The sequence below is a fragment of the Mitsuaria sp. WAJ17 genome (assembly GCF_014174515.1).
In the GTDB taxonomy this organism is placed as follows: domain Bacteria; phylum Pseudomonadota; class Gammaproteobacteria; order Burkholderiales; family Burkholderiaceae_C; genus Roseateles_B.
This window is the reverse complement of record NZ_JACJUG010000009.1, coordinates 1-55,609: the sequence shown is the minus strand read 5'-3', so window position 1 is coordinate 55,609 and position 55,609 is coordinate 1. Positions and strand designations below refer to the sequence as shown.

The following is a 55,609-nucleotide window of genomic DNA, read 5'->3' as shown; positions in this document are numbered from 1 at the left end:
CCCAGACGGCTGCCCTTCATCAAGGTGACGGGTGGTTGCCAGGCTTTCACCTGGGCAATTGAGCCTGCCTTTTGGCGGGCTTTTTTGCGCTTGTGCGGCGCAGTAGCGCTGCTGTTTGTTGAAGCGTTTCATCAATTAGGTGCTCCTTTCAGGCGTTGATTCTCAAGGCAGATTCGCTGCGCTCAGAGCGGGGAGAGGTGCTGTTTTGGCCCCTCACTCCCCACCTACTGAACTTCTGCAGCAAGACAAAGCATAAGAGAACACAGGTTGCCGCTTTGACGTTTATGGCCGGTTTGCAGAGCCGTTCGGTGCGAAACGAGCAGTGCCAGGATGAGGCTACTCATGGTGGCGCCTAGGCTTTTTGTGGCCGGCTTGAAGGGGCATTCGGTGCAAAACGAGCACGCCCTTGATCAGCTACTCATGGTGGCGCCCCTGCTTTTGCTGCCGGGCTGGCACAGCTCGACGGGGTGCTCCGTGAGTGGCTTGACCAGGGGCTTCTGGATGATGTTGTTAGTCTTGGATGCGTCGTTGAATTCGTCGACGATGCTTCCAGAGGGATAGACATGTGCAACCTCTACCACGTGAGCCCCAAGGGCGACATCGTCACCTACTTCCGGACCTTGGTACCTGATCCATTCCTTGAGGCGCCCATCGTTGGCCCGTTCGGCCGCGGGGCCTTTTTGCGAGCCGGCGGGGAAGGGCTGGAGTGCGTCGTGGGGCAATGGGGCCTGATCCGTCCCGGGCAACCTGAGCGTATTGATCGTCTGCCGTCCAAGGTGCCTGGGAAGCAGGGGCGGCCGAGGTCGACGAACAATGCCCGGATCGAAGGCATTGAGAAAAAGGTGACCTTCCGTGAGGCCTGGGCGAGAGGGCGCCGCTGCGTCGTCCCGGCTGCGTGGTATCAGGAGCCGAACTGGGAGACTGGCAAGAATATCTGGTGGCAGTTGCGACGCGCCGACGGGCTGCCCTGGGCACTGGCAGGGCTATGGTCGGAGTGGGTCGATCCGCGGTCTGGCGAGGTGGTGCCCAACTTCACCATGATCACTACGAACTGCGACCAGCATCCGTTGTTGAACCGCCTGCACAAGCCTGACCCAGTTCTGCCGGCAGATGCTCAGGACAAGCGCTCGTTGGTGCATCTGGACCCCGCAGCCTGGGAGGCCTGGCTGCGTGGTCCCGCCGACCAGGCCCTTGCTCTGATCAGGCCGCCTGCCCTTGAGCTGTTCGATCTGTCAGATGCTCACCGGACCGACCAGCTTCTAGCTACTCGCTGACCTGGCACCACCAGGCTTGTCGGGGCCCGGGCTCCTGGAGGTGGTCGGAGGCCTCTCGCCCCGTCAGCAAGAATCCGCGTTCGTCCATAGCTGTCAGTACGCAGTCGTGGATTGCCGGGATTACATAAGAGGCGCCGCGTCCCGGCCCGCATCTGAGGGTGGCCGAGGTCACCATGCGATCCTCGAAGCGGTTGGATAGCCTCCAGCGGTCGACAGTGAGCCAGCCCGCGGACGGCGCGCCTAGCTGATCGCGGGCCAGCTTCATCCCGTCTTTCCTCAACCTGAGTACAGCCACCTTCATGCTGTATAAATATACAGCTTTTCAGTTTTGCGAGGGCGTTGCCCCATCTTCAGGAGCCCTGAGGGTGGTGTTCAGAATGGGGCCATGATTGGGGCCATTCGTGCCAGCATTGCGATGCATTTCATAGGAGAGTACCTATGATGATTGACCACATGTGATGCCTGCGGCGCTCGCGCCGCGTCTTGCGTCAGGGCACCTTCGGGTGCCTTTTTCGTTGGTGGGGCGCATGAAACCTTCGCCTATGCCGGGCATGCATTTTTTGGGGGCGCCCTTGATGCTTTCTTGTCGTTGCGCTGCCAGCGTGGCATGGGGTTGCGCACAAGTACCAGTAGCGCGCTCCTGTGGTGCAGGGCGCGCTGTGGTGGCTTGAGGGTCGGTCTTGGAAATTGGACGGCGAGCTGGCCGACGAGTCGGCCAACAATGCGGCCAACAATGCGGCCAACAATGCGGCCAACAATGCGGCCAACTAAGCGGCCAACGCATGACCAACCAAGCGGCCAATTAGGTGGCCGACGAATCGGTCAACGAAGTCGCCAACGAGCCAGCCAAGCAAATGAGCTGGCGAACCGACCTCAAGGGCGGCAGGGAGTTGGGCTGCGACGCTGGCGGCTTGGTATCAGGCCTGCCGCTCAGCGCGAGACTGTCCCGACGCAGTCGTCAGATCGTGTGAATCAGCCAGCTGCCGCCTCTCCGCCGATCGGCGTGATGTTCTGGGCCAACTGACCCTTGGGGCCGGCGACCAGCTCGAAGCTGACCTTGCTGCCCTGCTTGAGGGTACGGAACCCCTCCATCTGGATCGCCGAGAAATGGGCGAACACGTCTTCGCCGCCTTGTTCAGGTTCAATGAAGCCAAAGCCCTTGGCATCGTTGAACCACTTTACGGTTCCTTGTTGCATTTTCCTTCTCCATCCCGGTGTCTATCGCACCGAGGCGGATTCTCAAAGCTCTGTCGCCTGCGTGTCAATTCGGGGCCTCCCCCGAGGTGCTGAGGGTCTGAAATGGAGGCGGCCGTGGCATTTGGCGCGAATATGGCGGAGAGGGCAGTGCACATCACTTTTTCAAGGCCGGGTCCTTGAATCATGATCAAGCCAGCGCCATGTGAGGCCATATGGCTCTCTATAGAATCGGTCCATGCCAGATCTTCCCCACCAGCCCCCCGTGCCGCCGGGCCAGCCGCCCGGCGCAGTGCCTGGCCGTGACGATGCGGACGGGACCGTCATCCTCGAGCGAGTTCCCCAGAAAACCGAGCCCCCGCGCCTTTATCAGGTGCTGCTGCTCAACGACGATTTCACTCCCATGGAGTTTGTCGTGATGGTGTTGCAGGAGTTCTTCCGCCATGACCTGGACACGGCCACCCAGATCATGCTCAAGATCCATCACGAAGGTCGCGGCGTCTGCGGTGTCTTCACCAAGGACGTGGCTGCGACCAAGGTCGAACTGGTGCTGGCCGCCTCCCGGCGTGCCGGCCATCCCTTGCAGTGCATTATGGAGGCCGCATGATTGCCCAAGAACTTGAAGTCAGCCTGCACATGGCCTTCGTCGAGGCGCGCCAGCAGCGCCACGAATTCATCACCGTCGAGCATCTGTTGCAGGCCTTGCTGGACAACCCGTCCGCGGCGGAAGTGCTGCGTGCCTGCTCGGCCAATATCGATGACCTGCGCAAGAGTCTGTCGCAGTTCATCAAGGACAACACGCCCACGGTCGGTGGCACCGAAGAGGTGGACACCCAGCCCACGCTGGGTTTCCAGCGGGTGATCCAGCGCGCCATCATGCATGTGCAGTCCACTGGCAGCGGCAAGAAGGAGGTGACCGGCGCCAATGTGCTCGTCGCCATCTTCGGCGAGAAGGACTCGCACGCCGTCTACTACCTGCACCAGCAGGGGGTGACGCGGCTGGACGTGGTCAACTACATCGCCCACGGCATCAAGAAGAGCGAGCCGCCCGAGCCCCCCAAGGGGCAGGACGGCCAGGGCAGCGGCAGCGAGGCCGAGCGCGAGGAGGGTGAGGGTGCCAGCGCGGGCGGTAAGGGATCGCCGCTGGAGCAGTTCACCCAGAACCTCAACCAGCAGGCCAAGGACGGCAAGATCGATCCGCTGATCGGTCGCGAGGCCGAGGTCGAGCGCGTGGTCCAGGTCCTGTGCCGCCGCCGCAAGAACAACCCGCTGCTGGTGGGTGAAGCCGGTGTGGGTAAGACGGCCATCGCCGAAGGCCTGGCGTGGCGCATCACCGAGGGCGATGTGCCCGACGTGCTGGCCGAAGCCCAGGTCTATGCCCTGGACATGGGCGCGCTGCTGGCCGGCACCAAGTACCGTGGTGACTTCGAGCAGCGCCTGAAGGCTGTGCTCAAGCAGCTCAAGGACCAGCCCAACGCCATTCTCTTCATCGACGAGATCCACACGCTCATCGGGGCGGGTGCGGCTTCGGGCGGCACGCTGGATGCCAGCAACCTGCTCAAGCCTGCGCTGAGTTCTGGTGCGATGAAGTGCATCGGCGCCACCACCTTCAGCGAGTACCGTGGCATCTTCGAGAAGGACGCCGCGCTGTCCCGGCGCTTCCAGAAGGTCGATGTGGCTGAGCCCTCGGTGGAGCAGACCATCGAGATTCTCAAGGGCCTGAAGTCCCGCTTCGAAGAGCACCACAGCGTCAAGTACGCCCTGGGCGCCTTGCAGGCGGCGGCCGAGCTTTCGGCCAAGTACATCAATGACCGCCATCTGCCGGACAAGGCCATCGACGTGATCGATGAGGCCGGCGCCGCCCAGCGCATTCTCCCCAAGAGCAAGCAGAAGAAGACCATCACGCGGGCCGAGGTCGAGGATATCGTCGCCAAGATCGCGCGCATCCCGCCGGCCAGCGTCTCCAGCGACGACCGCGGCAAGCTCAAGAGTCTGGACCGCGACCTCAAGAGCGTGGTCTTCGGCCAGGATCCCGCCATCGACGCCCTGGCGGCCGCCATCAAGATGGCGCGCTCTGGGCTGGGCAAGCCGGACAAACCCATCGGCAGCTTCCTCTTCTCGGGCCCCACGGGCGTGGGCAAGACCGAAGTGGCCAAGCAGCTGGCCTACATCCTGGGCATCGAGCTGATCCGCTTCGACATGTCCGAGTACATGGAGCGCCATGCGGTGAGTCGATTGATCGGCGCGCCTCCGGGCTACGTGGGCTTCGACCAGGGCGGCTTGCTGACCGAGGCCATCACCAAGAAGCCGCACAGCGTGCTGCTGCTGGACGAGATCGAGAAGGCTCACCCGGACGTCTTCAACGTGCTGCTGCAGGTCATGGACCACGGCTCGCTGACGGACAACAACGGGCGCAAGGCCGACTTCCGCAACGTCATCATCATCATGACGACGAATGCGGGCGCCGAGATCATGAACAAGTCCACCATCGGCTTCACCACCCAGCGCCAGCAGGGTGACGAGATGGCCGATATCAAGCGCCTGTTCACCCCCGAGTTCCGCAACCGGCTGGATGCCATCGTGTCCTTCCGTGCGCTGGACGAGGAGATCATCCTGCGCGTAGTGGACAAGTTCCTGCTGCAACTGGAAAGCCAGTTGGCCGAAAAGAAGGTGGAGGTCACCTTCACAGACGCCCTGCGCAAGCAACTGGCGAAGAAGGGCTTCGATCCCTTGATGGGCGCACGCCCCATGCAGCGCCTGATCCAGGACACCATCCGCCGCGCCCTGGCCGACGAGCTGCTCTTTGGCCGGCTGGTTGATGGCGGTCGCCTGACGGTGGACGTGGATGCGGCGGGCGAGGTGCAGCTGGACATCGTGCCCAACGGCAAGAAGTCAGACAGCAAGCCGCCCAAGGCCGAGGCGGCCACGGCGGGCTGAGACCCGCGGGCTTCCGTCCACTGACCCACTGAAACGCGCCCCTCGGGGCGCGTTTTTCATGGGGCGGGCCCGGCGGCTGGCGGCATCTTCACCATTCGTGCAGGGAGGCCACGACGCGGCCGATGACCTCCAACTCCGTCGTGTGGGCCAGGTCCACGTCATAGGCTGCAAAGGAGGGATTGGCACTTGTGACGCGAAGGATGCCGCCCGGCAGCATCTGGCAGTACTTCACCAGCAGCTCCTCGCCCTGTCGCAGCACGTAGACGAAGCCGCTGCGCGGCCGCCGATCCTGCTGGTCCACCAGGACCTGGTCGCCGTCGAAGAGCACGCTCTCCATCGACGAGCCGCGCACCGTCACAACGCTCAGCTGGGGTGCGGAGAGCTGGCGCGCCTCCAGCCAGTCCTTGCCGAAGCACAGGCCGCTGGCCTCGTACGGCGCGCCATCTTCTTTGAGCGGCGCTGTGCCGCCCTGGGTCTGGGCCTCCAGCGCGGGGACGCGGATGTAGCGGTCGGCGCTGCTGTCGTCCCGTGTGCCCATGACCACGTGCAGCAGGTCCAGGCCCAGGGCCGCCGCCTTGCGCAGGTAGCGGGCATCCGGCGTGCGGTCGCCTGCTTCGTAGTTGAACTGCGTGGTCTTGCTGACGCCGACGGCTGCGCCGAAGTCTGCCTGCATGTAGCCCAAGCGCTGGCGCTCCGCCCGGAGGCGGTCGCCAATGCCAGCGTTCGAGGAGTCCTGGTCGATGTCTTTGTTTTTCACTGTGATTTGACGGTGAATGGTTTGTGGCAGTGTCTCACCAACAAACGAGAATGACTAGCTGTCATTGTTTCCTCAATTGAGGGGATACTTCGCTTGTTGGTCTCACAGATGGAAACAATTTGCCATGAATTGGCCTGGCATTTTTTATTTGTTGAAATACCATAGGCATCCGTTCAACAAGATTTCATTGGCCATCATGGACGATCCACAAACGGATGGCCTGGGTGTGGAAGGTGGAAAGCGGTATCTGCACGCCCAGGCCTCGCCTGCAGCTGCTAAGCGCACGCTTCAGAGTCAGGGCCTTACCCTCAGCGAATTCGCCCGCATGCACGGCTTCAAGTACCGCACGGTGTCCGAGGTGATCCGGGGGGTGAACAAGGGCCTGTATGGCGAGGGGCACCGCGTGGCCCTGGCGCTGGGCCTGAAGCAGGACCGCTGAACATGAACTCTTCCTGCCCCTTGCCGACCGAGGCGCCCTTGCGCATCGACCGCCAGTTCCTGCGCGTGGCCCATGCCTACGATGTTCTGCCCTTCGAGGTGTTCCAGCATCTGCGCTGCGTGCTGGCGGGGGATCACAACATCGCCCAGGCCCTGGAGACGGCGCGTGAGGTGGTGGCGGTACTGTCGGCCGAAGACCTGGCCTTCGTGCTGGCCCGCCTGCTGGTCTGCACTTCGGATGCGATCGACTAGGCCTCGGCGGCCGGGAAGGAGGTGCGCGCCCGTGCCTGTCGGGGGGAGGGGTTGTGCAACGGTGCGGAGGCCCCGGGGCCGGTGCGTGTACCTCCATCCCGGTCCCTGAGGCCTGTACCGGGTGCGGTGCCCGCCGCGGGGGGGCATGGGTAGGGCCCGGGCGGCGCGTGCGCCCGCATGGGGCGCATGCAGCGGCTCAGCCGGCTGCAGGATCCTGGCGGTAGTAGCCCGCGAAGAGCGCATACAGCGCCGAATGCTCCTGCCGCATGCGGGCGGGTTCCACGAAGAAGGCCTCCGAGGCCACGGCAAAGAACTCCTCCACGGACGCTGCACCATAGGGGTCGATCAGGGTGTCCTCACCCGCATCGACACGCCCGCAGAAGTGCTCCCAGGCCGGGTCGATGACCTCGATCCAGGCTTGCGTGGCCTCCGCGGACGGCAGGGCAGGTATGCCGTCGGGCGCACCGTTGGCCATGTCCAGCACGTGGGCGAACTCGTGGATCACGACGTTGTAGACCGGGCCGGCGCCCAGTGCGGGGTCGGGCTGGAGCTCGCTCCAGGCCAGCATCAGCGGGCCGCCTTCCATGGCCTCGCCGGCCAGCTCCTCCTCGTATTGGTGGACCACGCCGTCCTCATCCATGAACTCGCGAGAGGCCACGACCTGGGACTCGTGCATGACGATGCCCACGAAGCTGTCGTAGGCCTCCAGGCCCAGGGCTAGCACGGGCAGGCAGGCCTGGGCGGCGACGGCCACGGCCACCTCGTCGCTCACCTGGAAGCCGCCCGCGCCATGGAACTCCTTGCGGGCCAGGAACAGGGAACTGAGGCGGCGCAAGGCAGCGAGTTCGGCGCTGCTTCGGCGGGCGATGAAGGGGTAGCGGGCCAGTGTGAGCGCCCACAGGGCATCGGGGATGGCATGGCGCGCCAACTGGCGGCGCTCGCGCCGGTCCTGCCAGGCCTGCAGCAGTCGATGCAGCATGCTCAGGCCGTTGCGGCGGCGAGGGGGAGTCGTCGCAGGCCAGCGGGTTCGAGGCGCAGCACCTCGGCGCGCGGGCTTGATGCCTCCAGGTCCCAATCGCTCAGGACCTCGCGACTCAGGCCCTCGCCCAGGGCGTGTCGTGCCGGGCGGTGGGTGTGGCCGTGAATCAGCGTGCGGCAGGCCTGCGAGCGCAGCGCCGCGCGGACACAGTCGGCGTCCAGGTCGGCCCACAGTTCGGGGTGATCCGCCTGCCCGGCCTTCTGCGCCATACTGCGCTCGCGCAGGCCGCGGGCAATGCCCCGGCGTTCCTGCAGAGGCTTGTCCAGGAAGGCCTGCTGCCAGGCCGGGCTGCGCACTTGGGCGCGAAAGGCCTGGTAGTCGTGGTCTTCCTGGCACCAGGCATCGCCGTGACTCAGCAAGTAGCGCTGGCCGAAGGCCTGCAGCAGACAGGGGTCGGCCAGGCGGGTGAGTCCGGCATCGCGGGCCATGGCCGCGCCAAGCAGGAAGTCGCGATTGCCGGCCATGAAGAAGAGGGGGGTGCGGGCGGCGGCCTGAGCGAACATCGCGAGCAGGCCGGCTTCGAAGGGTTGGTGCCGGGCGTCGTCGCCGATCCAGACCTCGAAGATGTCGCCCAGCAGGAAGATGGCGTCCGCCGATGTGTGGCTCAGGTAGTGAGCCAGTGCGGCGCGCGTGTCAGGGGTGTCCTCGGCCAGATGCAGGTCCGAGATGAGATCGATCGCCCGCCACTGCGGCGGGGCGATCCACTCTCCTGGCAGCGCATCCAGGCAGGGCAGGGTATCAGCCCTGGATTTCAACGGCCTTCTCGATGACCACGGCTTCCTTGGGGACGTCGCCATGACCGCCCTTGTTGCCGGTGGCGACCTTCTCGATCTCTGCGACCACCTCGGCACCGGCGACCACCTTGCCGAAGACGGCATAGCCCCAGCCGGAGGGCGACTCGGACTTGAAGTCCAGGAAGTCGTTGTTCACGGTGTTGATGAAGAACTGGGCCGAGGCCGAGTGCGGCGCGTTGGTGCGGGCCATCGCGATGGTGTACTGAGCGTTCTTCAGGCCATTGTTGGCCTCGTTCTGGATGGGGGCGTCGGTGGCCTTCTGGTCCATGTCGGCGGTGAAGCCGCCACCCTGGATCATGAAGCGCTTGATCACGCGGTGGAAGATGGTGCCGTCGTAGTGGCCCTTGTTGACGTAGTTCAGGAAGTTCGCAACGGTGACGGGGGCCTTGACCTCGTCCAGTTCAAGGCGGATCACGCCCTTGTTGGTGGTCATTTCGACAAACTTGCTCATGGCTTGGACTCCACTGTGGCCTTGTTGATGAAGATGGGGGTGGTCGGCAGGTGCTGGAACATGCCTTGGGCGGCGACGGGCGTGGCGCGGATCTTGTCCACGACCTCCATGCCCTCGATGACGCGGCCAAACACGGCATAGCCGCGGCCATCGCGGGTGTTCTCGGCATCCAGGCCGGAGTTGTCCGCCACGTTGATGAAGAACTGCGCGGTGGCCGAATCCGGGAAGGCGGCACGGGCCATGGAGAGGGTGCCGCGCTCATTCTTCAGGCCGGACTTGTCTTCCAGCGGGATGGCGGGACGGGTGGGCTTCTGCACCAGCTTGTCGGTGAAGCCGCCGGTCTGGATCATGAAGCCGTCGATCACGCGGTGGAAGATCACGCCGTTGTAGTGGCCGGCCTTCACATACTGCAGGAAGTTGGCGACGGTCTTGGGCGCCTTCTCAGCGTCCAGAGCGACTCGGATGTCGCCCTGACTGGTGGCCAGCTTGACGACCTGGGCCTGGGTGCCCATGGCGGCCAGCAGCAGGGTGCAGGCGGCGAGCAGGCGGCCCAGATGGGAACGAGGCGGGGTGGCAAAGGCCATGTGGCGGGACTCCCTTGACGAGGTTCCAGGGTGTAAAGGACGGGCCGCCCGCGGGCGGCCGACCGGCGCATTCTCGCTCAGCGGGCGGGGGCGTTCAGCCCGCGCAGCAGTTCCTGGGTGCGGCGCAGCTTCAGGCCGGCATTGACCGAGCTCTGCGGGCCCGGCCTGGCCGCGACAGCATAGGCACGCGCGGCCAGCTGCAGCAGCACGTCGCCCAGGTTCTCCTGGGCCTGCACATGCTCCGGCTGCAGGCTGACGGCGCGCTGGAGGGCTTCCTGGGCGGCGTCGATGTCGCCGCGGGCAGCCAGGATGACGGCCAGATTGTTGAAGGGATCGGCCAGGTCCGGAAAATCCTCGGTGAGGCGGCGCAGCAGGATCTCAGCTTGTGGGGTCTCGCCGGACTCCATGCGCATCAGCGCCAGGGCGAAGCGCATGCGAGCATTGTTGGGGTCCTCGACCAGGGCTGTCTCGAGGGTCTTCTTGGCCTCGGCCTGGTGGCCCTGCAGCCATTGCTGCTGGGCCTTCTCCAGCTCGCCGGCTGCCATGGCCGGGGTGCTCCAGGCGAGGCCGGCGGCCAGCAGGAGGGAGAGGAGTCGGGGCAGGGCGAGGTGGCGGGACTTCATGTGTTGGGGCGGAGGTGGCGGGAGCCCAATCGGTATACTGAACGATTCTATAAGCTGGCCCTGCACAGCCTTGCCCTCTGGCGGCGAAGGCCCTGTCCGGCGTCAACTCTTTCGCCCTGCGAGTCCATGTCCCTGCGCATCTACAACACCCTGACCCGCGCGGTCGAGCCCTTCGCCCCCCTCGAGCCTGGCCATGTGCGCATGTATGTGTGCGGCATGACCATCTACGACCTCTGCCATGTGGGCCATGCCCGCATGATGATGGCCTTCGACGTGGTCCAGCGCTGGCTCAAGGCCTCCGGTTTCCGGGTGACCTATGTCCGCAACATCACTGACATTGAGGACAAGATCATCAAGCGAGCGCTGGAGCGCGGCATCACCATCCGCCAGCTGACAGACGAGATGATTGACGCCATGCACCGCGACATCGGCGCCCTCGGCGTCGAGCGCCCCACCCATGAGCCGCGCGCCACCGAGTATGTGGGCCAGATGCTGGACATGATCGGTCTGCTCGAGGAGAAGGGCCTGGCCTACCAAGCCACCAATGGCGACGTGAACTACGCCGTGCGCAAGTTCGAGGGTTACGGCAAGCTGTCGCGCCGCAACCTGGACGAGCTGCGCGCGGGGGAGCGTGTGGCCGTGGACGAAGGCAAGCACGACCCGCTGGACTTCGTACTGTGGAAGGCCGCCAAGGCCGACGAGCCAGCCGACGCCAAATACGAAGGGCGCTATGGTCCCGGCCGTCCTGGATGGCACATCGAGTGCTCAGCCATGAGCTGCGCCGTGCTGGGCGAGACCTTCGACATCCACGGTGGCGGCCTGGACCTGCAGTTCCCGCACCACGAGAACGAGATCGCTCAGAGCGAGGGCGCCCTGGGCAAGCCCTTTGTGCGCTACTGGATGCACAACGGCTTCCTGAATGTCGATAACGAGAAGATGTCCAAGTCCCTGGGCAACTTCTTCACCATCCAGGACGTCCTGAAGAGCTACGACGGCGAGACGGTGCGTTTCTTCATGCTGCGCACCCACTACCGCAGCCCCATCAACTACAGCGATGCCGCCCTGGACGATGCCCGCCAGGCCCTGCGCCGCCTCTACACCGCGCTGGACGGCGTGGAGCTTGCTGCCGCCAGCGCCATCGACTGGGACCATCCGGCCGCCGTGGCCTTCAAGGCAGCCATGGACGAGGACTTCAACGCCCCCGCCGCCCTGGCCGTCCTGTTCGACCTGGCCTCCAGTGTCAACCGCAGCCGCTCCTCCGCCGAGGCCGGCCTGCTGAAGGCCCTGGCCGGCACACTGGGCCTGCTGCAGCAATCGCCGCGCAGCTATCTGCAAGCGGGCAGCACCCTGGACGAAGCCGCTATCCAGTCCCAGATCGAGGCCCGCGCCGCCGCCAAGGCCGCCAGGGACTTTGCCGAGGCCGACCGCATCCGCAAGGCGCTGCTGGAGGCCGGCATCGTGCTGCAAGATTCGCCCACTGGCACGAGCTGGATGAAGGCCTGATGGCGCGCTCGTCTGCCGCCGGGGTCACTCCGGACTACTGGGACGAGGCCTGTAAGCACCTGGTCAAGCGCGACCGGGTGATGAAGAAGCTCATCCCCCAGTTCGGCGAGGCCCGCCTGCAGAGCAAGGCCGACGCCTTCACGACCCTGGCCCGCTCCATCGTGGGTCAGCAGATCTCGGTGAAGGCGGCGCAGTCCGTCTGGGACAGGTTCTCCGCTCTCGTGGCCGGCCCGGTCCACCGCATCCAGCCGGCCGCCGTACTGGCCTTGGAGGTGGCAGCGCTGCGCGGCGCCGGCCTGTCCGCCCGCAAGGTGGAATACCTGCGGGATCTGGCCGAGCACTTCGAGGCCGGTCGTGTGCATGTGCGCCAATGGACGCAGATGGACGACGAAGCCATCATCGAGGAGCTTGTTGCCATCCGTGGCATCGGGCGCTGGACGGCCGAGATGTTCCTCATCTTCCACCTGATGCGCCCCAATGTGATGCCCCTGGACGACCTGGGCCTGCTCAAGGGCATCAGCGAGAACTACTTCTCGGGCGAGCCTGTCTCGCGGGCCGAGGCGCGGGAAGTCGGGGAGGCCTGGGCGCCCTACCGTTCGGTAGCCACATGGTACATTTGGCGAAGTCTCGATCCGCTACCGGTGGAGTACTAGCCCATCCCGTACCGGCTGCGCCAGCCCCCAAGAAGGGGTAGCTGCAGCCTCGGCCCAGGTGCCGCCCAGGCTTGCAGCCGGGGCTTGCGCGATGGGCTTTTTGAAATCAGGACGACTGATGAGCAAGAAACATTTCCTCGAATTCGAGCAGCCCATTGCCGAACTCGAAACCAAGATCGAAGAGCTGCGCTACGTGCAGAGCGAGTCCGCCGTCGATATCTCCGAGGAGATCGACCGCCTCTCCAAGAAGAGCCAGCAGCTCACCAAGGACATCTACTCCAGCGTCGCGCCCTGGCAGACCTACCAGGTGGCTCGCCACCCGCAGCGTCCGCAGACCCTGGACTACTGCAAGGACGTCTTCACCGAATTCCAGGAACTCCACGGCGACCGCCACTTCGCCGATGACGCCGCCATCGTGGGCGGCATCGCCCGCTTCAACGGTCAGCCCTGCGTGGTCGTGGGCCACCAGCGCGGCGCCGATGCCAAGGAGCGCACCCTGCGCAATTTCGGCATGCCGCGTCCCGAGGGTTACCGCAAGGCCCTGCGCCTGATGAAGCTGGCCGAGAAGTTCGGCCTGCCGGTCTTCACCTTCATCGACACCATGGGCGCCTACCCCGGCATCGGTGCTGAGGAGCGTGGCCAGTCGGAGGCCATCGGCCGCAACATCTTCGAGATGGCGCAGCTGGAAGTGCCGGTCATTGCCACCGTGATCGGCGAGGGCGGCTCCGGCGGTGCCTTGGCCATTGGCGTGGCCGACCAGGTGCTGATGCTGCAGTTCGCCGCCTACTCGGTGATCTCGCCGGAAGGCTGCGCCTCCATCCTGTGGAAGACCTCCGAGCGCGCGCCCGACGCTGCCGAGGCCCTGGGCATCACCGCCCACCGCCTGAAGGCCCTGGGCCTGGTGGACAAGATCGTCAATGAGCCGGTGGGCGGCGCTCATCGCGACCCCAAGCAGATGTGCTCCAACTTGAAGCGCGCACTGTCTGACGCGCTGCGCCAGGTCTCTGACCTCAAGCCCAAGGAGTTGCTGGACCGCCGCTACGATCGCCTGCAGGCCTATGGCCGATTCAGCGACACCAAGAACCGCTGAGCCCGACTCGAGCGCCCCTGGCGCCTGCGTGGCCGTTGCCTGGAGCGGCGGCCGCGACTCCACCGCCCTCATGCATGCCACGGCGCGCTGCGCGCAGGCCCTGGCACATGAGGGCTTTGCTTTGCGGGTGCTGGGCCTGCATGTCCACCATGGTTTGAGTCCGCAGGCGGATGGTTGGCTGACCCAGTTGCAGCGGCAGGTGCAGGCCTGGGCGGCGCGCGGTCTGTCGGTCGAGCTGCGCTGGCGGCGGCTGAACGGCTCGCCGGCCCCGGGGGACAGCATCGAGGCCTGGGCGCGCGAGGGTCGCCATGCCGCGCTGCAGGCCATGGCGCAGGAGGCGGGGGCCACCCTGCTGCTGCTGGCCCATCATCGGCGGGACCAGGCCGAGACTTGGCTGCTGCAGGCCCTGCGCGGGGCCGGGCTGGCGGGCCTGGCCGCCATGCCCCAGAAACAGGCGCGGGAGGGCCTGGTCTGGGCGCGCCCCTGGCTAGATCAGCCGCGCGAACGCATTGAGCAGTATGTGCAGGCACTGGGGCTCGACCATGTCGAGGACGAGAGCAATGCCGACCCTCGCTTTGCCCGCAACCGTCTGCGCCTGCAGCTGTGGCCCGGGCTCCAGTCCTGTTTCCCGGGGGCCGAGGCTGCCCTGGCGCAGTCGGCCCGCTGGGCGCAGGAGGCGGGCGCCCTGCTGGACGAGATCGCCGATCAGGACCTGCGGGTCTGGATGAAGGCGCCGTCCGGACTGGACCTGAAGGCCTGGGAGGTGCTCTCCCGGCCGCGCCTGAGCAATCTGCTGCGGCACTGGCTGCGTGATTGTCTGGGCCGGCCCGCGCCCGCCAGCCTGGTCAGCCGCCTGCTGAATGAGGTGGGTCGCGCCGCGCACGGTGCCGCCTGGCCGGCGGGTGACCAGGTGATCCAGACGCACCAGGGCAGCCTGCTGGCCTTGCCGGCGCGGGCGCCCATGCTTGCCTGGCCGGCGGACTGCCGCCTGGACCTCAGTCGGCCCGGCCTGCACGCCTGCCCGGCCTGGCGCGGGCGTTTCCAGGTCGATGTGGCGGATGAGCCTTCGTCGGAAGCCGTAGGTTCATCGCTATTGCGCAATGTGATCTTGCGTCCACGCGAAGGCAGCGAGCAGTTTCAGCGGGCGCCCGGCACACCTGCGCGGTCCCTGAAGAAGGCCTGGCAGGCTGCGGGCGTGCCGGCACTGGGGCGTGGCGGGCCGCTGGTTTATGCGGATTTCCCTGGGGAAACGGGGCCGCAGGCGCGCCTGATGTGGGTGCCCGCCCTGGGCCTGGATGCACGCTGGCGGGGGCAGGGCGAGGGGCCCTGGCTGCGTTTGAGCTGGCTGCCGGACGCTTCCTGACGTGGGTCTGAACCACGGGTCGGTGGCCTGGCGGGGCTTCGTGCTTCGCCAAGGCCAACCGTAGAATCGGCCTCTGCGACCGCGGCGCAAGAAACCCCCTCCAACTCCGCGCAATTTCACAACCATGGCATTGATCGTTCACAAGTACGGCGGCACCTCGATGGGCTCGACCGACCGTATTCGCAACGTGGCCAAGCGCGTCGCCAAGTGGGCGCGCGCCGGTCATCAGATGGTGGTGGTGCCCTCGGCCATGAGCGGCGAGACCAACCGCCTGCTGGGCCTGGCCAAGGAACTCTCGCCCGCCAGCAGCAGCCCGGCGCTGATGCGCGAGCTGGACATGATCGCCGCCACAGGCGAGCAGGTCTCCGTGGGCCTGCTGGCCATTGCGCTGCAGGCCGAAGGGCTGGAGTCCGTCAGCTACACCGGCTGGCAGGTGCCTGTGGCCACCGATTCGTCCTACACCAAGGCCCGCATCGAGAGCATCGACGATCAGCGCGTGCGCGCCGATCTCGCTGCCGGCAAGGTGGTGGTCATCACCGGCTTTCAGGGCATCGACGAGCACAACAACATCACCACGCTGGGCCGCGGTGGCTCGGACACCTCGGCCGTGGCCATCGCCGCCGCGATGAAGGCCGACGAGTGCCTGATCTACACCGACGTCGATGGCGTCTACACCACCGACCCGCGCGTGGTGCCTGAGGCGCGCCGCCTGAAGAGCATCAGCTTCGAGGAAATGCTCGAGATGGCGTCGCTGGGCTCCAAGGTGTTGCAGATCCGCTCGGTGGAATTCGCCGGCAAGTACCGGGTGCCGCTGCGCGTGCTGTCCAGCTTTACGCCCTGGGACATCGACATCAATGAGGAAGCCAAGTCCGGCACCCTGATCACTTTTGAAGAGGACGAAAACATGGAACAAGCCGTCGTGTCGGGCATCGCCTTCAACCGCGACGAGGCCAAGGTGACGCTGCTGGGCGTGCCTGACAAGCCGGGCATCGCCTTCCAGATCCTCGGCCCCGTGGCGGAAGCCAATATCGACATCGACGTCATCATCCAGAACGTCTCGCACGACGGGAAGACCGACTTCAGCTTCACCGTGCACCGCAACGACTACCAGCGCACCATGGAACTGCTGGAGAAGACCGTGGCCCCGGCCACCGGCGCGGCCAAAGTGCTGGGTGATCCGCGCATCTGCAAGGTTTCTATCGTGGGCATCGGCATGCGCTCGCACGTGGGCGTGGCCTCCAAGATGTTCCGCTCACTGAGCGAGGAAGGCATCAACATCCAGATGATCTCCACCAGTGAGATCAAGACCAGCGTCGTCATCGACGAGAAGTACATGGAGCTGGCCGTGCGCGCCCTGCACCGTGCCTTCGACCTGGACCAGGACGCCGCCTGATAAAAAATCAGGAATTTGTAGCGGAGCCAGAAAAAGCACTGCTATACTGCGAGGCTCTGCTGGAGACGTGACCGAGTGGCCGAAGGTGCTCCCCTGCTAAGGGAGTATGTGGGCAAAACCTGCATCGAGGGTTCGAATCCCTCCGTCTCCGCCAGACAGCATTGAGAAACCCGCCCAAGCGTGCTTGTGGCGGGTTTTTTCATGGGCCCGTCCGAGGCCGTCCAATTGCACTTGAGAATGCACGTGGTCCAGCACGTGGGGAGCCTGCCGTCATGAATCCGCCTGTGAAGATCCGCAATGCCGAGGAGATCGCCAAGGCCCGCGAGGCCGCCGGTCTGGTGGCGCAGGTGCTGGCCATGATCGGCGAGCATGTGAAGCCCGGCGTCAGCACGGAAGACCTGGACCGGCTCTGCCATGACTTCATCGTCAACGAGCTCAAGGTCATCCCCGCCAACGTCGGCTACCACGGCTTTCCCAAGACCATCTGCAGCTCGGTCAACGAGGTGGTCTGCCACGGCATCCCCACGCCGTCCAAGATCCTGAAGAATGGCGACATCGTCAACATCGACGTGGCCATCATCAAGGACGGCTGGTTCGGTGACAGCAGCCGCATGTTCTTCGCGGGTGAGCCCAAGCTGGCGGCGCGCCGGCTGGTCAACACCTGCTACGAAGCGCTGTGCGCCGGCATCCGCCAGGTCAAGCCGGGCGCCACGCTGGGCGACATCGGCCACGCCATCCAGAGCATTGCCTTTCGCGATGGCTACAGCGTGGTGCGCGAGTATGGCGGCCATGGTATCGGCGACATCTACCATGACGCCCCGCACGTCAACCACTTCGGCCGCCCCGGCGAAGGCCTCAAGCTGCAGCCGGGCATGATCTTCACCATCGAGCCCATGATCAACGCCGGCCGGCGCGAGGTGAAGGAAATGAAGGACGGCTGGACCGTCGTCACCAAGGACCGCTCGTTGTCGGCCCAGTGGGAGCACATGGTGCTGGTCACCGAGACCGGCTTCGAGGTGCTGACGACCTGGCCGGACGGGCTGGGCCTCTATCCGGCCATTGCCTGAGGCGAGGGGCGCGGCCCCGCTGCCTCAACGCGCGGGGCGCTCCACCAGACTCCTGATGCTCAGCCCAGGACCGGCCGCCAGGCCTGGGCCAGGGTCTGCACGGCGCGGACGGTGGCCAGGGGCGGGAGTGCCGCAAAGCCCAGCACCAGGCCCGCCCGCGCCGAGGCCTCGGGCAGGCCACCCACGCGCCGCATGGCCCCGACCTCCAACTGAGCGGCGCCGGCGGCCTCGCTCAGGCGGCGTTCCAGGGCGGCATCGGGCAGGGGCAGGTAGGCATGCAGACCCGCCTCGGGCGCAGGCAGGGGCAGGCCGAGCGGCTCGATGTGCCGGGTCCAGGCGCCCAGCAGGGCATCGCGCCGCTCCCGGGCCGCACGCCGCATGCGCCGCACATGGCGCAGGAAGTGCCCCTGGGCGATGAAGTCGGCCATGACCTGCTGGTCCATGCTGGCACTGTGGCGGTCCATCACGGCGCGCAGCCGGGCCAGGGTCGGCAGCCAGCCGCGGGGTGCCACCAGGTAGCCCAGGCGAAGGCCCGGGAACATCAGCTTGGAGAAACTGCCCACGTAGAGCGTGCGGCCGGCGCCGTCCAGGCTGGCCAGCGGCGCCAGCGGCAAGCCGACGTGGCGGTACTCGCTGTCGTAGTCGTCCTCCAGGATCCAAGCCTGCTGCCGACGGGCCCAGTCCAGCAGATCCATGCGGCGCTGCAGGCTCATGGCGACGCCGGTGGGGAACTGGTGCGAGGGTGTCACGTAGAGCAGCCGGCAGCGCGGGCCCAGGGCCTGCAGGGCCGCGGGGCGCAGGCCTTGGTCGTCCACCGGCACCGGGTGCACGCGCTTGGCGGTCAGGGCCAGGGCCGCTGCGGCAGAGCGGTAGCCAGGGGACTCCAGGGCGGCTTCGTCGCCCGGCTCCAGCAGAGCCATGGCGGCCAGGGTGATGCCTTGCTGGGCGCCGGCCGTGATCAGGATCTGCTCGGCATGGCAGGCCAGGCCGCGTGCGCTGCGCAGGTAGTCGGCCAGCCACTCGCGCAGGGCGGGCAGGCCGGCGGGATCGCCATAGGCCAGCTCGCTCGTGTCATGGCGACGCCAAGCCTGCGCCTGCAGGCGGGACCACAGCGCGGCCGGGAACAGGTCCATGGCCGGGCTGCCCCATCGGAACGCCCGCACCGCGCCGGCTGGCGTCTGCGAAGGCGTGAAGCCCTGCAGGCCCAGCCAGCGCGGGGTCTGTGGCATGGGTGCCGCCGGCGCCGGCATGGACTCCGAGCCCGAGGCTGCCGGCCTCATCTGCGCCAGGGGCGGGGTCACATAGCTGCCGTCGCCCACGCGGCTCCTGATCAGGCCCTCGTCCAGCAGGTGCTCGTAGGCCCGCACCACCGTGTTGCGCGACAGGCCCAGCGCACCCGCCAGCTCGCGCGTAGTGGGCATGCGGGCGCCAGCAGGCAGTTGCCCCTGCAGCATGCGCAGGCGCAGCTGCTCGACCAGCTGGCGAGTCAGGGGCCCCGGGCCGTCCAGGCGGATGCCGGCGACATCGAAGGGAAGGGCGGGGTGGTTCGTCGCATTCATGGAATTGGATCCATCAATGTGCAATGAATTGGATCTTTTATCGTACCAATTCAGACCATATGCTGAGGCCTTCCTGTCGGAATCCCCGGTCATTACCACATGTACACCCCCAAACACTTCCTGCTGGACGACCCTGCACTACAGCGTCAGCTGGTCGCCGAGCACCCCCTGGCTCTGCTGGTCGCCGCCGACGCGCGAGACCCTGGCGCGCCGCCGCTGGCCCTGCATCTGCCCATGGTGTGGGTGGAGGAGGGCGGGCAGTCCTGGCTGGAGGGGCACTTGGCGCGCGGCAACCCCCATCTGGCTGGCCTGGTCGAGGGGCAGTCTGTGCGCCTGGTCTTCACCGGCCCCGATGCCTATGTCTCGCCCTCGCACTACGACAGCCCGCTCAACGTCCCCACCTGGAACTACCTGGCCCTGGAGGTCGAGGGCAGGCTGCAGCGCGTGGACGATGCCATGGCCAAGGACCGCCTGCTCAAGCGCCTGATCCAGCCGCGCGATCCGGCCTATGTCTTGCAATGGCTGGGTTTGCCGGATGACTACCAGCAGCGCTTGCTGGGCGCCATCGTCGGCCTGCGCGTGGCGGTGAGGTCCATCCAGGCCAAGGCCAAGCTGAGCCAGAACCGGGCGGCCGGCGAGCGCCAGCGCCTGATCGAGCATTTCGACTCCGGCGCCTCACCCGCCATGGCCCGCTGGATGCGCCAGCTGGGCCTCTGATCCCTACCTCTGAACGCCATGGACGCCGCCATGACAAGACCTGCCCCCCTGAACATCCGCCCCGTCACCCTGACCGGCCGCCTGGTGCAGCTGGAACCCCTGAGCCTGGACCATGTGGACGGCCTTTGCGAGCAGGGCCTGGAGCCCGCACTGTGGCGCTGGATTCCCAGCAGCGTCAGCACGCCAGCCGAGATGCGGGACTACGTGGAGGCAGCGCTGACCGAGCAGGCGCGGGGTCAGGCCTTGCCTTTCGTGATCCGCGAGCTCGGCAGCGGCCGCATCGTGGGCAACACGCGCTTTGGCAACATCTCCGCCGCGGACCGCCGCCTGGAGATCGGCTGGACCTGGGTGGCCGCCAGCCACCAGCGCACGGGCGTCAACACCGAGGCCAAGACCCTGCTGCTCACCCATGCCTTCGAGACCCTGGGCGCGCATCGCGTGGAACTCAAGACCGACGCACTCAACGAGAAGTCCCGCGCGGCCATCGCCCGCATCGGCGCGGTGCAGGAGGGCATCTTCCGCCGGCACATGGTCTGCGCCTCTGGGCGGGTGCGTGACACTGTCTATTTCTCCATCATCGACAGTGAATGGCCAGCCGTGAAGGCCAGGCTGCTCGCCATGGCCTGAAGACCCCCGCCAAGGCGGGATGCCCCGCCTTGGAGCGCCCGCAGAAAAAAGCCCGCGTCAGCGGGCTTTCCTTTTTGGGACGGAGCAGCAGGCTTACATGCCCGCGTAGTTCGGTCCGCCGCCACCTTCCGGCGTGATCCAGACGATGTTCTGCGTCGGGTCCTTGATGTCGCAGGTCTTGCAGTGCACGCAGTTCTGGGCGTTGATCTGCAGGCGATCGCTGTTGTCCTCGTTCTTCACGAACTCGTAGACACCGGCCGGGCAGTAGCGGCTCTCCGGGCCGGCGAAGCGGCTGAGGTTGACCTTGACCGGCACCGAGTCGTCCTTGAGCGTCAGGTGCACCGGCTGGTCTTCCGCATGGTTGGTGTTGGAGATGAACACCGAGGACAGGCGGTCGAAGGTCAGCTTGCCATCAGGCTTGGGGTAGTCGATCTTGGTGGACTCCGCCGCCGGCCGCAGATAGACGTGGTCCGGCAGCTCGCGGTGAATGGTCCAGGGCGGGCTCTTGATGCCCAACTTGGGCAGCAGCCACTGCTCGATGCCCGTCATCAGCGTACCAACGGTGTTGCCCTTCTTGAACCACTGCTTGAAGTTGCGTGAGCGGTCCAGCTCCTCGTGCAGCCAGCTCTTCTCGAAGGCGGCGGGGTAGGCGCTCAGCTCGTCATGCTGGCGGCCGGCCGTGAGGGCCTCGAAGGCGGCCTCGGCGGCCAGCATGCCGGTCTTGATGGCGGCATGGCTGCCCTTGATGCGGGCCGCGTTGAGGTAGCCTGCATCGCAGCCGACCAGGGCGCCGCCCGGGAAGACCTGCTTGGGCAGGGACAGCAGGCCGCCGGCCGTGATGGCGCGGGCGCCGTAGCCGATACGCTTGCCGCCCTCGATGTGCTTGCGGATGCTGGGGTGGGTCTTCCAGCGCTGCATCTCCTCGAAGGGCGAGAGCCAGGGGTTCTTGTAGTCCAGGCCGACCACATAGCCCAGCGTGACCTTGTTGCCTTCCAGGTGGTAGAGGAAGCCGCCACCGTAGGTCTCATGATCCGCGGGCCAGCCGGCGGTGTGCACCACCAGGCCGGGCTTGGCCTGGCCAGCCGGGACCTCCCACAGTTCCTTGATGCCGATGGCATAGGACTGCGGATCCTTGCCTGCGTCCAACTGGAACTTGGCGATCAGCTGCTTGCCCAGGTGGCCGCGCGCACCCTCGGCGAAGATGGTGTACTTACCCAGCAGCTCCATGCCCAGCTGGAATCCGTCGTGCGGCTCGCCGTTGCGGCCCACGCCCACGTTGCCGGTGGCCACGCCGCGCACGCTGCCGTCTTCACCGTAGACGATCTCGGCGGCCGCGAAGCCCGGGAAGATCTCCACGCCCAGGGCCTCCGCCTGCTCGCCCAGCCACTTGGTGACTGCGCCGAGCGCGACCACGTAGTTGCCGTGGTTGTGGAAGCACTCGGGGATGAGCCACTGAGGCGTGTCGCGCGCGCCGTCCTTGGACAGGAACAGCACCTCGTCCGCCGACACCGGCTGGTTCAGCGGCGCGCCCAGCTCCTTCCAGTTCGGGAAGAGCTCAGTGATGGCGCGCGGGTCCATCACGGCGCCCGAGAGGATGTGGGCGCCGGGCTCCGAGCCCTTCTCCAGCACGACCACGGAGAGCTCCTGGCCCTTCTGGGCAGCCAGCTGCTTCAGGCGGATCGCGGTGGACAGGCCGGCCGGGCCGCCGCCCACCACGACCACGTCGTATTCCATGTTCTCGCGCGGGCCGAACTGGGCCAGAAGTTCTTCGCTGGTCATCGGGTGTCCTTCAGGATTTGTAATGGGCTTTGCCGTCACCGGGGCTCGCCCCGTTTCGGCACAATTGCGGCGCATTCTACTGGGGTGTCTGGAAAATAGAACGATCGTGCTATTTTTGTGGCGCCAGACCCTAGAGACGCCGCTCTAGCGGGGCGTTGTCCCGGATGTCGGTGCACCCGTCTGCCTCCCTGCCCCTGCAGGCGCCAAGGGGCGCTTCCGAAGGCTTAACATCCCCCGGACATCGCAGGACGAATGAAGGAAGTGAGCCATGAGCTACAGCATTGATCTGGAAGGGCGCGTGGCCCTGGTGACGGGGGCCAGCAGTGGCCTGGGGGCGCAGTTCGCGCGCACGCTGGCCAAGGCAGGGGCCGGCGTGGTGTTGGCCGGGCGGCGGATTGAACGCCTCAAGGACCTGCGCGCCGAGATCGAGGGCGCAGGGGGTGATGCCCACGTCGTGTCCTTGGACGTCACCGACCTCGATTCCATCAAGGCCGCCGTCGCCCATGCAGAGACCGAGATGGGCACCATCGACATCCTGGTCAACAACTCCGGCGTGAGCACCACACAGAAACTCACCGACGTCACCGTCAACGACTACGACTTCGTGATGGACACCAATGTGCGCGGCGCCTTCTTCGTCGCGCAGGAGGTGGGCAAGCGCATGCTGGCGCGGGCGCGCGGCGCCGCACCAGGCACGTTCACGGGCGGGCGCATCGTCAATATCGCCTCCATGGCCGGCCTGCGAGTGCTGAGCCAGATCGGCGTCTATTCCATGAGCAAGGCTGCGGTCATCCACATGACCCGCGCCATGGCGCTGGAGTGGGGCAAGTTCGGCATCAATGTCAACGCCATCTGCCCCGGCTACATCGACACCGAAATCAACCACCACCACTGGAGTACCGAGCAGGGCAGGAAGCTCATCGAGCTGCTGCCGCGCAAGCGCGTGGGCCAACCGCAGGACCTGGACACCACCCTGCTGATGCTGTGCGCCAACGAAAGTCATTTCATCAACGGCGCCGTGATCCAGGCGGATGACGGATTCGGGGTCTGATCGATGAGCTTGCGAGACCTGAGCGCCGCCGAGGCGCGCGTGCTGGCCGTGCTGGTGGAGAAGCAGCACACCGTGCCCGACAGCTACCCCCTGTCCCTCAACGCCCTGACCCAGGGCTGCAATCAGAAGACCGCGCGCGAGCCGGTCATGAACCTCAGCGAGGCCGAGGCGCTGGAGGCCCTCAACGAGCTCAAGGGCATGAGCCTGGTGCAGGAGGTGAGCGGCAGCCGTGTCGTGCGCTTCGAACACAACCTGAGGCGCGTCTACGGCGTGCCAGGCCAAGCCGAGGCCCTGCTCACCGTGCTGATGCTGCGCGGTCCCCAGACCGCCGCCGAGCTGCGCCTCAACTGCGAGCGCCTGCACCGCTTCGCCGACATCTCCTCCGTGGAGGGCTTTCTGGACGAGCTGGCCGAGCGCCAACCCCCGCTGGCCCTGAAGCTGCCGCGCGCACCCGGGGCGCGAGAGCAGCGCTGGGCGCAACTGCTGGCTGGGCCTGTGCAGGTGGAGGCCCAGCTTGCATCGACCGGCCAGGAGGCCCCGAGGCGCGACGAGGAACTGCAGGCCTTGCGCGCCGAGGTCGATCAGCTCAAGGCACAGGTGGCACGCCTCATGGCGGAGCTGGGCCTGGGCTGAGGGGGCAGGTCTTGCGCCGGGTCCCGCTGCGTAGGCCGGCGCGGCCCTGCCGGGCGTCTTACTTGCTGTAGGTGACCGGGTTCTTGCCGTAGTCCTCGCCCATGGCCTCGGTCACCGGGTCCTTCTTGTAGCGTTCGGCGTTTTGCACGGCGCCCTTGTCGCGGCGCGCGATATTGGAGCCGGTGGTATAGCTGGCCTGCTCTCCGGCCCTGTCGTCCTGGGCAGGATTGCTGGCGCAGGCGGCCAGGGACAGGACGGCAGCGGCCGCCAGCAGTGCGTTGATCATGGGATTCCTCCGCGTGTGTTCTCGATTCTGGGCATCGCACGCTTGTGCCTGCATGCGGCGGCCTCGATTGTCCGCAGTCAGTGCCGGGTTGGCCTCCTGGCGCTCCCCTAGCGCCTGCGCGTCAGCGACGCTCCTCGCACCGCCGATGCGGAGCGCGGGCGCTGCGTGCCTGAAGCGGGCGGGCCTGCGGCAGGTGCAGATGTGGCGGTTCAATATCGCTGTTAGTGAGCTCGACCTCTGACGGCGCAGCGGACGCCATCCCCCGGCGCTTCCCGATGGACTGGGCACGGAGTCCGTGATGCCAGACATCACCTTCGTGCAGCGTGAAAAGCTGGGCGATTAGGTCAGTGGCCCGATCGGTGCCGATGCGGGACGCAGATTCTGTATCCGGCGGGCTCGGCCTCGGCGGTCCGAGCTCAGGCGCAGTGGGCGGCAGTGCCGGGGCATGTGCATGGTGGCCGGCGCCTCGCGCCGCGTGGGCTGGCCATAAATCAGCAGGCCGAAGCCCTCGCAGCCTCACAGCCGTGCGCGCCGTTCCAGCAGCAGGATGAGGCGGTCCGCCAGCACGTGGGGGTCGGGGTGATCCAGCACCCTTGGCGTCCCGTCCGGCCTCGTGCAACAGCGCCAGGGGCTCCAGACCCAGGGACAGGCTGTCCCCACAAAGTGCGTCAGGGTTGCGGCACGAACTTGCTGGAGCAGGGCAGGGGCCCGTGAGCCGGCGAACGGCGGATGGCATGCAGGCGTCTCCTCCAGTCAAGCGATGGTTGTGGTAAATGCTGGTACTCGGATGCATGTTTTCGACAAACCTGCAACTTCTGCACGAATTGCCACGCCGCACCGGAGCCCCGTGCGGCCGTGATACTGCATCGCAGCAGCTGTTGGAAGCCATCACCCGGGTGTGGCACCGTTCGCGCCGTTGCCGTTGCCGTTGCCGTTGCCGTTGCCGTTGCAGGGCGTGGCGTTTTGACCCTCAAGTGCTTGTGGTTGCTGGCCGAAAGGTGCTCTACTCGTCCCAGCACTTTGTTCGGTACAACAGGGGCGGCTCCGGGGCAGGGGCCTCGACGGACTGTCGAGGCCCGCGCCCCGGACGCTTGCCGACTTCAGGGGGTGAACATTGAGCAGCAACTCCGACGGCAAGCTCCGTCTCGGTGTGATGGCATGTGCCTTGACACTGGCCTTGGCTGGCCTGCTGGCCGCGGCAGGGGCCGCTTGGTGGTCCTGGCTCGTGGCCGCCGGAGTCCTCGCCCTGGCGGGCTGGGCCTGGCAGTTGGATCGCCGCCAGCAGGCGCGGCAGCGGCAGGAGCTCCTGGACTGCCTCGACGGCGAGCGCGCCCTGGGCGAGCAGCTGCTGCCGGTCTGGAGTGGCCACATCGAGTCCTCGCGTTCCCAGATGGAGACGGCCGTCGCCGGCCTGGCGCAGCGCTTCGGTGCCATCGTGCAGGAGCTCCAGCGCAGTGCGCAGCTGACAGAGATGAACTCGCAGTCCATGACCAGCGGCGAGCGCGGCCTGGTTGCCGTCTTCACCCATGGGGAGCGCGAGCTCGGCGGCTTGCTGGGATCCATGAAGTCGGCGATGAGCGGCAAGGCCACCATGCTGGGCAAGGTGCAGGAGCTCCAGCAGCATATTCAGCGCCTGCAGGACATGGCGGCCGATGTCGCGCGCATCGCGCAGCAGACCAACCTCCTGGCGCTCAATGCCGCCATTGAGGCAGCCCGGGCCGGCGAGCAGGGCCGCAGCTTCGCCGTGGTGGCCCAGGAAGTGCGCACCCTGTCGGGGCGCTCCGGCGATACCGGCCGCCAGATCGCGGCCACCGTGGCGGCTGTCAGCGAGGCCATCCAGGCCACCTGCCAGGCCGCCGAGCAGTCCGCTGGCGAGGACGAGCGCTCCCTGCAGCAGTCCGAGGTCGTGATCGAGCAGGTGCTCTCGCAGTTCCGTGAGGCTACGGACGCCCTGGTGCAGTCCTCCAACGAACTCAAGAGCGGACGCGACTATGTGCAGGGCGAGATTGCCGAGGCCCTGGTTCATCTGCAGTTCCAGGACCGCATCAGCCAGGTCATGACCCATGTGCGCCAGAACATGGAAAGCCTGCCGCCGTTGCTGGCCCGCAAGCTGGAGCGCTTCGAGCGCGGCGAGGGTCTGCAGGCCCTGGACGCGGTCGGCCTCCTTGCCGAGCTGGAACGCAGCTACGCCATGGCCGAGGAGCGCGCGCTGCACAAGGGCGGCAAGAACGCCGCACCGGCCGCGGCCGCAAGCGACGAGATCACTTTCTTCTAAGGACAGACGACATGGCCAAGACCATCATGGTGGTGGACGACTCCGCTTCCCTGCGGCAGGTGGTGGGCATTGCCCTGCGCGGTGCCGGCTACGAGGTGCTGGAGGGCTGCGACGGCAAGGACGCCTTGAACAAGCTGCAGGGCCAGAAAGTCCATCTCATCATCAGCGACGTCAACATGCCCAATATGGACGGCATCAGCTTCGTGAAGGCCGTCAAGGCCATGCCGGCCTACCGCTTCACGCCGGTGATCATGCTGACCACCGAGTCCGCCGAGGGCAAGAAAGCCGAGGGGCAGGCCGCCGGCGCCAAGGCCTGGGTGGTCAAGCCCTTCCGCCCCGAGGTGATGCTCAACGCCGTCCAGAAGCTGGTGCTGCCTTGAGCGCCGTCGGGACCTGCCTGCACCCGCAGGGCGAGCTGACCATCTTCCGTGCGGCCGAGCTCAAGACCGAATGGCTGCAGGCCCTGGAGGGGGCAGGCGGCGTGCTGGAGCTGGACCTGGCGGGTGTGACCGAGCTCGACACCGCCGGGCTGCAGCTGCTGATGATGCTCAAGCGCGAGGCGGCCGCACAGGGCCGAGCGCTGCGGCTGCACGGACACAGCCCGGCCGTGCTGGAGGTCTTCGAGCTGCTGAACGTGGCGGCCTTCTTCGGAGATCCCCTGGTCATGCCCCTGCAAGACGAAGCGAGGTGAGTCGATGGACCTGGACGCAGCCCTGCAGACCTTTGTTGCCGAGAGCCGTGAGCTGCTGACCGAGATGGAGTCCGCCCTGCTGGGCCTGGACCACGGCAGCGAGCCGGGCGAGGCGGTGAACGCCATTTTCCGTGCAGCGCATACCATCAAGGGTTCGTCGGGCCTCTTCGGCCTGGACCACATCGTGGCCTTCACCCACGTGACCGAGAGCGTGCTGGACGAGGTGCGCGACGGTCGCATTGCCATCGACGACGAGCTGGTGGTGCTGCTGCTGTCCTGCCGGGACCACATCAGCGAGCTGATCGAGCTGCTCGCCGCCGGGCAGACCTCGCCCACCGAAGCCAGCGATTCCGCCGGCGCGCCGCTGCTGGCTCAGCTCAAGCGCTATCTGCAGCCCGCGCCGAATGCGGTGGCCATGCCCGAGGCGCAGGTGGAGCGCATCGCCCGCGAGAGCGACGATGCCGACGAGCATTGGCACCTCTCCCTGCGCTTCGGTCCGGACGTGCTGCGCATGGGCATGGACCCGCTGTCCTTTCTGCGCTACCTGGGTCGGTTGGGGCGCATCGTGGGCATCGCGACGCTGCCGGACGCGCTGCCGCCAGCCGCGTCCATGGATCCCGAGATCTGCTACCTGGGTTTCGAGATCGCCTTCGCCAGTGCAGCCGACAAGGCCGCGATCGAGAACGTCTTCGAGTTCGTGCGCGACGACTGCCAGCTGCGCATCCTGCCGCCGCACAGCCGCATTGGCGACTTCCTGGCCCTGATCGAGGACCTGCCCGAGACCAATCTGCGCCTGGGCGAGATCCTCGTGGCCTGCGGCAGCGTCACCGCCCATGAGCTGGACCAGGCCCTGGCCCTGCAGTCCCAGGCGCCGGGCGGTGCCGAGGCGGCCCCCCTGCTGGGCAGCATCCTCGTGGACAACGAGGTCGTTCAGCCCGCCGTGGTGGAGGCCGCCCTGGCGCGCCAGAAGCAGATGGTGGACCGTCAGAAGGGCAGTGGCGACGGCCGCAGCGCGGAGAGCCGCTCCATCCGCATCGATGCCGACCGGCTGGACCAGCTGATCGATCTTGTGGGCGAGCTGATCATCGCGGGCGCCAGTGCCGACCTGCTGGCCCGCCAGCTGGACCACTCCGAGCTGCGCGAGGCCACCTCCCGCATGGCCGACCTGGTGCAGGACGTGCGGGACACGGCACTGCAGCTGCGCATGGTCAAGATCGGCGCCACCTTCAACCGCTTCCAGCGCGTGGTCCATGACGTGGCGCGCGAACTGGACAAGGACATCGGCCTGCAGATCAGCGGCGAGGACACCGAGCTCGACAAAACCGTCATCGAGAAGATCGGCGACCCCCTGCTGCATCTGGTGCGCAATGCCATGGACCACGGCATCGAGAGCGCCGAGATGCGCCTGGCGCGCGGCAAGCCCGCCAGGGGCCTGGTGCGGCTTAATGCCTTCCATGACTCCGGCAGCATCGTGATCGAGGTCAGCGACGATGGCGGCGGTCTGCGCCGGGACCGCATCCTGGCCAAGGCCGTGGAGCGCGGCCTGGTCGAAGCCGACGTGCGCTTGAGCGACCAGGAAGTCTTCCAACTCGTCTTCGAGCCGGGCTTCTCCACCGCGGAGCAGATCACCAACCTTTCGGGCCGCGGCGTTGGCATGGACGTGGTCAAGCGCAACATCAGCGCCCTGCGCGGCACGGTGGGCATCAGCAGCCAGGAGGGTGTGGGCACCACGGTGAGCGTTCGCCTGCCCCTGACCCTCGCCATCATCGACGGCTTTCTGATCAACGTGGGTGGCGCCACCTTCGTGGTGCCGCTGGACATGATTGAGGAATGCATCGAGCTGCGCGCCGAGGCCGGGCACGATGTCAGCAATCTGCGCGGCCAGGTGCTGCCCCTGATTCGCCTGCGGGACGTGCTGGAAATCGACGCCGCGCCGCCGCGCCGCGAAAGCGTGGTGGTGGTGCGCAGCAACGGCCAGCATGCCGGCCTCGTCGTGGATGCCTTGCTGGGCGAGTTCCAGACAGTCATCAAGCCGCTGAGCCGGGTCTTCTCCCAGGTGCGATGCATCAGCGGTTCCACCATCCTGGGCAGCGGCGAAGTGGCGCTGATCCTGGACGTCGTCGCGCTGCTGGCCAGCGCCGGGTCCTCACACGGTCTGGCCAAGCTGGGCTGAGCTTCCGAAGCACACAACGAAAGGCACACCATGTTTGCCAAAGTTTCCTTGAAGGCCAAGATCGTCACCTTGCTGGTGGTGTCCCTGCTGGCCTTGCTGGTCGTCATCCTGATCGCCTTCATGGGCCTGAAGAAGGATGCCGAGATGCTGGCCGAGATCAGCGGCAACCGGCTGCCATCGGTGCAGTCCCTGCTGGTGATCAGCGAGGCCCAGACGGCCATACGCTCCGCCAGCCGCGCCATCGATTCCCTCGCCGCGTACCCGGAGGAACTCAAGGAGGTGGAGCGGCACCTGCAGCGCAAGGCGGACGCCTGGGGTCGGATCGACAAGGCCTGGAAGATCTATGAGCCGCTGCCCCAGGAGCCCGAAGAGGCCCAGGTCTGGAAGCAGTTCATCAACGACTGGGAGACCTGGCGTGCCGGCGACACCAAGATCTCCGACCTGGCCAAGCAGATCCTGCGTACCGCTGACGCCAAGCAGCGCGCCCAGCTCTTCGCGGAGTTCCACCATGCCCTGAGTGCCAACCGCGAGAACTTCCGCACCGCGGAGGCTGGCATCAACAAGCTGACCGACCTGAACGCTGGCTATGCCGATGCGGCCGCCAAGCAGGCCGCCGAGTCCTCGGCTCGCGCGCAGACGCTGATGTACACGGCCTCGATCGTGTCGCTGATCGCCCTCGTTGTGCTGGGCTTTTTCATCATCAGTGCGGTCATGCGCCAACTGGGTGGCGACCCGGCCTATGCGGCCGAGGTGGTGCAGAAGGTGGCCCAGGGTGACCTGACCACCGACATCGCCCTCAGGACCGGTGACACCACCAGCCTCCTGGCCGCCATGAAGACCATGGTGGACAAGCTGAGCCATGTGGTCTCCGAGGTCTCCAGCGGCGCGGCTGGCATCACCGGCGCGGCGGAGCAGGTCAGCTCCACGGCCCAGACCCTCTCGCAGGCCACCAACGAGCAGGCGGCGGGTGTCGAGGAAACCAGCGCGTCGGTGGAGCAGATGACGGCCTCCATCTCGCAGAACACCGAGAACGCCAAGGTGACCGACGCCATGGCCAGCAAGGCCGCCACCGAGGCAGCGGAGGGCGGCGAGGCGGTGAAGTCCACCGTGGCGGCCATGAAGCAGATCGCCAAGAAGATCGTGATCATCGACGACATCGCTTACCAGACCAATCTGCTGGCTCTGAACGCTGCCATCGAGGCGGCCCGCGCGGGCGAGCACGGCAAGGGCTTCGCGGTCGTGGCGGCCGAGGTGCGAAAGCTGGCCGAGCGCAGCCAGGTCGCGGCCCAGGAAATCGGCGAGGTGGCCTCCAACAGCGTGGATCTGGCCGAGCGCGCCGGCCAGCTGCTGGACGAGATCGTGCCCAGCATCAAGAAGACTTCGGACTTGGTGCAGGAGATCACCGCGGCCTCCGAGGAGCAGTCCTCCGGCGTGTCGCAGATCAATGCCGCCATCGGCCAGCTGAGTCAGACCACCCAGCAGAACGCCGCCAGCTCCGAGGAACTGGCCGCCACGGCCGAGGAGATGAGCAGCCAGGCCGAGGAGCTGCAGAGCATCATCGCCTTCTTCCGCACCCGGCATGACGGCGGCATGGGCGGTGCGCTGCAGCGCCCGCGCACGGCCGCGGCGCGCAAGCCGGTCTCGCGTTTGGCGCAGGCCAAGGGCGAGAGCAAGGGGGCCTTCGCCGACGCCGAGCTGGACGAATCGCAGTTCGCCAAGTACTGATCCAGGGGAGGCCGGCATGAACGCCATTGTTCCCAGCAGCGCCGCGCGGCAGGAGCCGCCTCGGCAGGAAACGGCGCAGTACCTGACCTTCGCCCTGGGCGACGAGATCTACGCCATCGGCATTCTCTCGATCAAGGAGATCATCGAGTTCGGCGGCATCACCAACGTGCCCATGATGCCGCCGGCCATCCGCGGCGTGATCAATCTGCGCGGCGCCGTGGTGCCCGTGATGGATCTGGCCCAGCGCTTCGGGAGACCCTCCAGCCCCATCACCAAGAAGACCTGCATCGTTATCGTCGAGCAGGAGAGTGCGGGCGAGCAGCATGTGATCGGCGTGGTGGTGGACTCGGTGCATGCCGTGCAGGACATCGCCGGCACGGACATCGAGCCGGCACCCAGCTTCGGACTGCGCATCGCACCGGACTTCGTGGCGGGCATGGGCAAGGTGGACGGCCGCTTCGTCATCGTGCTGGCCATGGGGGCGGTCCTGTCGGTGGTGGACCTCGCGGCCCTGGGCTCCGGCGCCGAGGCCGCGCAGCGCATGCTGGCTGCGAGCTGATCGCAGGAGGCGCGAACTCATGCAGGAGATCAGCACGCAGGAGTTCACGCGCTTTCAGGACTTCATCTTCCGGGAAGCGGGCATCACGCTGGGCGACAACAAGCGCGCCCTGGTCTCCGGGCGGCTTGACAAGCGCCTGCGCCACTTCAAGCTCGCCAGCTTCAGCGACTACCTGCGCCTCCTGGAAAGCGGTCGGGAGCCGCTGGAGCGCCAGCATGCCATCGACCTGCTGACCACCAACGAGACGTACTTCTTCCGCGAGCCCACCCACTTCCAGCTGCTGCGCGAGTGCGCGCAGCAGTCGCGCCAGCAGGGGCGCCCGCTGCGCGTATGGAGCGCCGCCTGCTCCAGTGGTGAGGAGCCCTACAGCATTGCCATGGTGCTGGACGACGAGCTCGGCGCGGGCCAGTGGGAGGTGCTGGGCACGGACATCTGCACCCGCATGCTGGGCCGCGCGCGCCGGGGCCATTACCCCGAGAGCCGAGCCAGCCACCTGCCCGACGCCTTGCGCCGCCGCTACTGCCTCAAGGGCCTGGGCCCGCAGGCGGGGACGCTGTTGGTGGAACGGGGCCTGCGCCAGCAGGTGCAGTTCGAGCAGGTGAATCTCACCAGGCCGCTGCCGGCCCTGGGCCGCTTCGACCTCATCTTCCTGCGCAATGTAATGATCTACTTCAATGTCGAGACCAAGCGCCAGGTGGTGGCACGGCTGATTGGCCAGCTGCGGCCGGGCGGCCTGCTGCTGGTGGGCCATTCCGAGACGCTCAACGATATCAGCGATGCGGTGCAGGCCGTGCGGCCGTCGGTCTATCGCAAGCCCTGAGAGCCAGGCCATGGATCGCGCTCCGACCGAGATCTACCTGCTGCCGGGCGAACACGCGGCAGGGCGGGCGCACTGCCGCATCCGCACGCTGCTGGGATCCTGCGTGTCCATCACGCTGTGGCAGCCGCAGCTGCAGGTGGGGACCATGTCCCATTTCCTGCTGCCGGGCAATGGCGATCGCCAGGGCCTGGAGCTGAACGGCCGCTATGGCCATGACGCCCTGGCTCTGATGCTGTTGGATCTCAAGATGCTGGGCGCCGAGCCGCAGGACTGCGAGGCCAAGCTCTTTGGCGGCGGGGCCATGTTCGCCAGCGAGGGCCCGCTGAGTACGGTTGGCTGGCGCAACGGCGAGGCGGCTCGCCGCATGCTGGCGGAGCGCGGCATCCGCGTCGTGTCGGAAAGCCTTTACGAGGCGGGCCACCGCGAGATCATCTTCCACGTGGCCAGCGGCGAGGTCTGGGTCCGGCATGCCCGGCTGCCCGAGGCCGGTCCGACGGCCGCGACGTGGCCAAACCGCTCATCCAGCTAGGCAAGGGGCCCAAGCATGACCATCAAGGTGATGATCGTCGATGACTCCGCGGTGGTGCGCCAGGTGCTCAGCGGCCTGCTGCATCGAGGGGCCGGCATCGAGGTCACGCATGCCGTCTCAGACCCCATATTGGCCATGGAGCGCATGAAGACCGAATGGCCGGACGTCATCGTGCTGGACGTCGAGATGCCCCGCATGGACGGCATCACCTTCCTGCGCAAGATCATGGCCGAACGGCCGACGCCGGTGGTCATCTGCTCGACGCTGACGGAGAAGGGCACCAAGACCTCCGTCGAGGCCCTGGCAGCGGGGGCGGTGAGCATCATCACCAAGCCCAAGCTGGACCTCAAGAACTTCCTCAAGAGCAGCGCGACGGAGTTGGTGGCGGCGGTCAAGGCGGCGGCGCGGGCCAATGTCTCGCGCCTGGCCGGACGGGGGGGCGCCCCCCTGGTGGCCACGTCCAAGCTGACTGCCGATGCCGTGCTGCCTTGCGGCGATGCGCCGGCCATGGTGCAGACCACGGAGCAAGTCGTGGCCATCGGTACCTCCACCGGCGGCACGCAGGCCCTGGAGGCGGTGCTGACGCGCTTGCCGCGGGTGTGCGCGGGCATCGTCATCGTGCAGCACATGCCCGAGAAGTTCACGGCGGCCTTCGCATCGCGCCTGGACCAGTTGTGCGACATCGCCGTCAAGGAAGCCGAGAACAATGACCGCGTGGTGCCCGGCCGCGCCCTGATCGCGCCGGGCGGGCGCCACATGCTGCTGAGGCGGGTGGGGGCGCAGTATTTCGTCGAGGTGGTGGACGGCCCCCTGGTGAACCGGCACCGGCCCTCGGTGGACGTGCTGTTTCGTTCGGCGGCCCGCGCAGCCGGGAAGAACGCCCTGGGCATCATCATGACCGGCATGGGCGACGATGGCGCGGCCGGTATGCTGGAGATGCACAAGGCAGGCGCCTACACTGTGGCGCAAGACGAGCAGAGCTGCGTGGTCTACGGCATGCCCAAGGAAGCGGTCAAGCGAGGCGCCGTCGATAAGATCGTGCCGCTGGACCTGATCGACCGCGAGATTCTCGCCCAACAGATGAGGCCCGGCCAATGAGCGCCGGGGCACTCACATGATGACGGGAGCGACGGAGATGAGTTCGGTGCCGCAGGCAGCCCCCCCTCCACCGCGCGGGCTGCTCAGCAGCGTCCTGGTGGTCGAGGACAGCGCCGTGCAGCGCCAGCATGTGGTGGACCTGCTGCAGTCCCTGCAGTTCGCCTCGGTGCTGGAAGCCTCCAATGGCCTGGAGGCCCTGCATGTGCTGGACGGTCTGGCGGCGGGGCTGTCGATTTCGCTGCTGATCACAGACATCGACATGCCCGTCATGGATGGCATCGAGCTGATCGGCCAGTTGGGGAAGCGCTACCGGGTCGATAACCTCATTGTGATGAGTGCACGTGATCCGCGCCTGCTGGAGACCGTGGAAAGCATGGATGCGGCGGACTTCGCTCCGCGCCTGCTAGGCACCCTGCCCAAGCCCGTCACGCTGGCCGGCCTGCAGCGTCTGCTGGAGCGAGCCAAGTTCCGGCCTGCCGACGCGGCAGCCGCCGGCGCCACGCCTGCTGCCTGCCTGGAGGACATCCGGGCCGCGCTGGACAGCGGGCAGTTCGTGCCCTACTTCCAGCCCAAGGTGAGCCTGGCCACGGGCCAGCTCAAGGGCGTCGAGGCCCTGGCCCGCTGGCGCCATCCCGATCGCGGCCTGCTGGGGCCCCATCATTTCATCGCTCGCATCGAGGGCAGTCCGCTGATGGCGCGCTTCACGCTTGCCATGGTGGAGCAGTCACTGAAGCACCTGGTGCAATGGTTGCGCTCCATGCCCTCCCTGACCCTGTCGGTCAACCTGACCGCCGACGACCTGGCAGACCAGGGCTTCATCGAGCGCCTCACCGAGCTGGTGAACCGGCACGGCGTGGCGCCGTCATCGCTCACCTGGGAGGTCACCGAGACCATGGTGTTGCGCAGCGCCGCCATGCTGAGCCTGGCGCGCCTGGGCCTCAAGGGATACGGCTTGTCCATGGACGACTACGGCATCGGCTACTCCAGCATGCAGACCCTCTCGCGCAGCCCCTTCACCGAGCTGAAGATCGACCGCGTCTTCGTGGATGGCGCCAGCGAGCGCGCCAACCGCCGGGCCATCCTCATCAGCTCCCTGGACATGGGACGCCGCCTGGGTGTGGCCACGGTGGGTGAGGGCGTCGAGACCGAGGCCGACTGGCACCTGCTGCGCGAGCTGGGCTGCGACACGGCCCAGGGCTACCTCATCGCCAAGCCCATGCAAGGCGAAGAGCTGCTGGGCTGGGTGCGCAGCAGTCGGGCGCGGCTGAAGGCCTTGGTGGCTGGGCCGGGCGCAGCCTGATTGGCAGGCCGGAGCGCCGGCGCTGCTACAGTGCCCGCATGCATGCCGCCCTCACCACCGCATCCCCGCAGGACTGGGTGCGCCAGGCCGTCGCCCGCATCGAGGCCGACTTCCAGCGCTCCGCCGACACCCACCTGATTGCCCTGCCGCTGCCCGGCTTCGCGGGCATCGACCTATACCTCAAGGACGAGTCCAGCCATCCCACCGGCAGCCTCAAGCACCGCCTGGCGCGCTCGCTGTTTCTGTACGCGCTGTGCAATGGCTGGCTGCACGAAGGCAGCACGGTGGTGGAGTCCTCCAGCGGCTCCACGGCGGTGTCCGAGGCTTACTTCGCGCGCCTGCTCGGCCTGCCTTTCGTCGCGGTGATGCCGGCCACGGTGTCGACCGAGAAGATCCGCGCCATCGAGTTCCAGGGCGGCCGCTGCCACCTGGTGCAGGACCCGACGCAGATCTATGTGGAGTCCCAGCGCCTGGCCCGCGAACTGGACGGCCACTACATGGACCAGTTCACCTACGCCGAGCGAGCCACCGACTGGCGCAGCAACAACAACATCGCTGAGTCCATCTTCGAGCAGATGAGGAAGGAGGCGCATCCGGTGCCGCGCTGGATCGTCTGCTCCGCGGGCACCGGTGGCACGCTGGCCACCATGGGGCGCTTCGTGCGCTACTCGCGGCATGCGACCTTGGTCTGCGGCGCCGATGCCGAGCGCTCGGTCTTCTACGAGCACTACCTCAGTCGCGACCCGGCGCTGCGCATCGAGCTGGGCTCGCGCATCGAGGGCATCGGGCGCCCGCGCGTGGAGGCCAGCTTCCTGCCCTCGGTCATCGACGCCATGGTCAAGCTGCCCGATGTGTGGTCCCTGGCGGCCACCCTGGCACTCAGCGAACACCTGGGCCGCCCGGTGGGGCCCTCGACCGGCACCAATCTGCTTGCGGCCCTAGCCTGCGCACAGCAGATGCGCGAGCGGGGCGAGATGGGCTCGGTCGTGACCCTGCTGTGCGACAGCGGCGAGCGCTACCGCCACAGCTACCATGATGCCGGCTGGCGCCAGGCCCAGGGCCTGGACTGCGAAGTCGAGGCGCAGGCCATGATGGCGCTGCTGCAGCAAGGCCAGTGGCCGCAAGGACTGCTGGCGAGCTGGGGGCTTGCCGGGGCGCTGAAGCGGGGCTGAGGCCGCCCCAGCTGTGACAGGTCAGAGATCCTTGGCCGCCGTACCGAACTTCTGCAGCATGAAGTTCCAGAAGGGCTGCACGCAGTCCAGGTGGCCCGAGGGCTGGGCCGTGCAGTCCGTGAGGCTGACCAGGTTGCCGGCACCGCGCTGCTGCATGGCGCTCAGGGTGTCTGAGGAGGCGCGGTAGCTCACGGTGGCGTCCTCGCGCCCGTGGTAGAGCCACAGGGGCAGGGCCGGCTTCCAGTCATAGACATTGCTGCGGGCTTCGATACCGGCCACGTCATCGACGAGGTAGAGGTCCAGGAAGGTCGGGTCGAAGACCACGTCGGCGTCCTTGCCCACGGCCTTGTCCAGCAGCAGATCGCGGACCTTGCGGCGGTCGCCGTCGCCCAGCAGCTTGAGAAAGCCGGGGTTGAGCAGCAGGCCCAGCACCTTGTTCTCCTCCTTGACCTTGGCCAGCAGATCGTCGAGCACGCGGTCCACCTCGTAGGGGCCGGCGCCGGCCACCGTCATCTGCAGCTGGGCCTTGTGCACGCTGGCGCCGGACTGCAGGGCCCGGAAGGCCGCCACGCTGGCATAGCCGCCCTCGGAATAGCCGCCCAGGAAGAGCTGCTTGTTGTCCTTGATGCCCTGGGTGTAGCGCCAGTAGCGCGCGGCCGTCAGCAGGTCGTTCACCGCGGCGGCCGTGGGTGTGGACTGCAGGTAGGGGTGGGGGCGGTCCTTGCTCGCGCCATAGCCCACATAGTCGGCCGCCAGCACTACATAACCGGCCGAGGCCATGACCACGGCGGCCTCGTCGGCCGTGGCATGGTTGCTGGGGGCCTCGGCGTCCTTGGTGGTTGTGCCGTGCTGATAGCTGAGCACTGGGCTGCGGCTGCCGGCCGGCTTGACGGGGACGCAGACCAGGGCAGAGGCCTCCACGCTGGCCCCGCTGCCGTCGATGGTCAGGTAGTTCAGGCGCCAGGTCTGCACGGCATAGCGCGGCGTCAGGCTGGGCGCCTTGGGGCCGGCGGCGCTGATGGCGGCCTGGATCTCGCCGCTGCTGATCAGCTTGAGGGCAGTGGCGCGCTTCAGCTCGCCCGGGCCGCTCACGGGCAGGACCGGTGGCTCGGGTGGCTCAGTGGGCTTGTCCGGCACCGTGCTCCCGCCGCCACCGCCACTGCCGCCGCAGGCTGTCAGCAGCAGGCCACTTGCGAGGGCGAGGCTGCCCAAGGCGCGGCGCCGCCCGCGGGGCATGGTTCTGCGCTGGGGTGAGGGGGTCAGGTCTCGTCTTTGGCTCATGGGGCGCTCCCTGCGTTTTGGGGGCGATTGTCCTGTGTGTCGGCCCTGCGGTGCGGTCTGCCGGGGTGGGTTGGGGCGGAGGTCGCCCGGCTTGCTGCTGGTTTTGTATCAAAAATACATTTTTTCGCTGCTGGATTTGCAGGAAATTCTTCCCAATTTGACGCAGGTGTTGGCATGTTTCAAGCGGATTTCATGGGAATGTTTTGGTGTTCACCCCAATTTGTCTTGTTCGCGATGTAGCAATACTACTAACGCTTCTCGGTCGCCGCCACGCGACCCGGGGGCGCGAGGGATCACCCATCAAGCACAAGGACGGGCCGACACAGGCCCGACACAGGAGACAAGAGACATGCCTACCCCCAACGCCGGCCGCCTGCGGCCCTGGCTCCGCCTGAGCCTGCTCACCGCGGCCGCCCTGGCGGCCTTTGCGTCCTCTGCCAGCCCGGACACGCATGTGTCCAACAAGCAGGGCTTCGCCACCGACGTGGTCTACCAGATCGTCACCGACCGCTTCAAGGACGGCGATGCCACCAACAACCCGACGGGCGCGGCCTTCAGTGCCGGCTGCACCCAGCTCAAGCTGTACTGCGGCGGTGACTGGAAGGGCATCACCCAGAAGATCAGCGACGGCTACCTCACCGGCATGGGCATCACCGCCCTGTGGATCTCGCAGCCGGTGGAGAACATCAGCGCCGTCATCAACTACTCGGGCACCAACAGCACCTCCTACCACGGCTACTGGGCGCGCGACTTCAAGAAGCCCAACACGGCCTTCGGCTCCATCGCCGATTTCCAGGCGCTGATCACGGCGGCGCACAACGCGGGCATCAAGGTCATCATCGACTTCGCTCCCAATCACAGCTCGCCTGCCGACCCCGCCAACAGTGCCTTCGCCGAGAACGGCCGGCTCTATGACAACGGCACGCTGATGGCCAGCTACAGCAGCGACCCTGGCGGTCTCTTCCATCACAACGGCGGCACCAGCTTCTCCTCGCTGGAGGATGGCATCTACCGCAACCTCTTCGACCTGGCCGACCTCAACCACAACAAGGCCACGGTGGATGCCTACTTCAAGTCCGCCATCCAGGGCTGGCTGGACCTGGGTGTGGACGGCCTGCGCGTCGATGCCGTCAAGCACATGCCCATGGGCTGGCAGAAGAACTGGATGTCCCACATCCACGGCTACAAGCCCGTCTTCACCTTCGGCGAGTGGTTTCTGGGCGTCAACGAGGTCGATCCTGCCAACCACGCCTTCGCCAATGGCAGCGGCATGAGCCTGCTGGACTTCCAGTACGCCCAACGGGTGCGCCAGGTCCTGCGCGACGGCAGCAAGACCATGCAGGACCTGCACCAGACCGTCGTGGACACGGCAGGCCAGTATGGCCAGGTGATCGACCAGGTCACCTTCGTGGACAACCACGACATGGATCGCTTCCACCAGGCCGGCGCTCCGCAGCGCAAGCTGGAGCAGGCCCTGGCCATCACCCTGACCTCGCGCGGCGTGCCGGCCATCTACTACGGCAGCGAGCAGTACATGACGGGCAACGGCGACCCGAACAACCGCGCCATGATGAGCGGCTTCGGCACCGGCACCACGGCCTACCAGGCCATCAAGAAGCTGGCCGCCCTGCGCAAGAGCAACGCCGCCCTGGCCTACGGCACGCAGCAGGAGCGCTGGCTGAGCCCGGATGTCTACATCTACGAGCGCAAGTTCGGCACGCAGGTGGTGCTGGTGGCCGTCAACCGCAGCAGCACGACGGCCACCACCGTCAGCGGCCTCTTGACGGCCCTGCCGGCCGGCAGCTACAGCGACGTGCTGGGTGGCCTGCTGGGCGGCGGGGCCTTGAGCGTGGGCAGCAGTGGCGCTGTGCCCAACTTCGTGCTGGGTGCGGGCGCCGTGGCCGTGTGGCAGGCCGCACCCGCCATCAGCACGCCGACGCTGGGGCATGTGGGTCCCATGATGGGCAAGCCCGGCAATGTGCTGACGATCGATGGCCGCGGCTTTGGCGCGACCAAGGGTTCAGTCTTTTTCGGCAGCACGGCTGTGACCGGTGCGAGCATCCTCAGTTGGGAAGACACGCAGATCAAGGTCAGCGTGCCTGCCATCGCCGCGGGCCGCTATGCCGTCAAGGTGCGCAACGCCAGCGCCGTGGACAGCAATGCCTATGCCGGCTACCAGCTGCTGAGCGGCCCGCAGGTGACGGTGCGCTTCATCGTCACCAATGCCACGACGGCGCTGGGCGAGAACGTCTACCTGACCGGCGACCGCTTCGAGCTCAGCAACTGGAGCAGCAGCACGCCGGTGGGGCCGGCCTTCAACCAGGTCGTCACCAGCTACCCGAACTGGTACTACGACGTCAGCGTGCCGGCCAGCACCACGCTGCAGTTCAAGTTCATCAAGAAGAACGGCAGCGCGGTCACCTGGGAAGGCGGCGCCAATCACACCTTCACCACCCCGGCCAGCGGCACGGCGACGGTGACGGTGAACTGGCAGCCGTGAGCAGCGTCCGCCCGGCCTGAAGAAGGCCGCCCCGCGTGTCTGACAGGACAGCGGGGCGGCGTTGTGTCGAGGGCGGGCGGGCCGGGGCTCAGTCGATGAGCTCGCGCCGCAGCGTGGCTTCGTCCCAGTCGCCGATCTTGCGGCGGGTCTGCTTGCCGCCCTCGATCACGAGGTAGGTGGGCAGGCCGTTCACGCCCAGCTGCTGGCCCACGGGGTTCTGGCCTACGCTCTGCCAGGGCTGGAAGCTCATGCGCAGGAACACCGTGCCCTCGGGCACCGGCCGGCTGGACAGCGCGGCGTAGACCGGGTTGGCGCGGACGCAGTGGACGCAGTTGGCATCGAAGCTGGTCACCTGCAGCACCGCGCGCTGCCGGGGGTGCTCGGCCAGCCACTTCTCCAGGTCTTTGGGGGCGATGTCGATGATCTTCGGTGGGCCTGCAGGCGGCTCCGCTGCGGGCGCCGCCGCTTCGCTGCGCTGGGGGGGTGGCGGCAGGGCGGCGCTGGGTGCCGGCGCCTGCTGCTGGGCGATCCAGGCCTTCAGCGGGCCGAGGTCCAGGCTGGCTGACTGCACCAGCTTGACCGTGGACACGGGGCGCTCGCCGAACTGGCCCACGCGCACGGCCGCGATGGCATCGGGCTTGTAGGCCATGAAGTAGAGGCCGTGGTGGCCGAAGCGGTAGAGGTCCAGCTTCTTGCCTAGCATGTCGAATTCATTGCGCCAGCTCTGGGAGCTGTCATCGCTGCCATCCGGTGCCTGGCAGGGGATGTCGCAGATGGTCACCAGCTCGTAGCCCTGGGCCTTCAACTGCCCGGCGTAGTGGCGGGCAATCAGCACGGGGCTGTCGTCGTTCTTGTGGTCGTACTGGACCACGCTGACGGCGCCTTCGTAGCTCATGCGCCAGCGGCTCTGCCGGCCGCCACCGGACTTGCGCTCCGGCGGCGAGATGGGCAGCGTGCCCTGTTCTAGCGGATTGATGTGCCGGACGTACTCGCTGGCGCGAGGGAAGGGCGTGAGGGGGGCCGCGGCCTGCGCCTGGGCGGCCTGCCCGGCGCCGGCCATCAGCAGGGCCAGGCCTGCGCCGGCCAGGCGGCCGCGCTTGGAAGAAGAAGTCATGTCACTCCCCGGATCGTCTTGTCATGGACGGGCAGCCGGGCCCCGGCCGCCGCCGCGCGAGAATTGTTCCATGGGCTGTCGGAGATCCGGCAAGCGTCGGGGCCTGAAGTTGTCAACGTTTGTGAACGTCATCCGGCGCCGGCAAGGCCGGCCTGCACAGCTGGACGATCTGGCACAGCCAGGCGGCCGCGCCGAAGAAGGGCAGGGGCAGCAGCAGCAGTCCGAGCAGCAGTCCGAGGCCGAGGCTGTTGGCGTCCGCCATGAGCGGGCTGGAGGCGGCCAGCAGGAGCAGCCCGGCCGCCATCGTCAGCGCGTGGCCGCACCAGCACAGGGCCCGCACGCCGCGCAGGGGCTGCAGGAGTCCGCGCCATACGCTGCGCCGCCACAGCAGCAGGACCAGGCCCAGCACCGCCGGCGTCCACCAGGAGACCAGCGGGCTGCGCACCGGTGCGAGGCCGAAGACCAGTCCTGCCATGAGCCACAGCCAGGCCAGGCTCAGGTGCCACATGCCCGCGCTCCTCAGTCCCGCTGCGCCAGCGCCCGCTGGATATGCCCGCGCTTCACCGTGGGCTTGGGCACGCGCACGTCGAACCAGCGGCGCACGTCCTCGTCCACGCCGATGCCGTGCATGAAGTTGTAGAGGCCCTTCTTCAGCGCGCGGCCCATGGCGTCGTGGTCTGTGCCGGTGGGGTCGATGAAGCCGATATCGTTCTTCGCAAAACGGCCTTCGGGCAAAGGCAGCAGCTCCACGCCGAACTGCTCCGGGTTCAGTCCCACGGGCGAATGCACCGTGCAGGCGAAGCGGTGGAAGAAGCCGCTGTGGATGCAGCCGTTCTCGAAGAGCTGGCGCACGTACTCCAGCGCATCCACCGTATCCTGCACGGTCTGCGTGGGGAAGCCGTACATCAGGTAGGCATGGACCAGCACGCCGGCATCGGCGAAGGCCTTGGTGACGCGGGCCACCTGCTCCACGCTGACGCCCTTGTTCATCAGCTTCAGCAGGCGGTCCGAGGCCACCTCCAGGCCGCCGGAGATGGCGATGCAGCCGCTGTCCGCCAGCTGCTGGCACAGCTCGGGGGTGAAGGTCTTCTCGAAGCGCACATTGCCCCACCAGCTGATGGCGGTGCCGCGTGCCTGCAGCTCGGCCGCCAGCGCCTTCAGCGACTTCGGGGGCGCGGCCTCATCGACGAAGTGGAAGCCCGTCTGCCCCGTTTCCTTCACGATGGCCTCGATGCGATCGACCAGGGTGGCCGCCGTGGCGCCCTCGTAGCGCGAGATGTAGTCCAGCGAGACATCGCAGAAGCTGCACTTCTTCCAGTAGCAGCCATGGGCCACGGTGAGCTTGTTCCAGCGCCCGTCGCTCCACAGCCGGTTCATGGGGTTGAGCATGTCCAGCAGGGAGAGGTAGCGTTCTATGGGCAGGCCGTCCCAGGTGGGCGTGCCAACGTCCTCGAACGGGATGTCGGGCTCGGCCAGGTGGCGCCAGCGCACCTCGCCGTCCTCACGCACGAAGGTGCGCACCAGGCGCTGTGCCGAACGCTGGCCGGCCAGGTGCTCCAGCAGGGCCAGCAGCGGGCGCTCGCCGCCGTCCAGGGTGATGAAATCGACGAAGTCGAAGATCCGCGGCTCCGACAGCTCGCGCAGCTCGGTGTTGACAAAACCGCCGCCCAACACCAGCTTGACGCCGGGGTGCTGCGCCTTGATCGCCTGCCCCATGCGCAGGGCCGCGTACACGGCGCCGGGGAAGGGCACGGACAGCAGCACGACGTCGGGCCGCGTCTCGCGCACCGCGGCGAGGGTCAGGTCTTGCAGGCTGCGATCGATGAGGTTGGGTGGCGCCGCCAGCGCCTCGGCCATGGGCTCGAAATGGGGCTGGGCGGTGGCCAGGCTCTCGGCGTAGCGCACGAACTCGAAGCGGGGATCGACGGCGTCGCGCAGCACATCGGCGAGGTCGTTGAGGTAGAGGGTGGCCAGATGCCGGGCGCGGTCCTGCAGGCCCAGGGCGCCGAAGGCCCAGGCGAGGGGGTCCTCGCCCTCGTCGGCCAGGTAGTGGTCGATGGTGGCGAAACGCGCGCCCTCGGGCAGGAACTGCCGTGTGTTGATGCGGTGCGCCAGCGTGGGGTCGCGGCCCTGCAGGAAGCCGATGGCGCGCTCGATCGTGGCCTCGTAGGCCGGGTACTGCTCGGCGAAGCTGCGGGTTTGAGCCGTCTGCTGCTTGCGATCCAGCGCCTCGACGGCCTCGCGCATCTGCCGCAGGCCAGCCCGAGAGAAGAGCTGTAGCACCAGGGCCAAGGCGAGGTCGCGCTGCTCGCAGTGCAGGCCGCGCGAGCGCAGGAAGCCGGTCAGGTAGGCGGTGGAGGGGTAGGGCGTGTTCAGCTGCGTCATCGGAGGGATGAGCGCGAGCACACGCAGGTCGGTCACGGCAGGCACGGTGGCGAGGCGAGGCAGGATCGGAGGGCGAGGCAAGGGAGCCGATGCATGAACTGTACGCGGCCGAGCGGCCGGCGGCATCTCAAAGAGAAAGCCCGCGTGGCACGGTGTGCGCCACAGCGGGCTTGAGCGTCACGACGCAGGCTCGCGGCCTGCGTGGCGATTACTTCTTCTTCTTGGCGACGGGCTTGGCAGCCTTGGCAGCCTTGGCTGCGGGCTTGGCTTCAGCCTTGGCAGCCTTGCGGGCGGCAGCCTTGGGATCCACTGCAGCCTTGAAGCCTGCGCCCGGGGTGAACTTGGGCAGCTTCGCAGCGGCGATCTTGATCTTCTCGCCGGTGCTGGGGTTCACGCCGGTGCGGGCAGCGCGGGCGTGTTGCTTGAAGGAGCCAAAGCCGGGGATGGACACAGTGCCACCCTTCTTCACCGTGGTGACCACGGCATCCAGCAGGGTTTCGACGATGCGGCCGGCTTCTGCCTTGGTCAGCTCGTGCTTGGAAGCCAGGTGTTCGATCAGTTCGGTCTTGTTCATTCGTATGAAGTTTGGTTGAGCCCGAACAGGCTCGGGCGGCGCGGATTGTGCCCCATAAACAGGGGCCTGTAAGCCAGGGTTTGCGCAAAAGTCCCAAGGGCAGGGGGCTCTGGGCCCGCGGGCGCGGGAAGGTCCCATGGTCACGGGGCTGGCAGGCGGGCGGTGCGGGTGACGGTGGGCGCAAAGGGGGGGCTGAAACGTAGGCTGACACAGGGGCTGACAGAGCGGCTGACACAGGGGCTGGCAACGGGACGACGCGCGGCACCCGAGGCGGCCCTGCGCCCCCGGCGGCAAAAACTGCCTGCCAGGCCCTGCGGTGCGTCGGGTACGGGGATTGCCTCGCTTTAGCGGACCGGGTGCCCCGCGGTACGCCGGTCAGTGATGAATTCTGAACTATCGCGAAAGGATGCACTATGAACCAGCAGGGTCGAAACCAGGGCCGCCACGAGGAGCAGGGCCAGCGCAGCCGCAGCAGCGGCGGCAGCAACTACGGCGATTGGTCGAGCAACCGACCCCAGGGTATGGAAGGCCGGGCCCCGGACCAGTTCCAGGGCTCCCAGCAGGGTGGCTATCAAGGGGGCTACCAGGGGGGCATGGGACAGCATCCCGGTGCAGTCCATGACAACGGCGGCTTCCAGGGGGGCTTCCAGGGCATGCACGGGGGCGAACAGGGCGGCCAGCACTTCGGTGGTGGCTACGGCCAGAACTTTCCCGGCGCGGCTGGCGGCTACGGTGGGCAGTACGGCCAGGGCAGCCATAGCCCGCAGGGGCAGCACCACAGCAGTGGTGGCGTGGGCCCAGGCGGGACCGGATTTGGAGGCGGCTATGGGGGGCTTGGGGGCCAGGGCGGCATGGGCAGCGACCACAGCGGCTATGGCAATCCGGGTGGCATGAGCGGCAGCTACGGCGGCAGCTTTGGCGGCCCAGGCAGCCAGCACAGCCAATTCGACCCGGACTACCACCAGTGGCGCGAGGAACAGGTGCGCAACCTGGACAACGACTACCAGTCCTGGCGCCAGGACCGCTACAAGAAGTTCTCCGACGAGTTCAGCCAGTGGCGCAGCCAGCGGCCCCAGCACAGCGGCAGCCAAGGCAGCGGCGCTGACGAGAACGGCGAAGGCGGCAGCCGCGGCGCCGCCAGCAGCGCCACCACGGGCAGCGGCACCTCCAGCACGGGCACCGCAAGCAGCCGCACCACCAAGTAGGCCCCGGCCGCAGCTTCGTCCGGACGAGGCCTTGCAATGCCCGCCGGCTCCGCCCTCGTGGCCGGGGTTGGCCCCGCAAGGCCAGTCCGCCCAGTGCCCAGGCCTGCGCCGTCGGGCCGGATGCCCTCGGCAGGCGTCCCGGCCCCTGGCGCGGGCATCAGGACCTCCATGTCACCTCTTGTCGTTTTCAGCCATCTGCGCTGGTCCTTCGTGTACCAGCGGCCCCAGCACCTGATGTCCCGGCTGGCTCGGTACCATCCGGTGCTCTTCATCGAGGAGCCGGTCCATGGCGCCGGTCCCGCGCGGCTGGACAGCAGCTGGCAGGGGCGCCATCTCGAAGTGCTGACGCCCCACAGCCCGCTGCCGCCCCATGGATTCGACGAGGAGCAGGCCCTGCTCCTGCGACCCCTGCTGCGCCGTGCCCTGCAGGAGCGCGGCCTTCGCTCCCCCATGGCCTGGCTTTACACGCCCATGGCCCTGCCGCTGGCCCGCGCCCTGGATCCGGTACTGTGGATCTATGACTGCATGGACGAGCTGTCCGCCTTCAAGGAGGCCCCGGCCGAGCTGCCCGAGCGCGAGCGCGAACTGCTGGGCCTGGCCGCTCTGGTGTTCACCGGCGGTCCGGCGCTCTACGAGGCCAAGCGAGCGCTGCATCCTCAGGTGCACTGCATGCCCAGTGCGGTCGATGTGGCGCACTTCCAGCCGGCCGTGCAGGATGCGGCCGCCACCCGCTGTGCCGAGCAGGTGCAGGGCGCGCTGCCCCGGCCGCGACTGGGCTTCTTCGGCGTCGTCGATGAGCGCATGGATCTGGACCTGCTTGCCCGCCTGGCCGATGCGCGCCCGCAATGGCAGCTCGTGATGGTGGGCCCGGTGGTCAAGATCGATCCCGCCAGCCTGCCCCGGCGGCCCAATATTCACTGGGTGGGCCTGCAGAGCTACCACGTCCTGCCGGCGCTGATGGCCGGGTGGGACGTCTGTCTCATGCCCTTTGCCCTCAATGAATCCACCCGCTTCATCAGCCCCACCAAGACCCTGGAATACCTGGCGGGCGAGAAGCCCGTGGTCAGCACGCCGGTGCCTGACGTGGCGCGGCTCTATGGGGCCGTGGTGCGCATCGCCGGCACCCCCGAGGCCTTCATCGAAGCCTGTGAACAGGCCCTGCACGAGACCCCTGCCCAGCGGCGCCTGCGCCTGACGCATGCGATGGACGTGGTGGCTTCCTACTCCTGGGATGGCAGCGCGCAGGTCGTGCAGGCGCTGCTGCAGGAAGCGCTGGAGGCCCGGCTTTGGGGCCGGGCGGTCCGGCCTGCGCCAGGAGGTGCGAAGCGGCCGGTGGCGCAGGACCATGCCGAGGCCGCCTCGGCGGCATTGGCCCGCGCCGCCACACTGGCGGCACGGCCCGGTCGCAGCTGAAGCGCGCCGGCCATGAAGATCATCGACGCCCACCTGCACTGCAGTGGACGCGAGGACAGCGCAGGCGTGCTCCGGGCCCTGGACGAGGCCGGGATCGAACGGGCTGTGCTGCTGGCGCCCTTCCTGAGCCCTGGCCACGCGCTGGGCGATGCCGCCTCGTTGCGCCGCGGCAATGCCCACCTCGCCCGCCTGGTGCGCGGCCACGAGGACCGCCTCACCGGCCTGGCCGTGGTGGACCCGCGCGACGACCACGCCGCACAGGACCTGCGCCATGCCATCGAGGGCCTGGGCCTGCGGGGCGTGAAGTTGGTGCCCACGGGCTGGTACCCCTTCGAGGAGCGGGCGCGCGGGGTGTACGAGGTGGCCGCCTCGCTGCGGCTGCCCGTGCTCTTCCACAGCGGGATCTTCATCGACGGTCGCTCCGGCCGATTTTGCCGCCCGGTCTACTGCGAGGCTCTGCGCGACCACCCCGGCACCCGGGTGGCCCTGGCCCACATGGGCTGGCCCTGGACCGACGAGGCCTTGGCCGTCGCCCTGATCGATCGCATCCACGAGGTGCCGCACGAGCGGGCGCAATTCCGCCTGGACATCTCCTTCGGACCGCCGAAACCCTACCGCCGAGAAGTGCTGGCCCGCATGTTGGAGGTGCTGGGGCCTGGATCGCTGCAGTTCGGCAGCGACTGCTTCCTGCCCTGCAGCGGCGAGCAGCTGCGCGAGCGACGGGACTGGGTGCAGGCGCTGATGGACGAACTGGCGCTGGATGCCGCGGCCCGCGAGCAGATCTGGTGGGGTACGGCGGCGGCCTGGCTGGGATTGGAGGGTACCGATGGACCGCGCTTTGCGTCGAGTCCGCAGGGTCAGGTCTTGCGACCGCTCCCTGCCGCACGGCCGCAGCCCGGGGAGGAAGACGCACAGGGCCTCGGACAGCGGCTGCGCCAGACCTCTGCCGCTTGGGGCTGGGCGCCCCGTTGTTGCTGAGACAGGAAGGTCTATGGACAGAAAGACCGTCGCCGTCGCCAGGCCAGGCGCTGCCGCAGGTGCGGGGCGGCGCGTCCACGTGCTGGAGTGTGTGGGCAACGCCATCGTGGGCGGCATGGAACGCTGGGTTGAGCGCCTGGTTGCGCAACTGCCGCGGGACCGCTTCCGTATCAGCCTCCTGTGCCCCTACGAGGGTCGCTTCAGCGCCGCCATTCGGGCGCTGGGCGCCGAGGTCTTCTGCGTGCCCATGCCCGAGGACCCCTGCTGGAGCACCGTGCAGGTGGTGCAGGCCCTGGTGCTCAGCTCGGGCGTGGACCTGCTACATGCGCACCTGCCCAATGCCCATGCGTTGGCGGGCCTGGTGTCCAGGCTCAGCGACGTGCCGATGCTGAGCACCATCCATGGCCGGCAGATCACGATGCTGGACCTCGAGGTGCACCGCGCCGTGCACAGCCATCTGAGCGTGGTCTGCCGCCACAGCTACTACCACGCGCTGGGTCTGGGCGTTGACATGCGCCGCCTCAGCTGCGAGCCCAATGGCGTGGATACGCGCAGCTTCCATCCCGGCCCGCGTCCCGTGGACGGCCTGCGCGCCCGGCTGGGCTTGACGCCGGACACGCCCCTGGTCGGCTTCGTCGGGCGGCTGTCGCCCGAGAAGGGGCCGGAGCAGTTCCTGCGCGCCGTCTCCCTGCTGCAGGAGGGACTGCCCGAGGCCACGCGCTTCGTGATGGTGGGCGAAGGGCCGATGAAATTGGCGCTGGAGGCCGAACTGGCCCGCCTGGGCCTGGGGCAGCGCGTGTGGCTGGTGGGCCACTGGGACGACATGTCCGGCCTGTACCGCGAGCTCGACCTGCTGGTGTCCACCTCCCACTCCGAGGCGATGCCCCTGGCGCTGATGGAGGCCATGGCCAGCGGGCTGCCCGTGGTCGCGACGCGCGTGGGCGGCATTCCGGAGATCGTGCAGCACGGCATCAGCGGCTGGCTGGTGGCCGCGCGGGACATCGAGGACATCGCGGGGCGCGTGCGCCAGATGCTGGCCCAGGCCGAGCTGCGACAGCGCATGGGCGCCGCCGCGCGCCAGGACATGATGGAGCGCCTGGAGCTCAGACCCAGCCTGGAGCGCGTCGCGGCGCTGATGCAGTCACTGGCGCGCCCGGCCCGCGAGCCCCATCGCCTGGAGGAGGTCAGCGTCCTCGGGCGCGCCTCCTGAGGCAGCCCCGCCCTCGCGCGTCTCGCAGCAAATCCGTCGGGCATGAAAGCTGCCCCAGGGCAAGAACCCGGAACACAAAGGACTGCCATGACACCTTCTTCTGCTCGGCGGCTGCGTGCCGCGTCCCTGATCTCGGGCCTGCTGGCCCTGGTCGCCTGCGCGACACCCGAGGGGCCGCCGGCCTCCATCGCTGCGGCCCAGAATGCCGTCGATGCGGCCAGCAGCGATGGCACGGCCCAGCTCGCGGCGCTTGACCTGGCCCGAGCGCGAAGCAAGCTGGAGCGTGCGCGCCAGATCGCGCCGACCGACCGCCTGCGGGCCCACCGACTGGCGGAGGAAGCAGCGGCCGACGCCGAGCTCGCCCGCGCGCAGGCCACGCGGCAGCGCTCGCAGCGTGCGATGGAGGAGGTCCAGCAGTCCCTGCAGACGCTGCGAGAGGCGCTGCAAGGGCGCAGCGCAGCGCCCGCCAGCCCCGCGGCCTCGCGCTGAGGCGCAGGCCTGTGTCCATTCCCTGAAGCAGGAGACTCCATGCAAGAACTCAAGACACTACTGACGGTGGCTGCTCTGGCCATCCTGGCCGGGTGCCAGACCTTGCCAGCCAAGGACCCGGCCCTGGACGCCGCCGAGCGTGAGTACCGCGAGGCGGCCGCCGATCCCCTGGTCCAGCGCCATGCCGCGGCCGAGCTGGCCCAGGTCCGCAACATGCTCACGCGCGCTCAGAGCTACTACAGCGACGAGCGCAATCTGGAGCAGACCCGCCACCTGGCCTACCTCGCCAGCGCGCAGCTCTCCACCTTGCGCGCCCAGTCGGCCAGCCGTGACGCGGACATTCAGGTGCAGCAGTCCGGCGCCGAACGCGACCGCCTGCGCCTGCAGGCCCGCGATGCCGAGCTGCAGCGCGCTCGCAGCGGCGAAGATCAGGCACGCCGCGCCGCCGCACAGGCGCAGGACCGGGCCTCGGCCCTGCAGCGCGACCTCGCCGAGTTGAGCGCTCAGAACACCCAGCGCGGCGTGATGGTCACGCTGCGGGACATGCTCTTCGCCACTGGCCGCGCCGAGCTGCAGCCTGGCGTGCGCAGCGCCATCGAGCGCTTGGCCGACGTGCTGCGCCAGCATCCCGAGAGGCGCCTGCTGATCGAGGGCTTTGCCGACAGCACCGGCAATGGCGCGATGAACCAGCGGCTCTCGCAGCGGCGCGCCGAGGCCGTGCGCAGCGCACTGGTGCGGGCGGGCGTCGCGCCGCAGCGCCTGGAGCTGCGTGCTTACGGCGAGGAATACCCCGTGGCCGACAACGCCACCGCCGCGGGCCGGCAGCAGAACCGCCGCGTCGAGCTGCTCTTCTCCGACGAACAGGGGCGCCTGAACTACCGCTGAGCCGGCCGCCCCGCGGGCGTACAGACCAAGAGAGAGGCCCCGCGGGGCCTCTCTTTTGCTTCCCATTGCATCTCATTGCTTCTCTGTCTTGCCGGCGGAACTCCCGGGCCGTGGGCGTCAGAAGCGGTACTTCAGCGCCACTGCCGTGCTCTGCACATAGCTGCTGGCGCCACCCGGGAGCTTGAAGCGGTCCCGGTTGCGCTCGATGGCGACGGTGAAGTTGCGGTTGAAATTGAAGCCCACGCCAATCGTGGCGGAGGGCCCCCAGCCGTTTTTCGTGCCCGTGCTCACGCCGGACAGCGGGTCGGCGCTGATCTTGGTGTGGCCGTAGATAACGCCGGCCTTGGCGTAGACGTTGATGTTCTCCATGTCCACCATGCCCACCAGGCTGAGGTTGGCGCCGTAGGCCCGGGCTTCGCCACCGGCACGGTCGACCTTGCCGTAATGCCGTAGGCCCAGCTCCAGGCCGAGGAAGTCGTTGAACATGCCGCCGGTGTAGAGGGCGAAGGCGCGGTCGCGGTTTTCACAGCTGAGCGGCGCCTGGCCGCAGGGCGTGGCGTAGTCCGACTTACCCAGGCTGATGCCCATGTAGCCGCGGCGGGTGTAGGGGATCCAGGAGTAGTCGCTGCCCGCATAGCTGCCGCCAGCGCTGGCGTAGCTGCCACCCGTGCCGTGCTGGTCCTGGGCGGCCAGGCTCGGTTCGGTGGCGCTGCTGCCGCTCGTGCTGCTCGCGCCGGCCTGAGCATGGGCGGTCGCCGCGAGCACGCAGGTGCCGAGGATCAGACAGAGACCGGTGCGCCCGGTGGCGGGGCGTGCGGGCGCGGCGCAGGGGTGGCCGTGGTGTCGTACATGCATCTTGAGGTCCTTCTCGGTGGTCATGGTGGTTGGAAGATGAACGCCCTGAGGCTTGGAAGCACGCCAGAGCGGCGCGCCAGGAAGGGAGCGCACGCCCGGTGCTGGCCCAGGAGCCAGTTCGCGCGTCGCCTGAGGGGTGTCGGCAAGTGCCATGCCATGCCTCCTGCCAGAACGCCAGCCAGGACTCCCGTGCGTACCGCGAAGGCGACGGCAAGATTTGCGGCAGCGGCCCTGGCAGGAGGGCCGTGCAGCGCCGTCTCCAGGTGGGGAAGACGCAGGGCCGGGCGAGCGGTCCGGGCATTCCGATTGCCGCGTCCGGACATTCCATTTCATGGAGATGCCATGGCAACCCCGTCCCTCCGCATCGCTCTGATCAGTGAACACGCTTCACCCCTGGCCCTGGCCGGCAGCGTGGATTCGGGCGGGCAGAACGTCTACGTCGCCAAGGTGGCGACTGCGCTGGCGGGGCGCGGCCACGAGGTGCTCGTGCTGACCCGCCGCGACAGCCCCGACCTGCCGCCGGCGCAGGCCCTGGGTCCGGGTGTGCAGGTTTTCCATCTGGATGCGGGACCGCCTGCATTCGTGCCCAAGGAGCAGTTGCTGCCCTGGATGCCGGCCTTCGAGGCCCAGGCCCGCAAGCTGCTGCGAAGCCGCGCGCCCTGCGATGTGGTGCACGCCAACTTCTTCATGTCCGGCCTCGTGGGCCTGCGGCTGCAACGGCGCCTGCAGCTGCCCCTGGTCGTCACCTTCCATGCCCTGGGTGCAGTGCGTCGCCTGCACCAGGCGGCGGCCGATGGCTTCCCGCCCGAGCGCCAGGCCATCGAGCGTTGCGTCGCGCATGCGGCGGACCGCGTCATCGCCGAAAGCCCGCAGGACCGCCAGGACCTGCAGCAGCACTACGAGCTGCCCTCGTGTCAGATCGCCGAGGTGCCCTGCGGCGTGGACCTGCAGGAGTTCAAGCCCGGCGAGCAGTGCGCCGCGCGCGAGCTGCTGGGTCTGGATGCGCAGGACTTCATCGTCCTGCAGCTGGGCCGCATGGTGCCGCGCAAGGGCGTGGACAACGTCATCCGCGCGCTGGCCCTGCTGCCAGTGGGGGCCACGCGGCGCCGGGCCCGGCTGCTGGTCGTGGGCGGCGAATCGGAGCAGCCCGACGACGGGCAGACGCCGGAGATCTGCCGGCTGCGCGAACTCGCACGGCAGTTGGGCGTCGAGGAAGCCGTGCAGTTCATCGGCCGTCGCGGCCGTTCGGAGCTGGCGCGCTACTACCAGGCGGCCGATGTCTTCGTGAGCACGCCCTGGTACGAGCCCTTTGGCATCACCCTGCTTGAGAGCATGGCCTGCGCCAGGCCGGTGATTGGCAGCGCCGTCGGCGGCATCCAGCACACGGTGGTCGATGGGGTCACCGGCTACCTGGTTCCGCCCAAGGATGCTCTTGCCCTGGCCAAGCACCTGGACAGGCTGCGCGCCCATCCGCAGCAGGCCGAGGCCATGGGCCGGGCCGGGCTGCTGCGCGTGAGGCGCATGTTCACCTGGGAGCAGGTGGCGGCACGGCTGGAGGCGGTCTACCGGCGTGTCCTCGTCGAGCGGCGCCGGCCCGAGGCCGGTCCGCCGAGCGGCCTGGGCCTGCTGAGCCCCCAGGTGAGACCGGTGACCGTGTTCGCGCCCGCGGCGCCGGTGCAGCGGCCCGCCGCGGGCTGGGGGTACAAGGCATGAGCGGCATGGCAGAGCTTCTTGATCCGCGCATCGACCAGTTCGGCAAGCGTTCGCGCCGCCTCCCGGGGCCGGCTCCCGCAGCCGTCTTCCTGCCTTTGGAGGCCCTGCGGGCCCCTCTGATGGCCCCGGACGCGCCCGCCGAGGCCCTGCGATGGAGGACCGGCGGGCTGGCGGCCCTGCAGGCCTTTCAGCGGCATGGCTACCGGGTGCTGATCCATGCGATGCCGGCAGATGCGGTCGCTCAGGCCAGCCGCTCGGCCCGCTTGCACCTGGAGGAGCTGCGACAGCGGCTGGCACAGGAGGCGCAGTTCGAGATCCAGGCCGAGGGCCTGTTGGCCGCCGTGGAGGCCGACGCCCTGCCGGACCTGCTGCGGCAGGCTGCGGCCGCGCAGGGGCTGGACCTGCAGCGGGCCTGGTACTTCAGCTGGGACGAGTCCCTGGGCACGGCCAGCCGTCGCGTCGGCTGCCGCAGCGTGCGCCTGCTGGAACCGGGCCGCACAACGCGCCGTCGCTGGCCTCTGCTGCGCGGGCATGTGCCCATGAAGCTGTTGGACGCGGTGGCCTACGTCCTGCGCTGCGACGGCCACCTGGCTGCCGGTCAGCCCCTGCCGGCGCAGGCATGAGCGCCACCGCCATCCCCCCGGCCTGGGCGCAGGTGCGCCGCGTGCTGCTGCTGCGCCTGGACGGCATGGGTGATGTGCTGATGAGCACGCCCGCCATGGCGGCCGTGCGGGAGTGCCTGCCGCAGGCCACATTGAGCCTGCTGAGCTCGCCGGCCGGCGCGGCGCTGGCGCCGCATCTGCCCTGGCTGGATCAGGTGCTGAGCTACGAGGCGCCCTGGGTGAGGCCGGGCGAGGCAAGCCAGGGCGGTCCCGCCGGGGAGGGCGGGGCCGACGAGGCCCTGCTCCTGCAGCTGCGCCGCGAGCGCTTCGACGCCGCCATCATCTTCAGCACCTGCACCCAGAGTGCCCTGCCGGCAGCGCTGATGTGCCGCCTGGCGCGCATCCCCTTGCGTCTGGCCCATGCCCGCGAGAGCTGCTACGGCCTGTTGAGCCACCGTCTGCCGGAGCCCGATGCGCTGGGTCCGGCCATGCGCCACGAGGTGCAGCGCCAGCTGGATCTGGTGGCCAGCGTGGGGCTGCATACGGTGAACCCCGGGCTGCGCTTCGCACTGAGGGCGGCTGATGTGCAGCGGGTGGCCGCGCTGCTGGCCGAGGCCGGGCTGCCGCCTGGGCGGCCATACCTGCTGCTGCATCCGGGCGCCAGCGCGCCCTCTCGGCGCTATCCCCCCGAGGCCTTTGCTGCAGCGGTGGCAGTCCTGTCCGGCGAGGGCGGTCCGGCGCTCGCGGTGTGCGCGGGCCCGGGTGAGGCCGGTCTGCTGCAGCGTCTCGGCGCGGCCCTGCCACGCCCGCCGCTGCAGCTGCCGGGACCGCCCAGCCTGGGCGAGCTGGGGGCGCTGATCGGTGGGGCCTGTCTGCTGATCGCCAACAACAGCGGTCCGGTGCACCTGGCCGCCGCACTGGGCACGCCCGTGGTCACGCTGTATGCCCTGACCAATCCCCAGCACACGCCTTGGCGTGTGCCCTCGCGGGTACTCAGCCATGAAGTGCCGTGCCGTGACTGCCTGAAGAGTGTCTGTCCCCAGGGGCACCAGCGCTGCCTCACCGGCGTGCCGCCGGAGGCCGTGACTCGGGCTGCGTGGGAGCTGCTGGCGGAGGCCGCGTCATGAGGGGCGTGCCTCAGCAGCGCCAGCTGCCGCTGCTGGTGTCCGTGGTCCTGCCGACCCACCGCCGTTTGGCCCTGCTCTACCGCTGCCTGCAGGCCTTGATGCGCCAGAGCCTGGCCGCGGCCTGCTACGAGATCCTCGTGGTGGACGACGGCCGGGAGGAGGCCGTCCAGCGCCTTGTTGAGCAATTGGCCGCGCAGCCGGGAGCGCCCACACTGCGCTACATCCGACCGGTGCAGGGGCGGGGCCCGGCGGTGGCGCGCAACTGCGGCTGGCGCGCCGCACGGGCGGCGCTGGTGGCCTTCACGGACGATGACATCGTGGCCGATCCCCATTGGCTGCAGCAGGGCCTGCTGGGCATGCGCAGCCAGTGGCTGGCGCTGGCCGGGCAGGTGCGGGTGCCGGCCCTGTACGAGCCGGGCCGGCGCCCGACCGACCATGAGCTGATGACTCAGGGCCTGGAGCACGCGGAGTTCGTCACCGCCAATGCCTTTGTGTGGCGGGCCGCGCTGATCCTCGTGGGTGGCTTTGACGAGCGCTTCCAACGCCCCTGGCGCGAGGACGCCGATCTGCAGTTCCGCCTCGAGGCCCTGGGGCCTGTGGGCCGCTGCGATGCCGCCCTCGTCTGGCATCCGGTGCGGCCCGAGCGCTGGGGTGTGGCCCTGCGCCAGCAGCGCAATGTGTTCTTTGACGCCCTGCTGTACCGCAAGCATCCGCGCCTGTACCGGGTCCGGGTGCGCCGCCGGCCGCCCTGGGACTACTACCTGATCGTGCTGCTGAGCCTGATCGCCCTGGGCCTGGGCCTGGGCAGCCGGCCGGTCGCGGCGCTGCTGTGCGCGGCGCCCGCCCTGGGCCTGGTGCTGGGCCTGGCCTGG

General features: G+C 68.0%; 54 protein-coding genes and 1 tRNA gene (1 of these 55 cut by a window edge). 38 read left to right on the top strand and 17 right to left on the bottom strand.

The features are described from left to right. On the bottom strand, positions 1–132 hold the start of the coding sequence (locus H5407_RS09140) for a hypothetical protein (protein ID WP_183104140.1). It extends 249 nt beyond the left edge of the window; 132 of the gene's 381 nt are visible here — the first part of the coding sequence; its start codon is at positions 130–132; the stop codon falls past the left edge of the window. 431 nt (positions 133–563) lie between these two features. Between H5407_RS09140 and H5407_RS09135 the strand changes: the two genes are divergently transcribed. Continuing rightward, entirely contained in the window at positions 564–1,274 is a 711-nt protein-coding gene (locus H5407_RS09135) for an SOS response-associated peptidase (protein WP_183104139.1), read from the top strand. 972 nt (positions 1,275–2,246) lie between these two features. On the opposite strand, the gene H5407_RS09130 is transcribed toward H5407_RS09135, so the two are convergent. Next, entirely contained in the window at positions 2,247–2,471 is a 225-nt protein-coding gene (locus H5407_RS09130) for a cold-shock protein (RefSeq protein ID WP_183104138.1), read from the bottom strand. Positions 2,472–2,706: 235 nt separating this feature from the next. On the opposite strand from H5407_RS09130, the gene clpS reads away from it, so the two are divergent. Both clpS and clpA read left to right on the top strand, forming a co-directional pair. Beyond that, positions 2,707–3,075, top strand: coding sequence for an ATP-dependent Clp protease adapter ClpS (clpS, locus tag H5407_RS09125; RefSeq protein ID WP_183104137.1), 369 nt, complete (start codon positions 2,707–2,709; stop codon positions 3,073–3,075). Continuing rightward, positions 3,072–5,405 (top strand): ATP-dependent Clp protease ATP-binding subunit ClpA, encoded by a 2,334-nt coding sequence (gene clpA / locus H5407_RS09120; RefSeq protein ID WP_183104136.1) that lies wholly within the window; start codon positions 3,072–3,074, stop codon positions 5,403–5,405. The genes clpS and clpA overlap by 4 nt, the downstream gene beginning before the upstream one ends. 88 nt (positions 5,406–5,493) lie before the next feature. On the opposite strand, the gene H5407_RS09115 is transcribed toward clpA, so the two are convergent. Then, entirely contained in the window at positions 5,494–6,162 is a 669-nt protein-coding gene (locus H5407_RS09115; RefSeq protein WP_183104135.1) for a S24 family peptidase, read from the bottom strand. A 196-nt stretch (positions 6,163–6,358) separates the two neighbouring features. Between H5407_RS09115 and H5407_RS09110 the strand changes: the two genes are divergently transcribed. Both H5407_RS09110 and H5407_RS09105 read left to right on the top strand, forming a co-directional pair. Further along, positions 6,359–6,601 (top strand): DNA-binding protein, encoded by a 243-nt coding sequence (locus tag H5407_RS09110; protein ID WP_183104134.1) that lies wholly within the window; start codon positions 6,359–6,361, stop codon positions 6,599–6,601. Positions 6,602–6,603: 2 nt separating this feature from the next. Then, a complete protein-coding gene (locus H5407_RS09105; RefSeq protein WP_183104133.1) occupies positions 6,604–6,852 on the top strand; it encodes a hypothetical protein in 249 nt (82 codons plus the stop codon). A gap of 196 nt (positions 6,853–7,048) precedes the next feature. On the opposite strand, the gene H5407_RS09100 is transcribed toward H5407_RS09105, so the two are convergent. The 5 genes from H5407_RS09100 to H5407_RS09080 all read right to left on the bottom strand — a co-directional run bounded on the left by H5407_RS09100 (position 7,049) and on the right by H5407_RS09080 (position 10,343). Next, a complete protein-coding gene (locus H5407_RS09100; protein WP_183104132.1) occupies positions 7,049–7,831 on the bottom strand; it encodes a zinc-dependent peptidase in 783 nt (260 codons plus the stop codon). Between the two features lie 2 nt (positions 7,832–7,833). After that, positions 7,834–8,646 carry a UDP-2,3-diacylglucosamine diphosphatase gene (locus tag H5407_RS09095; protein ID WP_255501161.1) on the bottom strand — a complete coding sequence of 271 codons (813 nt, stop codon included), beginning with the start codon at positions 8,644–8,646 and terminating at the stop codon, positions 7,834–7,836. Next, on the bottom strand, positions 8,630–9,136 hold the full coding sequence (locus tag H5407_RS09090) for a peptidylprolyl isomerase (protein ID WP_183104130.1): 507 nt from the start codon (positions 9,134–9,136) through the stop codon (positions 8,630–8,632). Before H5407_RS09090 ends, H5407_RS09095 begins: the two co-directional genes overlap by 17 nt. Next, complete coding sequence (locus H5407_RS09085; RefSeq protein ID WP_255501171.1) at positions 9,133–9,648, bottom strand: peptidylprolyl isomerase; 516 nt, start codon at positions 9,646–9,648, stop codon at positions 9,133–9,135. The genes H5407_RS09090 and H5407_RS09085 overlap by 4 nt, the downstream gene beginning before the upstream one ends. Before the next feature lie 149 nt (positions 9,649–9,797). After that, positions 9,798–10,343 (bottom strand): tetratricopeptide repeat protein, encoded by a 546-nt coding sequence (locus H5407_RS09080; RefSeq protein ID WP_183104128.1) that lies wholly within the window; start codon positions 10,341–10,343, stop codon positions 9,798–9,800. Between the two features lie 126 nt (positions 10,344–10,469). Here H5407_RS09080 and cysS point away from each other — a divergent pair, with 126 nt between their 5' ends. The 7 genes from cysS (at position 10,470) to map (ending at position 17,412) form a co-directional block, all read left to right on the top strand. Next, complete coding sequence (gene cysS, locus H5407_RS09075) at positions 10,470–11,846, top strand: cysteine--tRNA ligase (protein ID WP_183104127.1); 1,377 nt, start codon at positions 10,470–10,472, stop codon at positions 11,844–11,846. Further along, a complete protein-coding gene (locus H5407_RS09070) occupies positions 11,846–12,499 on the top strand; it encodes a DNA-3-methyladenine glycosylase (protein WP_183104126.1) in 654 nt (217 codons plus the stop codon). The genes cysS and H5407_RS09070 overlap by 1 nt, the downstream gene beginning before the upstream one ends. A 118-nt stretch (positions 12,500–12,617) precedes the next feature. Beyond that, positions 12,618–13,589: an acetyl-CoA carboxylase carboxyltransferase subunit alpha gene (locus H5407_RS09065; protein ID WP_183104125.1), complete on the top strand. Its 972-nt coding sequence runs from the start codon at positions 12,618–12,620 to the stop codon at positions 13,587–13,589. Positions 13,590–13,617: 28 nt separating this feature from the next. Continuing rightward, positions 13,618–14,952, top strand: a complete 1,335-nt coding sequence (gene tilS, locus H5407_RS09060) for a tRNA lysidine(34) synthetase TilS (RefSeq protein ID WP_310737633.1) — start codon at positions 13,618–13,620, stop codon at positions 14,950–14,952. A gap of 124 nt (positions 14,953–15,076) precedes the next feature. Next, positions 15,077–16,345, top strand: coding sequence for an aspartate kinase (locus H5407_RS09055; protein WP_183104123.1), 1,269 nt, complete (start codon positions 15,077–15,079; stop codon positions 16,343–16,345). 61 nt (positions 16,346–16,406) lie between these two features. Beyond that, positions 16,407–16,499: transfer RNA gene (locus H5407_RS09050), tRNA-Ser, on the top strand. 118 nt (positions 16,500–16,617) lie between these two features. After that, on the top strand, positions 16,618–17,412 hold the full coding sequence (gene map, locus H5407_RS09045) for a type I methionyl aminopeptidase (RefSeq protein WP_183104122.1): 795 nt from the start codon (positions 16,618–16,620) through the stop codon (positions 17,410–17,412). A 59-nt stretch (positions 17,413–17,471) separates the two neighbouring features. Here map and H5407_RS09040 read toward each other — a convergent pair whose 3' ends face one another. Further along, the gene (locus tag H5407_RS09040) at positions 17,472–18,971 is read right to left on the bottom strand and encodes a PLP-dependent aminotransferase family protein (protein WP_183104121.1); all 1,500 of its coding nucleotides are present in this window, start codon (positions 18,969–18,971) and stop codon (positions 17,472–17,474) included. A 99-nt stretch (positions 18,972–19,070) separates the two neighbouring features. Here H5407_RS09040 and H5407_RS09035 point away from each other — a divergent pair, with 99 nt between their 5' ends. Together H5407_RS09035 and H5407_RS09030 are read left to right on the top strand one after the other, a co-directional pair. Then, positions 19,071–19,688 carry an FMN-binding negative transcriptional regulator gene (locus H5407_RS09035; protein WP_183104120.1) on the top strand — a complete coding sequence of 206 codons (618 nt, stop codon included), beginning with the start codon at positions 19,071–19,073 and terminating at the stop codon, positions 19,686–19,688. Between the two features lie 30 nt (positions 19,689–19,718). After that, positions 19,719–20,315: a GNAT family N-acetyltransferase gene (locus H5407_RS09030; protein WP_183104119.1), complete on the top strand. Its 597-nt coding sequence runs from the start codon at positions 19,719–19,721 to the stop codon at positions 20,313–20,315. 93 nt (positions 20,316–20,408) lie between these two features. Here the strand turns inward: H5407_RS09030 and H5407_RS09025 are convergent, their stop codons facing one another. Then, positions 20,409–22,094 carry an electron transfer flavoprotein-ubiquinone oxidoreductase gene (locus H5407_RS09025; RefSeq protein ID WP_183104118.1) on the bottom strand — a complete coding sequence of 562 codons (1,686 nt, stop codon included), beginning with the start codon at positions 22,092–22,094 and terminating at the stop codon, positions 20,409–20,411. A gap of 268 nt (positions 22,095–22,362) precedes the next feature. Between H5407_RS09025 and H5407_RS09020 the strand changes: the two genes are divergently transcribed. After that, a complete protein-coding gene (locus H5407_RS09020; RefSeq protein WP_183104117.1) occupies positions 22,363–23,145 on the top strand; it encodes an SDR family oxidoreductase in 783 nt (260 codons plus the stop codon). A gap of 3 nt (positions 23,146–23,148) precedes the next feature. Further along, positions 23,149–23,778, top strand: a complete 630-nt coding sequence (locus H5407_RS09015; protein ID WP_183104116.1) for a YceH family protein — start codon at positions 23,149–23,151, stop codon at positions 23,776–23,778. A gap of 58 nt (positions 23,779–23,836) precedes the next feature. On the opposite strand, the gene H5407_RS09010 is transcribed toward H5407_RS09015, so the two are convergent. Then, positions 23,837–24,064, bottom strand: coding sequence for a hypothetical protein (locus H5407_RS09010; RefSeq protein WP_183104115.1), 228 nt, complete (start codon positions 24,062–24,064; stop codon positions 23,837–23,839). A gap of 1,165 nt (positions 24,065–25,229) precedes the next feature. Between H5407_RS09010 and H5407_RS09005 the strand changes: the two genes are divergently transcribed. The 11 genes from H5407_RS09005 to H5407_RS08955 are packed head-to-tail and all read left to right on the top strand — an operon-like array spanning position 25,230 to position 36,406. Beyond that, positions 25,230–26,339 carry a methyl-accepting chemotaxis protein gene (locus tag H5407_RS09005; RefSeq protein WP_183104114.1) on the top strand — a complete coding sequence of 370 codons (1,110 nt, stop codon included), beginning with the start codon at positions 25,230–25,232 and terminating at the stop codon, positions 26,337–26,339. Between the two features lie 11 nt (positions 26,340–26,350). Then, positions 26,351–26,719 (top strand): response regulator, encoded by a 369-nt coding sequence (locus H5407_RS09000; RefSeq protein ID WP_183104113.1) that lies wholly within the window; start codon positions 26,351–26,353, stop codon positions 26,717–26,719. Continuing rightward, positions 26,716–27,030, top strand: coding sequence for a lipid asymmetry maintenance protein MlaB (locus H5407_RS08995; RefSeq protein WP_183104112.1), 315 nt, complete (start codon positions 26,716–26,718; stop codon positions 27,028–27,030). The genes H5407_RS09000 and H5407_RS08995 overlap by 4 nt, the downstream gene beginning before the upstream one ends. A gap of 4 nt (positions 27,031–27,034) precedes the next feature. Next, positions 27,035–29,203: a chemotaxis protein CheA gene (locus H5407_RS08990; protein WP_183104111.1), complete on the top strand. Its 2,169-nt coding sequence runs from the start codon at positions 27,035–27,037 to the stop codon at positions 29,201–29,203. A gap of 30 nt (positions 29,204–29,233) precedes the next feature. Further along, a complete protein-coding gene (locus H5407_RS08985; protein ID WP_183104110.1) occupies positions 29,234–30,928 on the top strand; it encodes a methyl-accepting chemotaxis protein in 1,695 nt (564 codons plus the stop codon). Between the two features lie 16 nt (positions 30,929–30,944). Then, positions 30,945–31,487 carry a chemotaxis protein CheW gene (locus H5407_RS08980; RefSeq protein ID WP_183104109.1) on the top strand — a complete coding sequence of 181 codons (543 nt, stop codon included), beginning with the start codon at positions 30,945–30,947 and terminating at the stop codon, positions 31,485–31,487. A gap of 19 nt (positions 31,488–31,506) precedes the next feature. Next, a complete protein-coding gene (locus tag H5407_RS08975; protein ID WP_183104108.1) occupies positions 31,507–32,307 on the top strand; it encodes a protein-glutamate O-methyltransferase CheR in 801 nt (266 codons plus the stop codon). A 10-nt stretch (positions 32,308–32,317) separates the two neighbouring features. Beyond that, positions 32,318–32,836, top strand: a complete 519-nt coding sequence (locus H5407_RS08970) for a chemotaxis protein CheD (RefSeq protein WP_183104107.1) — start codon at positions 32,318–32,320, stop codon at positions 32,834–32,836. Positions 32,837–32,851: 15 nt separating this feature from the next. Next, complete coding sequence (locus H5407_RS08965; protein WP_183104106.1) at positions 32,852–33,934, top strand: chemotaxis response regulator protein-glutamate methylesterase; 1,083 nt, start codon at positions 32,852–32,854, stop codon at positions 33,932–33,934. Between the two features lie 37 nt (positions 33,935–33,971). Then, positions 33,972–35,234, top strand: a complete 1,263-nt coding sequence (locus tag H5407_RS08960; RefSeq protein WP_255501160.1) for an EAL domain-containing protein — start codon at positions 33,972–33,974, stop codon at positions 35,232–35,234. Positions 35,235–35,272: 38 nt separating this feature from the next. Continuing rightward, positions 35,273–36,406 (top strand): PLP-dependent cysteine synthase family protein, encoded by a 1,134-nt coding sequence (locus H5407_RS08955; protein ID WP_183104104.1) that lies wholly within the window; start codon positions 35,273–35,275, stop codon positions 36,404–36,406. A gap of 21 nt (positions 36,407–36,427) precedes the next feature. Here H5407_RS08955 and H5407_RS08950 read toward each other — a convergent pair whose 3' ends face one another. Then, positions 36,428–37,687, bottom strand: coding sequence for a prolyl oligopeptidase family serine peptidase (locus H5407_RS08950; RefSeq protein WP_255501159.1), 1,260 nt, complete (start codon positions 37,685–37,687; stop codon positions 36,428–36,430). Between the two features lie 349 nt (positions 37,688–38,036). Between H5407_RS08950 and H5407_RS08945 the strand changes: the two genes are divergently transcribed. Beyond that, entirely contained in the window at positions 38,037–40,187 is a 2,151-nt protein-coding gene (locus H5407_RS08945) for an alpha-amylase family glycosyl hydrolase (protein WP_183104103.1), read from the top strand. A gap of 88 nt (positions 40,188–40,275) precedes the next feature. Here the strand turns inward: H5407_RS08945 and H5407_RS08940 are convergent, their stop codons facing one another. From H5407_RS08940 to H5407_RS08925, 4 genes are all read right to left on the bottom strand, one after another. Continuing rightward, entirely contained in the window at positions 40,276–41,301 is a 1,026-nt protein-coding gene (locus tag H5407_RS08940) for a thioredoxin family protein (RefSeq protein ID WP_183104102.1), read from the bottom strand. A 112-nt stretch (positions 41,302–41,413) separates the two neighbouring features. Further along, positions 41,414–41,809, bottom strand: coding sequence for a hypothetical protein (locus tag H5407_RS08935; protein ID WP_183104101.1), 396 nt, complete (start codon positions 41,807–41,809; stop codon positions 41,414–41,416). An 11-nt stretch (positions 41,810–41,820) separates the two neighbouring features. Then, the gene (locus tag H5407_RS08930) at positions 41,821–43,686 is read right to left on the bottom strand and encodes a radical SAM protein (RefSeq protein WP_183104277.1); all 1,866 of its coding nucleotides are present in this window, start codon (positions 43,684–43,686) and stop codon (positions 41,821–41,823) included. A 208-nt stretch (positions 43,687–43,894) separates the two neighbouring features. Continuing rightward, complete coding sequence (locus H5407_RS08925) at positions 43,895–44,260, bottom strand: HU family DNA-binding protein (RefSeq protein ID WP_183104100.1); 366 nt, start codon at positions 44,258–44,260, stop codon at positions 43,895–43,897. 413 nt (positions 44,261–44,673) lie between these two features. On the opposite strand from H5407_RS08925, the gene H5407_RS08920 reads away from it, so the two are divergent. The 6 genes from H5407_RS08920 (at position 44,674) to H5407_RS08895 (ending at position 50,440) form a co-directional block, all read left to right on the top strand. Next, complete coding sequence (locus tag H5407_RS08920) at positions 44,674–45,465, top strand: hypothetical protein (protein ID WP_183104099.1); 792 nt, start codon at positions 44,674–44,676, stop codon at positions 45,463–45,465. A gap of 168 nt (positions 45,466–45,633) precedes the next feature. Beyond that, a complete protein-coding gene (locus tag H5407_RS08915) occupies positions 45,634–46,878 on the top strand; it encodes a glycosyltransferase (protein ID WP_183104098.1) in 1,245 nt (414 codons plus the stop codon). Positions 46,879–46,890: 12 nt separating this feature from the next. Next, positions 46,891–47,856: an amidohydrolase family protein gene (locus H5407_RS08910; RefSeq protein WP_183104097.1), complete on the top strand. Its 966-nt coding sequence runs from the start codon at positions 46,891–46,893 to the stop codon at positions 47,854–47,856. 13 nt (positions 47,857–47,869) lie between these two features. Further along, positions 47,870–49,066: a glycosyltransferase family 4 protein gene (locus tag H5407_RS08905; RefSeq protein ID WP_183104096.1), complete on the top strand. Its 1,197-nt coding sequence runs from the start codon at positions 47,870–47,872 to the stop codon at positions 49,064–49,066. Between the two features lie 87 nt (positions 49,067–49,153). Beyond that, positions 49,154–49,555: a DUF4398 domain-containing protein gene (locus H5407_RS08900; RefSeq protein ID WP_183104095.1), complete on the top strand. Its 402-nt coding sequence runs from the start codon at positions 49,154–49,156 to the stop codon at positions 49,553–49,555. A gap of 39 nt (positions 49,556–49,594) precedes the next feature. Continuing rightward, positions 49,595–50,440, top strand: coding sequence for an OmpA family protein (locus H5407_RS08895; protein WP_183104094.1), 846 nt, complete (start codon positions 49,595–49,597; stop codon positions 50,438–50,440). A 117-nt stretch (positions 50,441–50,557) separates the two neighbouring features. Here H5407_RS08895 and H5407_RS08890 read toward each other — a convergent pair whose 3' ends face one another. Beyond that, positions 50,558–51,319, bottom strand: a complete 762-nt coding sequence (locus tag H5407_RS08890) for an outer membrane beta-barrel protein (RefSeq protein WP_183104093.1) — start codon at positions 51,317–51,319, stop codon at positions 50,558–50,560. 318 nt (positions 51,320–51,637) lie between these two features. Here H5407_RS08890 and H5407_RS08885 point away from each other — a divergent pair, with 318 nt between their 5' ends. The 4 genes from H5407_RS08885 to H5407_RS08870 form a co-directional block, all read left to right on the top strand. Then, positions 51,638–53,008, top strand: coding sequence for a glycosyltransferase (locus H5407_RS08885; RefSeq protein WP_183104092.1), 1,371 nt, complete (start codon positions 51,638–51,640; stop codon positions 53,006–53,008). A gap of 5 nt (positions 53,009–53,013) precedes the next feature. Beyond that, positions 53,014–53,631, top strand: a complete 618-nt coding sequence (locus H5407_RS08880) for a hypothetical protein (protein ID WP_183104091.1) — start codon at positions 53,014–53,016, stop codon at positions 53,629–53,631. Beyond that, the gene (locus tag H5407_RS08875) at positions 53,628–54,737 is read left to right on the top strand and encodes a glycosyltransferase family 9 protein (protein WP_183104090.1); all 1,110 of its coding nucleotides are present in this window, start codon (positions 53,628–53,630) and stop codon (positions 54,735–54,737) included. Before H5407_RS08880 ends, H5407_RS08875 begins: the two co-directional genes overlap by 4 nt. Continuing rightward, a partial coding sequence (locus H5407_RS08870; RefSeq protein ID WP_183104089.1) for a glycosyltransferase family 2 protein occupies positions 54,734–55,609 on the top strand: 876 nt, incomplete at its 3' end. The genes H5407_RS08875 and H5407_RS08870, both read left to right, overlap by 4 nt.

Bases quoted from the DNA above. Each gene is read 5' to 3' on its own strand.
- H5407_RS09135 (WP_183104139.1), top strand. From the start codon at position 564: ATGTGCAACCTCTACCACGTGAGCCCCAAGGGCGACATCGTCACCTAC.
- H5407_RS09130 (WP_183104138.1), bottom strand. From the start codon at position 2,471: ATGCAACAAGGAACCGTAAAGTGGTTCAACGATGCCAAGGGCTTTGGC.
- clpS (WP_183104137.1), top strand. From the start codon at position 2,707: ATGCCAGATCTTCCCCACCAGCCCCCCGTGCCGCCGGGCCAGCCGCCC.
- clpA (WP_183104136.1), top strand. From the start codon at position 3,072: ATGATTGCCCAAGAACTTGAAGTCAGCCTGCACATGGCCTTCGTCGAG.
- H5407_RS09110 (WP_183104134.1), top strand. From the start codon at position 6,359: ATGGACGATCCACAAACGGATGGCCTGGGTGTGGAAGGTGGAAAGCGG.
- H5407_RS09105 (WP_183104133.1), top strand. From the start codon at position 6,604: ATGAACTCTTCCTGCCCCTTGCCGACCGAGGCGCCCTTGCGCATCGAC.
- H5407_RS09100 (WP_183104132.1), bottom strand. From the start codon at position 7,831: ATGCTGCATCGACTGCTGCAGGCCTGGCAGGACCGGCGCGAGCGCCGC.
- H5407_RS09090 (WP_183104130.1), bottom strand. From the start codon at position 9,136: ATGAGCAAGTTTGTCGAAATGACCACCAACAAGGGCGTGATCCGCCTT.
- H5407_RS09085 (WP_255501171.1), bottom strand. From the start codon at position 9,648: ATGGGCACCCAGGCCCAGGTCGTCAAGCTGGCCACCAGTCAGGGCGAC.
- H5407_RS09080 (WP_183104128.1), bottom strand. From the start codon at position 10,343: ATGAAGTCCCGCCACCTCGCCCTGCCCCGACTCCTCTCCCTCCTGCTG.
- cysS (WP_183104127.1), top strand. From the start codon at position 10,470: ATGTCCCTGCGCATCTACAACACCCTGACCCGCGCGGTCGAGCCCTTC.
- H5407_RS09070 (WP_183104126.1), top strand. From the start codon at position 11,846: ATGGCGCGCTCGTCTGCCGCCGGGGTCACTCCGGACTACTGGGACGAG.
- H5407_RS09065 (WP_183104125.1), top strand. From the start codon at position 12,618: ATGAGCAAGAAACATTTCCTCGAATTCGAGCAGCCCATTGCCGAACTC.
- H5407_RS09055 (WP_183104123.1), top strand. From the start codon at position 15,077: ATGGCATTGATCGTTCACAAGTACGGCGGCACCTCGATGGGCTCGACC.
- map (WP_183104122.1), top strand. From the start codon at position 16,618: ATGAATCCGCCTGTGAAGATCCGCAATGCCGAGGAGATCGCCAAGGCC.
- H5407_RS09040 (WP_183104121.1), bottom strand. From the start codon at position 18,971: ATGAATGCGACGAACCACCCCGCCCTTCCCTTCGATGTCGCCGGCATC.
- H5407_RS09035 (WP_183104120.1), top strand. From the start codon at position 19,071: ATGTACACCCCCAAACACTTCCTGCTGGACGACCCTGCACTACAGCGT.
- H5407_RS09030 (WP_183104119.1), top strand. From the start codon at position 19,719: ATGACAAGACCTGCCCCCCTGAACATCCGCCCCGTCACCCTGACCGGC.
- H5407_RS09025 (WP_183104118.1), bottom strand. From the start codon at position 22,094: ATGACCAGCGAAGAACTTCTGGCCCAGTTCGGCCCGCGCGAGAACATG.
- H5407_RS09020 (WP_183104117.1), top strand. From the start codon at position 22,363: ATGAGCTACAGCATTGATCTGGAAGGGCGCGTGGCCCTGGTGACGGGG.
- H5407_RS09015 (WP_183104116.1), top strand. From the start codon at position 23,149: ATGAGCTTGCGAGACCTGAGCGCCGCCGAGGCGCGCGTGCTGGCCGTG.
- H5407_RS09010 (WP_183104115.1), bottom strand. From the start codon at position 24,064: ATGATCAACGCACTGCTGGCGGCCGCTGCCGTCCTGTCCCTGGCCGCC.
- H5407_RS09000 (WP_183104113.1), top strand. From the start codon at position 26,351: ATGGCCAAGACCATCATGGTGGTGGACGACTCCGCTTCCCTGCGGCAG.
- H5407_RS08990 (WP_183104111.1), top strand. From the start codon at position 27,035: ATGGACCTGGACGCAGCCCTGCAGACCTTTGTTGCCGAGAGCCGTGAG.
- H5407_RS08985 (WP_183104110.1), top strand. From the start codon at position 29,234: ATGTTTGCCAAAGTTTCCTTGAAGGCCAAGATCGTCACCTTGCTGGTG.
- H5407_RS08980 (WP_183104109.1), top strand. From the start codon at position 30,945: ATGAACGCCATTGTTCCCAGCAGCGCCGCGCGGCAGGAGCCGCCTCGG.
- H5407_RS08975 (WP_183104108.1), top strand. From the start codon at position 31,507: ATGCAGGAGATCAGCACGCAGGAGTTCACGCGCTTTCAGGACTTCATC.
- H5407_RS08970 (WP_183104107.1), top strand. From the start codon at position 32,318: ATGGATCGCGCTCCGACCGAGATCTACCTGCTGCCGGGCGAACACGCG.
- H5407_RS08965 (WP_183104106.1), top strand. From the start codon at position 32,852: ATGACCATCAAGGTGATGATCGTCGATGACTCCGCGGTGGTGCGCCAG.
- H5407_RS08960 (WP_255501160.1), top strand. From the start codon at position 33,972: ATGAGTTCGGTGCCGCAGGCAGCCCCCCCTCCACCGCGCGGGCTGCTC.
- H5407_RS08955 (WP_183104104.1), top strand. From the start codon at position 35,273: ATGCATGCCGCCCTCACCACCGCATCCCCGCAGGACTGGGTGCGCCAG.
- H5407_RS08950 (WP_255501159.1), bottom strand. From the start codon at position 37,687: ATGAGCCAAAGACGAGACCTGACCCCCTCACCCCAGCGCAGAACCATG.
- H5407_RS08945 (WP_183104103.1), top strand. From the start codon at position 38,037: ATGCCTACCCCCAACGCCGGCCGCCTGCGGCCCTGGCTCCGCCTGAGC.
- H5407_RS08940 (WP_183104102.1), bottom strand. From the start codon at position 41,301: ATGACTTCTTCTTCCAAGCGCGGCCGCCTGGCCGGCGCAGGCCTGGCC.
- H5407_RS08935 (WP_183104101.1), bottom strand. From the start codon at position 41,809: ATGTGGCACCTGAGCCTGGCCTGGCTGTGGCTCATGGCAGGACTGGTC.
- H5407_RS08930 (WP_183104277.1), bottom strand. From the start codon at position 43,686: ATGACGCAGCTGAACACGCCCTACCCCTCCACCGCCTACCTGACCGGC.
- H5407_RS08925 (WP_183104100.1), bottom strand. From the start codon at position 44,260: ATGAACAAGACCGAACTGATCGAACACCTGGCTTCCAAGCACGAGCTG.
- H5407_RS08920 (WP_183104099.1), top strand. From the start codon at position 44,674: ATGAACCAGCAGGGTCGAAACCAGGGCCGCCACGAGGAGCAGGGCCAG.
- H5407_RS08915 (WP_183104098.1), top strand. From the start codon at position 45,634: ATGTCACCTCTTGTCGTTTTCAGCCATCTGCGCTGGTCCTTCGTGTAC.
- H5407_RS08910 (WP_183104097.1), top strand. From the start codon at position 46,891: ATGAAGATCATCGACGCCCACCTGCACTGCAGTGGACGCGAGGACAGC.
- H5407_RS08905 (WP_183104096.1), top strand. From the start codon at position 47,870: ATGGACAGAAAGACCGTCGCCGTCGCCAGGCCAGGCGCTGCCGCAGGT.
- H5407_RS08900 (WP_183104095.1), top strand. From the start codon at position 49,154: ATGACACCTTCTTCTGCTCGGCGGCTGCGTGCCGCGTCCCTGATCTCG.
- H5407_RS08895 (WP_183104094.1), top strand. From the start codon at position 49,595: ATGCAAGAACTCAAGACACTACTGACGGTGGCTGCTCTGGCCATCCTG.
- H5407_RS08890 (WP_183104093.1), bottom strand. From the start codon at position 51,319: ATGACCACCGAGAAGGACCTCAAGATGCATGTACGACACCACGGCCAC.
- H5407_RS08885 (WP_183104092.1), top strand. From the start codon at position 51,638: ATGGCAACCCCGTCCCTCCGCATCGCTCTGATCAGTGAACACGCTTCA.
- H5407_RS08880 (WP_183104091.1), top strand. From the start codon at position 53,014: ATGGCAGAGCTTCTTGATCCGCGCATCGACCAGTTCGGCAAGCGTTCG.
- H5407_RS08875 (WP_183104090.1), top strand. From the start codon at position 53,628: ATGAGCGCCACCGCCATCCCCCCGGCCTGGGCGCAGGTGCGCCGCGTG.